The sequence below is a fragment of the Morganella morganii genome (genome assembly GCF_041099235.1).
In the GTDB taxonomy this organism is placed as follows: domain Bacteria; phylum Pseudomonadota; class Gammaproteobacteria; order Enterobacterales; family Enterobacteriaceae; genus Morganella; species Morganella morganii_E.
In genome coordinates, this window is record NZ_JBFZSO010000015.1 from 1 (window position 1) to 57,671 (window position 57,671).

Here is a 57,671-nt window from a genome sequence, read left to right on the forward strand (position 1 = left end):
GCGGTAGTTCAGTTGGTTAGAATACCTGCCTGTCACGCAGGGGGTCGCGGGTTCGAGTCCCGTCCGTTCCGCCAACATTTAGGGGCGTAGTTCAATTGGTAGAGCACCGGTCTCCAAAACCGGGTGTTGGGAGTTCGAGCCTCTCCGCCCCTGCCATTTACTTGATAAGTAATAACTAAAGATCTTTATTTATTAATAGCCCGGTTCGTTATGAACTGGGTTTTTTATTATCTGAATCTCGCCTTCTTATGTGCTTTATCCTGCCGAATTTCCTTTCTTTTTTGCGACTACTCCCTTCAATGCAACAGTTACAGAACTACCTATCTTTAAAATCATCAGTAACCGGTGTTATACCGGTATTGCGACTAATTGCCCGATAAGCCCCTGCTGATCACTGTTCTGCAGCCAGACAGCGTACAGAGGCTTTGTAATCAGGTCATCATTCACAGGTTTCAGCTCCGGAAACGTTTTTTTCCAGTGTGCCGGTAAATAAGCAACTGATGATGTCACTGACAGTAATTGTTTTGCCTGAAAAGCAGACGATGTTGTCAGAACCGGAGACTGGCAGCGGGCAAAAACGGCCTCGTCATGCTGCTGAAAGTCGGCGCTCCATTCCAGGCGGATAAGACCCGGAGGATTCTCTGCCGTCAGTGGCTGTATACTGAACAGCTGAAGTGTGATTTCACCGACAATCTCACTTTTCAGTTCATCCATTTTAGGCTGCTCAGTAGAGATCAGTAAATCAAGTTCGCGTGCATGTAATTGCTTTACCAGAGACTGACGGGATGCGATTCTGGTTTCCAGGCGAAGATCTGCGTGTGACTGGTAGGTCCGTCCGAGCCAGGGGGTCAGACAAGCTTCCCACAATGATGCAGTCGCTCCGATGGAAAGCGGGTTGTGTACCGAGGCATGATTAATTTCCTGTTTTGCCAGTTGCCAGGTATTGATCAGCGCTTCGGCATAAGGTACTAACCGCTCGCCAGCTGCGGTCAGGCGGATATTATTCCGGTGGCGGGTAAAAAGATTTGCCCCGAGATTTGTCTCTAACTGTCTGATTCTAAAGCTGACTGCAGATTGTGTAAGGTATAAGGATTCAGCCGCACGCCCGAAGTGACGGGTTTTACTGACCTCCAGAAAGGTTTTCAGTAATTCTGTATCCACTGGTATCTCCAAAAATTTTTGTCGTTAAGATTTAAATATTTTGTTTTACAGAATCCTAATGCTATCTAATACTCCGCGCCATAAAGAGTATGTCAGTAGAGAATTAGGAGTGTGTCAGATGGCAGAAAGCTTTATCACGACTAATCGTTTTTTTGATAATAAACATTATCCTCGTGGTTTTTCACGCCATGGTCATTTCACCATAAAAGAAGCTCAGTTACTTGAGCGCCATGGTTTTGCTTTCAACGAACTGGATATGGGTAAACGCGCCCCCCAGACGGACGAAGAAAAACAGTTTGTTTCTGTATGCCGTGGTGAGCGTATGCCGGAAACAGCAGAAGAAAAAGTGTGGATTAAGTATCTGGAGCGTATTCGTAAACCAAAACGCTTCCACACGCTGTCCGGTGGTAAACCTCAGATCGATCCGTCGGAAGACTATACCGACACAGATGATTAATATCATCAGAAATAATAAGTTAAAAGGGGCATTCGTGCCCCTTTCTCTTTTTAAGAGACCGCCTGCTGCAGTTTATGGATTAATCTGTCCATTACCCGGTAACTGAGTGCTTCCAGTATATCTTTTCGTGACACTTGTCCTCCTTCATCCCGCAGATCAGCAATAGTTCTGCTGACGCGCAGTATACGGTGCCATGCCCGCACAGACAGATTAAGTTGTGTCAGTGCATCCTCAAGAAAACGGGCATCCTGTGCTGATAATGCACACACTTCCTCTGTTTCTTTGCCTGACAGTCCCGCATTCAGTTTTCCCTGCCCGTTACGGAGGTATTGTTGTTTGCGTGCGGATTGTACCCGTGCTTTTACCTGCTCATGAACCGGCGGATCTTTTTCTGTCCGGCTTAACGTGCCGGGGGGCAGCATCGGCACTTCAATCGATAAATCAAACCGGTCCAGAAACGGTCCTGAGATGCGGGAAAGGTAACGCAGAAGCTGCTGAGGGCCGCTGCGGTTATGTATGCCCTGATAATGGCCCGTCGGGCTGGGATTCATCGCAGCAATGAGCTGTATACGGGCAGGAAAACACACTTTTGCTTTGGCTCTGGAAATAATGATTTCTCCGGATTCAAGCGGTTCACGCAGAGAGTCCAGTGATTTACGGGAGAATTCAGGGAGTTCATCAAGAAAAAGGATGCCGTGATGTGCCAGCGATATTTCTCCCGGCAGCGGTATACTGCCGCCACCGGTGAGTGCCGCAGAGGATGCGGTATGATGTGGTGCCCTGAACGGGCGCTGGGGCCATTTATTTTGTTCTGATGAGGTTTGGGTCAGGCTCCGGATTATCGCCACGTCAAGAGCTTCCTGCGCGGTTAACGGCGGGAGCAGTGTTCCCAGCCGGCTGGCCAGCATGGTTTTTCCGGTACCGGGCGGACCCAGCAGGAGCAAATTGTGCCCGCCGGCTGCACTTATCTCCAGAACTCGTTTGGCGTGTTGCTGTCCGGTAATATCATCAACACTTGCACCGTTATCATTTTCTGTTTTTCCCGTCAGGTGGCTGTTTTCATTCAGTTCCTGCTGCTGATGAAAAAAAGCGGCAATCTGCAGTAAATTATCTGCCATCAGTGCGGAACCGGCAGGCAGAATACATAATTCATCATTATGCTGTTTTGATACCACAGCCTGTCTTCCGGACTGACGTGCAGCCAGTACTGCCGGTAATATTCCGCGGCAGAACCGGAGTTCTCCCGAAAGACCTAACTCCCCCGAAAACTCATAATTTTCTGTTAATTTTGTATCTATTTGCTCTGAAGCTGAGAGTATGGCAACAGCGATAGGTAAGTCATATCGCCCGCCTTCTTTGGGCAAATCAGCCGGGGCAAGATTGATAGTGACCCGCTTTGCCGGAAATTCAAATCCGCCGTTGATCAGGGCACTGCGTACCCGATCTCTGGACTCTTTAACCGCGGTTTCCGGTAATCCCACCAGTGTTAATCCGGGCAGCCCGGCGCTGATATGTGCTTCGACCGTGACCAGCGGTGCTTCTGTCCCGATCATGGCTCGGGTATAAACAATGGCAAATGACATCAGGCCATCCTGCAGTTGCATAAACGAATTGTCATGATGATGATTTTTTGCATCATTTCGCAGCGAAATTACGTTGTTTACAATGTATATCGACAGATTTTATGTATGTTGCATAAAAGTAATTTCTGTTCTGCGTGTTGCATGGAAAAACCGGGTGACAGGGAATTAATTTCCGGGTTTCAGAATAAAAAATCTGCCACGCTTTTCATCGTACTCCCGGGAAGGGTGTTCAGAGGAAAAGTAAGTTGTACCGGAGAATGTCCCGTTTTTTCTGCGTTGTTCCGGAAGTGACGATTTTGGCAGAGGAGGATACCGCCGGATAAAAAAATAGCAGTGAAACATATCGTTAATAATGGCAGCTCACTGAATTTTATGGATTTTTATTCTTGTTGTTAAAAAAAAGACAAATAGCCGTTGTCAGGAATTCGATAACATGATAACTCTAAAATAAAGAGACCAACTGAATACGGCAGACAGAAGAATTTATCCATGAACAAGATTGTCCGAGTGATTAGCCTAATTATCGTGAGCGTGGTGGTGATTATTATCCCACCGTGCGGGGCTGCACTCGGATACGAAAATGGCTGATACGAGCCAGGATCTTACGAGAACCCCGCACCGAAAGGCGCGGGGTTTTTTTTTAACCCTAAAATTATGATTTTTCACTGAAAAGAAAACGGCGGACTAAGGAGTCACACATGAACGGGGCACAGTGGTTAGTGCAGGCACTACGAACACAGGGCGTTGACACTGTGTTCGGCTACCCGGGCGGAGCGATCATGCCGGTCTATGACGCGCTGTATGACGGTGGTGTGGAGCACGTGCTCTGCCGTCATGAACAGGGAGCGGTTATGGCGGCAATCGGTTATGCACGGGCAGGGCAGAGAACGGGGGTATGTATCGCAACATCAGGGCCGGGGGCAACAAACCTTATCACCGGACTGGCGGATGCACTGCTTGATTCAGTACCGGTTGTTGCCATCACCGGACAAGTAGGTTCATCACTGATTGGTACGGATGCCTTTCAGGAGATCGATGTGCTGGGGCTGTCTTTGTCATGCACAAAACACAGCTTCCTGGTTGAATCAATTACTGATTTGCCGCGAATTATTACCGAGGCTTTCGCGATTGCCGCAGGCGGGCGTCCGGGGCCGGTACTCATTGATATCCCGAAAGACATTCAATTACAGATTAGTGAATTTACCCCGTACTTTCTGCCGGTGAATGATGCAGAACCTCTTTCGCAGACGGCCCTCTCCCGTGCACGGCAACTGATGCGGGAAAGCCGGAAACCGGTGCTGTATGCCGGTGGTGGTGTCGGAATGTCAGGTGCAGTTGCACAGTTGCGGACATTTCTGGATGAAACCGGTATGCCGGCAGTGAGCACCCTGAAAGGGCTGGGGGCGGTATCTCCGGATTATCCGTATTACCTCGGTATGCTCGGGATGCACGGGGCAAAAGCAGCGAACCTTGCAGTTCAGGAGGCGGATTTGCTGATTGCAGTCGGTGCCCGTTTTGATGACCGGGTAACCGGCAAGCTGAACGCATTTGCGCCGCATGCAAAGGTGATCCATGTGGATATCGACCCTGCCGAGCTGGATAAATTACGGCAGACACATGTTTCTCTTGTCTGTGATGCGAAACAGGTTCTGCCGCTGCTGTCACAGTCGCTGTCATTATCGGCCTGGCAGCATCACGTGAAGGTACTGAAAGCAGAGCACGCGCCTGACTATTTACATGCCGGTGACAGTATTTATGCACCGCTGCTGTTATCTCAGGTGTCTGCGGTCAAACCGGCAGATTGTGTGGTGACAACGGATGTCGGGCAGCATCAGATGTGGACGGCACAGCATATGACGTTTGACGGCCCGGAGAATTTTCTGACATCCGGTGGTCTGGGTACGATGGGGTTTGGTTTACCGGCAGCGATCGGGGCACAGATTGCCCGCCCGGAAGCAACTGTGCTGTGTGTTTCCGGTGATGGCTCTTTCATGATGAATGTGCAGGAACTGACCACCATCAAACGCAAACGCCTGCCGGTCAAAATCCTGCTGCTGGATAATCAGCGTCTCGGCATGGTGCGTCAGTGGCAGGAACTGTTTTTTGATAAGCGTTACAGCGAGACTGTACTGGATGACAATCCTGATTTTGTTGCCCTGGCCCGCTCGTTTGATATTCCGGGACAGCTGGTGACTGAAAAATCAGCACTGCCGTCCGCGATTAATACCCTGTTACACCATCAGGGCCCGTATTTATTACATGTCGCCATCCGTGAAGAAGATAACGTCTGGCCATTAGTACCGCCGGGTGCGGGTAACGAACATATGTTGGAGAGCTCATTATGATGCAGCATCAGTTAGCAATTCAGGCACGTTCATGCCCGGAAATCCTGGAACGGGTTCTGCGGGTTGTACGCCACCGCGGATTTAACGTCTGTGCCATGAAAATGGATCTGGCGAAAGGTTCCGAAGGTGATAATGTAAACATTGAGTTAACAGTTTCAAGCCTGCGGCCGCCGGCCCTGCTCTGTACACAGTTAGTTAAGCTGGCGGATGTGGCGGATGTCGAAGTCCTCACAAAAAATACACAAAATTATCAACATATTAGCTGTGCAGTATAAAGGAAAATTACAATGACAAAAAAAGCTGATTTTATTTGGTTCAATGATGAGATGGTTCCGTGGGCAGAAGCAAAAGTGCATGTTATGTGTCATGCCATGCACTACGGAACATCTGTTTTTGAAGGGATCCGCTGTTATGAGTCTCATAAGGGCCCTGTCGTTTTCCGTCATCGCGAACATATGCAGCGCCTGCATGACTCCGCCAAAATCTATCGTATGCCGGTGGAATATTCTGTTGATGAATTAATGGAAGCCTGCCGCGCCACGCTGCGCAAAAATAACTTATCAAGTGGTTATATTCGTCCGCTGGTCTTTATCGGTGATGTCGGTATGGGTGTTAACCCGCCGCAGGGCTATAAAACCGATGTCATCATTGCGGCATTCCCGTGGGGTGCTTACCTGGGTGAGGAAGCACTGGATGCAGGGATTGACGCCATGGTGTCATCCTGGAACCGTGCGGCACCGAACACTATTCCGACAGCGGCCAAAGCCGGCGGTAACTACCTGTCCTCGTTACTGGTCGGCAGTGAAGCCCGCCGTCACGGTTATCAGGAAGGGATTGCGCTGGATGTGAACGGTTATATCTCCGAAGGCGCGGGTGAAAACCTGTTTGAAGTGAAAAATAATATTATCTTCACGCCGCCGTTTACCTCTTCCGCACTGCCGGGTATTACCCGTGATGCGATTCTGACCCTGGCAAAAGAGCTGGGGTATGAAATCCGTGAGCAGACGCTATCCCGCGAATCACTCTATCTGGCTGATGAAGTCTTTATGACCGGTACCGCGGCGGAAGTTACGCCGGTACGCAGTGTTGACGGCATTCAGGTGGGGATCGGCCGCTGTGGTCCTGTCACCAAAGAGATCCAGCAGGCATTCTTTGGTCTGTTCACCGGTAAAACAGAAGACAAATGGGGCTGGTTAGATCCGGTAAATCCATAATAACGAAACAGATTTACAGGCGGGTTGTTCCCCGCCTGATTTTTGCAAACACGGGAGATTACAATGCCTCAGTACCGTTCGGCGACAACAACGCATGGCCGCAATATGGCGGGTGCGCGCGCATTATGGCGGGCGACAGGAATGACAGATGCCGATTTCGGCAAACCGATTATCGCGGTTGTTAACTCATTCACACAATTTGTTCCGGGTCATGTTCACCTGCGGGATCTGGGCAAACTGGTGGCAGAGGAAATTGAGGCCGCCGGCGGCGTTGCCAAAGAATTTAATACCATCGCTGTGGATGACGGGATCGCCATGGGGCACGGCGGAATGCTGTATTCTCTGCCATCGCGTGAGCTTATCGCCGATTCGGTGGAATACATGGTGAATGCGCACTGTGCCGATGCCATGGTGTGCATCTCCAACTGCGACAAAATCACCCCGGGAATGCTGATGGCATCACTGCGCCTGAATATCCCGGTTATTTTTGTATCCGGCGGTCCGATGGAAGCCGGTAAAACCAAGCTGTCTGATCAGATAATCAAGCTGGATCTGGTGGATGCCATGATCCAGGGCGCAAATCCCGATGTCTCCGATGCGGACAGTGAACAAATCGAACGCTCGGCCTGCCCGACCTGCGGCTCCTGCTCCGGCATGTTTACCGCGAACTCAATGAACTGCCTGACCGAAGCGCTGGGCTTATCCCAGCCGGGTAACGGATCGCTGCTGGCAACTCACGCTGACCGCAAAACGCTGTTCCTCAATGCCGGACGCCGGATTGTGGAAATCACCAAAAAGTATTACGAGCAGGATGATATTCGTTTTCTGCCGCGCAATATCGCCACCAAAGCGGCATTTGAGAACGCCATGATTCTGGATATCGCCATGGGCGGTTCAACCAACACAGTTCTGCATCTGCTGGCGGCAGCGCAGGAAGGGGAGGTTGATTTCACAATGGCGGATATTGATCGTCTCTCCCGTGCGGTGCCGCATTTATGCAAAGTCGCACCGAGCACTCAGAAATACCACATGGAAGATGTGCATCGCGCCGGCGGGGTAATCGGCATCCTGGGCGAGTTGGATCGCGCCGGGTTACTGCACCGGGAAGTCAGTAACGTGCTGGGGATGACCCTGCCGGAGTTGCTGGCAGCGTATGATATTACACTGACAAAAGATGATGCGGTGAAACGGATGTATTCCGCCGGGCCTGCCGGGATCCGCACAACAAAAGCATTCTCTCAGGATTGCCGCTGGCCGTCCCTTGATGATGACCGTGAAAATGGCTGTATCCGCAGCAAAACCCATGCCTACAGCCAGGATGGCGGGCTGGCGGTACTGTCCGGTAATATTGCCGAAGATGGCTGTATTGTGAAAACCGCCGGGGTGGATGAGGGGAGCTTAACCTTTACCGGACCGGCAAAAGTGTACGAAAGTCAGGATGATGCGGTAAAAGCGATTCTGGGCGGAGAGGTTGTGGCCGGCGATGTGGTGGTGATCCGCTACGAAGGACCGAAAGGCGGGCCGGGGATGCAGGAAATGCTGTATCCGACAACCTATCTGAAATCCATGGGGCTGGGAAAAAGCTGTGCGCTGATCACCGACGGACGGTTCTCCGGCGGCACATCCGGGTTATCCATCGGCCACGTTTCGCCGGAAGCGGCTAACGGCGGGCTGATCGGTCTGGTTAAAACCGGAGATACTATCGCGATTGATATTCCGTCACGGCAGATTTCCCTGAACGTGGATGAGCAGACACTGGCAGCACGCCGGGCAGCGGAAGAGGACCGGGGTGAAAAAGCCTGGTCACCGCAGAACCGTGAGCGGCAGGTCTCTTTTGCGCTGCGTGCATATGCACTGCTCGCGACCAGCGCTGATAAAGGTGCGGTACGGGATAAAAGTAAACTCGGGGGTTAAGGATGACCGCAAAACAACCATTATCTGCTCAGCCGTCAGCGGCTGAGTATGTGAGAGCAGCCTTCAGTGCCTCTGTTTATGATGTCGCTCAGGTTACGCCGCTGCAACTGATGCCGAAGCTGTCTGCACGGCTCGGTAATACGATTTCTGTCAAGCGGGAAGACCGACAACCGGTTCACAGTTTTAAGCTGCGTGGCGCATACGCCATGATTGCGGAGCTGACAGAAGAACAGAAACGGCGGGGCGTGGTGACGGCATCAGCCGGAAACCATGCTCAGGGCGTGGCGTTATCTGCCGGGAAAACCGGGGTGAAAGCCCTGATTGTGATGCCGGTGGCGACGGCGGATATCAAAGTGGATGCGGTTCGCGGGTTCGGTGGTGAAGTGGTTCTCCACGGCGCTAATTTTGATGAAGCAAAAGCACATGCACTTGAGCTGGCCGCGTCCCTCGGTATGACGTTTATTCCGCCGTTTGATCACCCGTCGGTGATCGCCGGTCAGGCCACGATCGCCCTTGAACTGTTACAGCAGAATGCCCGGCTCGACAGAGTGTTTGTGCCGGTCGGCGGCGGCGGACTGGCTGCCGGGGTGGCGGTATTCATCAAACACCTGATGCCGGACATTAAAGTGATTGGTGTCGAGGCGGAAGAGGCGGCTTGTCTGAAAGCCGCGCTGGATGCCGGACATCCGGTCGAATTACAGAAAGTCGGGTTGTTTGCCGAAGGTGTGGCAGTCAAACGGATTGGTGATGAAACATTTCGTTTGTGTCAGCAGTATCTGGATGATGTTATCACCGTGGACAGTGATGCCATCTGCGCAGCTATGAAAGATCTGTTTGATGATGTACGGGCAGTGGCAGAGCCTTCCGGGGCACTGGCGCTGGCGGGGATGAAAAAATACATTCAGCAGCACAATATTCAGGGAGAAAACCTGGCGCATGTGCTGTCCGGTGCCAATGTGAATTTCCATGTGCTCCGTTATGTGTCAGAGCGGTGCGAACTGGGAGAACAGCGTGAAGGCGTGTTCGCGGTGACGATCCCGGAAGAAAAAGGCAGTTTCCTGCGGTTTTGTCAGGCGCTCGGCCCGCGTGTGGTGACAGAGTTTAACTATCGCTACAGCGGTTCAGATGAAGCGTCGGTGTTTGTCAGCGTCCGTGCGGATGAAGGTCCCGGAGCGAGGCAGACGATTCTGGATGGCCTTTCCGCCTCCGGGTTCAGCGCGACGGATTTATCCGATGACGAAATGGCAAAACTGCATGTCCGCTACATGGTGGGTGGCCGTCCGTCAGCACCGTTGCAGGAGCGGCTGTTCAGTTTTGAATTCCCGGAAGCACCCGGCGCACTGCTGAAATTCCTGGAAACACTCGGCACACACTGGAATATCACCCTGTTCCATTACCGCAGTCACGGCACGGATTATGGCCGCGTACTGGCGGCTTTTGAAATACAGGAAGGAGATGTGCAGTTTGAGCAGCATCTGAATGCACTCGGCTACGACTTCCGCGATGAAACCGGTAATGCCGCATTTGCCCGTTTCCTTGCCCCGCAGTTATCCGGGGTGGCGCGGCAGTAGTTGCCAGAAGGCTCTGATCAGCGGCTCATGCAGCCGCTTGTTCAGTGTGCAGACACCCAGCTCAAACGGCGCAACCATCGAAATATTATCGAGTTGCAGTATCCGGCTGCGGATTGAGTCCGGGCTGTTCTCCACCACCACATTCGGGATCAGCGCGATACCGCAGCCCAGTGCCACCATCGACACAATCGCTTCATGGCCGGACACTGTGGCATAAATCTGCGGATCCTGAATCCGGTGTGTTTTGAACCATAAATCAATCCGTTTACGTGACGGGCCATGCTCCGGAATGATAAACGGGATATTTTCCCAGTCAGGCACCGGCTGTACCGCCTGCTGTCTGACCGGGCATGGCAGCGCGGGCGCTATCAGTGACAGCGGAATTTCGCCTATCTGATGAAAGCGGACATTATCCGGCAGCTTTTCCGGCTTACCGGCGATACCGAGATCGGCTTCCTGTGACTGTACTTTTTCCACTGCATCCGCCGCGTCCCCGGTGGTCAGTTTGATTTCCACCTGCGGATGTTCAGCCCGGAACTGGTCGAGGATCTGCGGCAGATGGCTGTATGCGGCGGTGACGGAACAGAACAGACGTAATTCACCGGTCAGTGACGGGCTCTGGTGATTAAGCGCATGTTGCAGCTGCTGGTATTGCAGCACTGTTTCCCGTGCAAATTTTTTCAGCTGTTCACCGGCGGCTGTCAGCTGAACAGTACGGTTATCCCGCAGAAACAGCGGATGCCCGAGGGATTCTTCCAGGCGCTGGATCTGCCGTGAGAGTGTCGACGGGCTGATATACATGGCAGCAGCGGTTTTGCCGAAATGGCAGCTCTCCGCGAGATGTAAAAACAGTCTGAGTTCCCGGATATCCATAACAGCCTCCGCGGGGATTGAATTTTAATCAGTACGTTGCAAAAAATGCATCACTATCTTGTGAATATATCAATTTAAGCAATGAAGATCATGACATATAGTCAATATAAATAAAGGGTATACCACCCCGGTAAATAACGAAATCAGTGCTGCAAAGACAGCAATCTGAGCAAACACAATACACGGAGTCACCATGGCGAATTATTTTAATACACTGAATTTGCGCCAGCAGCTGGCGCAGTTAGGCAAATGCCGGTTTATGGCGCGCGCAGAATTTGCGGACGAGGCAGGGTATCTCAAAGGCAAAAAAGTGGTGATTGTCGGCTGTGGTGCACAGGGGCTGAACCAGGGACTGAACATGCGCGATTCCGGACTGGATATCGCTTATGCACTGCGTCAGGAAGCGATTGATGAGAAGCGCACTTCATGGCGCCGTGCCACCGAGAATGGTTTTACCGTCGGCACGTATGAAGATTTGATCCCGCAGGCTGACCTGGTGGTTAACCTGACACCGGACAAACAGCACTCTGCGGTGGTTAAAGCCGTTCAGCCACTGATGAAATCCGGCGCGGCGCTGGGCTACTCACACGGTTTTAATATTGTGGAGGTCGGCGAAACTATCCGCCCTGATATCACGGTTGTGATGGTGGCACCGAAATGTCCGGGAACGGAAGTGCGTGAAGAGTACAAGCGCGGCTTTGGTGTTCCGACACTGATTGCAGTCCATCCGGAAAATGATGCCAAAGGTGAAGGTCTGGCGATTGCCAAAGCCTGGGCTGCGGCAACCGGTGGTCACCGTGCGGGTGTTCTGGAATCGTCCTTTGTTGCGGAAGTTAAATCTGACCTGATGGGCGAGCAGACTATCCTCTGCGGTATGTTGCAGGCCGGCTCACTGCTCTGTTATGACAAAATGGTTGCCGACGGTGCGGATCCTGCATATGCAGGCAAACTGATCCAGTACGGCTGGGAAACAATCACTGAAGCGCTGAAACAGGGCGGGATCACACTGATGATGGACAGATTGTCCAACCCGGCAAAAGTCCGTGCTTATCAGCTGTCTGAAACACTGAAAGCACAGATGAAGACCCTGTTTGAAAAACATATGGATGACATCATTTCCGGTAATTTCTCCTCAACGATGATGGCTGACTGGGCGAATGATGACAAAAACCTGCTGACCTGGCGTGAAGAAACCGGCAAAACAGCGTTTGAAAATTACCCGGATTCTGAGCAGAAAATCAGTGAACAGGAATATTTTGACCACGGAGTTGTCATGGTCGCAATGGTGAAAGCCGGTGTGGAACTGGCATTTGAAACCATGATTGACGCGGGGATCATTGCGGAATCCGCTTATTATGAATCGCTGCATGAACTGCCGCTGATTGCCAATACCATTGCCCGTAAGCGTCTGTATGAAATGAACGTGGTGATCTCCGATACCGCAGAATACGGTAACTATCTGTTCTCCTTCGCAGCAGTGCCGTTACTGAAAGATTTTATGGCATCACTGCAGCCGGGTGACCTGGGTAAATCCGGGGCAGATTACGGCACGGATAACGCACAACTGCGTGATATCAATGAAGCTATCCGTCAGCATCCGATTGAAACCGTGGGTAAAACCCTGCGCGGTTATATGACGGATATGAAACGTATCGCAGTCGGCGGCTGATAACAGAATAATGATATTATCTCACGGCACCTTTGGGTGCCGTTTTCCGTTTTAATGAGCGGCGTCCGGTTACACTTCTGCTCTGCCTTTCTGCTACAATTCCCTTCTGTTCCAGTATTGAGTCGAGTTAACAGCGCGTATGAAATTAAATCCCGGTCAGCAGCAGGCCGTTGAGTATGTTCAGGGGCCGTGCCTTGTGCTTGCGGGTGCCGGCTCCGGCAAAACCCGTGTGATCACCAATAAAATTGCACATCTGATCCGCAATACCGGCTATCAGCCGCGCCAGATTGCGGCGGTGACTTTTACCAACAAAGCCGCGCGGGAAATGAAAGAGCGTGTTGCACAAACCCTGGGGCGTAAAGAGGCCAAAGGGCTGATGATCTCCACATTCCATACCCTGGGGCTGGAGATTATCAAGCGGGAATACAAAGCGCTGGGGATGAAAAGTAATTTCTCCCTGTTCGACGATCAGGATCAGCTCGCGTTGCTTAAAGAACTGACGTTTGATCATCTGGAAGAAGATAAAGAGTTACTGCAACAACTGGTCAGTCAGATCTCGAACTGGAAGAATGCCCTGCTGACGCCGGAACAGGCAAAAGGGCTGGCACGATCAGAGCGTGAACATACGTTTGCTGAGTGTTACCGCCGCTACGAACTGCACCTGAACAGCTGTAATGTCCTTGATTTTGATGATCTTATCACCAAACCGACCCTGCTGTTTGCCCGTGATGAACAGGCACGGGAGCGCTGGCAGCAGCGTATCCGTTATTTGCTGGTGGATGAGTATCAGGATACCAACACCAGTCAGTATCAGCTGGTGAAATTGCTGGTCGGTAAACGCGCGTATTTTACGGTTGTGGGTGATGATGATCAGTCAATTTATTCATGGCGCGGCGCACAACCGAAAAACCTGGTGCAGCTGAGCAAAGATTTTCCGGAACTGCGGGTCATCAAGCTGGAGCAGAATTACCGTTCTTCCGGCTGTATTCTGAATGCGGCGAATATCCTGATCGCCAATAACCCGCATGTGTTTGAAAAACAGCTTTTTTCAAACCTCGGGTATGGTGACCCGATGAAAGTGATCACAGCGAATAATGAAGATCATGAAGCGGAGCGGGTGGTCGGGGAGCTGATCGCACATCATTTTATCAATAAGACCGATTATAAAGATTATGCGATCTTATATCGCGGCAACCACCAGTCGCGGATCTTTGAAAAAATGCTGATGCAAAACCGGATCCCGTACCGGATTTCCGGCGGAACCTCTTTCTTCTCCCGCCCGGAAATTAAAGATTTGCTGGCATATCTGCGTGTGCTGACCAATCCGGAAGATGATAGTGCTTTCCTGCGCATTGTGAACACGCCGCGCCGGGGAATAGGACCGGCCACTATTCAGAAACTGGGTGAGTGGGCCAATACGCGGGACAAAAGTTTGTATCAGGCCAGTTTTGACCTCGGACTGGGGCAGACACTTTCCGGTCAGGGACTGGCGGCACTGACGAATTTTACCGGCTGGCTGGCGGATGTGGAAAAACTGGTTGAGCGCGAGCCGCTGATCGCGGTGCGTGATTTACTGCACGGCCTGGATTATCAGAGCTGGCTCTTCGAAACGTCCGCCAGTCCGAAAGCCGCTGAGATGCGGATGAAAAACGTCGATCAGCTGTTCAGCTGGATGGCAGAAATGCTGGAAGGGGATGATCTCAACGAGCCGATGACGCTGGCCCAGGTAGTTACCCGCTTTACGCTGCGCGACATGATGGAGCGCGGCGAGGAAGCGGAAGAGCTGGATCAGGTGCAGCTGATGACACTGCATGCCTCCAAGGGGTTGGAATTTCCGTATGTTTTCCTCGTGGGGATGGAAGAGGGGATTTTGCCGCATCAGTCCAGTATCGATGAGGATAACGTGGATGAAGAGCGGCGTCTGGCCTATGTGGGGATCACCCGTGCCCAAAAATCCCTCTTTTTTACCCTGTGTCGTGAGCGCCGTCAGTACGGCGAGCTGATCCGCCCGGAGCCGAGCCGGTTCCTCTATGAACTGCCGCAGGATGATCTGCTCTGGGATGACGGTAAAAAAGTGGTGAAAACCGCCGAGGAGAAACAACAGACCGGGTTGCGCGGTGTGGCCGGGCTGAAGGCGATGCTGGCAAAGAAAAAGGAAGAAAACGGATGAGGGAATCACTCAGAGCAAAAATGATCGCGGTATGTGATGATAAGATACTGAAAAAAGGTGAGAATACAGGTTTATCGTTTTACGCATTCTTTGCCAATAAAAATGATGATCCGGAATTACTGATGGAAGCCGCTACGTGGTGGATTATGACCCGTAAGTTGGATCACTTTGAAAAGGCTCATAAAATAAAAACCCTGATAATGTCCGAAAACGGATAATCAGGGCTTATTATTTGTCAGCCGAGGGTGGACGGCTTCTGTTCTTCCAGCATCAGTGACCACTGCACATAACTCTGCCACTGAATTTCCTGCTGTAATGCTTCCGCGCGCAGCGGATGCAATTGCTGCCAGCCGACCGGCAGTGTGATAATCAGCCCTTCCGCAGACGTCCGGATGCGCAGTGATGGCAGTGTGTCATCACGGCGGCGGCTGGCAAAAATAATCGCCAGACGCAGCAGACGACACAGACAACCGGCTTCACGTGGTGTCAGCGCATTTTGCTGATTGAGAGAGTGGATATCTAGCGGGCCGCTCTGATTGCGCAGCAGTACCGCTAACAGGCGGCGCTGTGCCGGTGTGAAACCGGGTAAATCCAGATTACTGACCAGATAACCGGCATGTTCAGGGCCTTTGCGGAAATCAACACTCAGCCCGATTTCATGGATCAGAGAGGCGCTGCTGAGCAGTTCACGACAGCGGATATCCAGCTGCCAGGCGGTTGCCACCTGCTGAAAAAAATGATCCGCCAACTGGCGGACACGTTTTCCCTGGTCGGCATCTATCTGAAAACGCTTCTGAATATTTTTCAGTGTCCGGGTGCGGATGTCCTGCTCTACCGGCAATTCCAGCATGCCGTAGACCAGCCCTTCACGCAGTGCTCCCCCGGCGAGTGTCATGCTGTCAATGCCGAGCGTTTCAAAAATCGCGATAAGAATAGCCAGCCCGCTCGGGAACACCAGTGCCCGTTCCAGCGTCAGCCCTTCAATTTCCAGCTCTTCCAGTTTGCCGCACTCAATCGCTTTGCGTTTGAGCTGCTGCAGTTTCGGCAGGGTGATTTGTTCATCCATGCCCTGAGCAATCATAATTTCCTGAAGTGCCTGAACGGTGCCGGATGCGCCGACACACACCTGCCAGCCCTGCTCCAGAAGTGCCGGGGCGACCGGGGCGATAATATCGCGGGCAGCCTGTTCGGCACCGGCGAAATTCTCTGTGGTCAGGGAGCGATCGGTAAAATAGCGCTCCAGCCAGGTGACACAGCCCATCTCCAGGCTGAACAGGGCGGTGGTCCGGGTGCCGCTGCCGGTCACCAGTTCGGTACTGCCGCCGCCGATATCGACCACCAGACGCTTGTCTGACCCGCCGGTGGTGTGGGCAACGCCCTGATAAATCAGGCGTGCTTCTTCCTCACCACGGATTACCGTGACCGGATGGCCGAGGATCTCCGCTGCCGTTTCCAGAAATTCACCGGCATTTTTGGCCAGTCGCAGGGTGGCTGTCGCCACCACGCGGATCTGGGAATCCGGGATATCCTGCAGATGTTCGGAAAACAGACGCAGACACTGCCAGCCGCGGGCCATGGCTGCCGGAGACAGGATATTCTCTTTATCCAGACCGGCCGCCAGACGAACCTTGCGTTTTATCCGTGACAGTACCTGAATACTGCCCGCGATCTCCCGTACCACCAGCATATGAAAGCTGTTGGAACCCAGATCGATGGCAGCATAAAGCGAGGACGATCTCAGCATGGCGGCCTTCAGCGTTTGGTGCGGTTATTGTTATGACGCGGCCCGTTGCTGTTGCGGCGCGGCATATTGCGGCGGTTCTGACCACCTCCGGTGCGCGGCGGACGGCGGCGGCGCTTCGGTACCGGCAGATCTGTCAGCAGTGCATCGCTGTTGTATTTACTGACCGGAATCGGATGGCCGGTATATTCTTCAATCGCAGGCAGGTTCAGTGCGTACTCTTCACAGGCCAGGCTGATGGAGTGACCACTTTCCCCGGCACGCCCGGTACGGCCGATACGGTGAACATAATCTTCACAGTCATCCGGCAGATCATAGTTAAAGACGTGAGTCACTGACGGGATATGCAGACCACGGGCTGCAACATCCGTTGCCACCAGAATATCCAGATTACCGTGAGTGAAATCCTCGAGAATACGCAGACGTTTTTTCTGCGCCACATCGCCGGTCAGCAGGCCGACACGGTGGCCGTCAGCCGCCAGGTGTGCCCAGATATCTTCACAGCGGTGTTTGGTATTGGCGAAAATAATGCAGCGATCCGGCCACTCTTCTTCCAGCAGTGTCTGGAGGAGGCGCATTTTTTCTTCATTGGACGGATAAAATAACTCTTCTTTGATCCGGTGACCGGTACGCTGTTCCGGTTCAATTTCAATATATTCCGGGTTGTTCATCTGCTCAAACGCCAGCTCACGGACGCGGTAGGAAAGTGTCGCGGAGAACAGCAGATTCATACGCTCGGCACATGGCGGCATATGGCGGAACAGCCAGCGGATATCTTTGATAAAGCCGAGATCGTACATACGGTCAGCTTCATCGAGAACCACAACCTGAATGGCGCTCAGGTCGATACGGCCCTGTTTGGCGAAGTCGATTAAGCGCCCGGTGGTGCCGATAATCACATCGACGCCTTCATCCAGCACTTTGATTTGTTTGTCGTAGCCGTCACCGCCGTAAGCCAGGCCGGTTTTCAGCCCGGTAAGCTGAGACAGTGGTTCGGCGTCAGAATGGATCTGTACCGCAAGTTCGCGGGTCGGGGCCATAATCAGCGCACGCGGCTGATTGATTTTGCGGCCTTCCGGTGCCGGATGGGTAAGTAAATGATGAAACGTTGACGTCAGAAATGCCAGCGTCTTCCCTGTTCCTGTTTGTGCCTGTCCTGCAACATCCCGGCCGTTGATCGTCAGGGGAAGTGTCAGCGCCTGAATAGGCGTGCAGTTATAAAAGCCCTTAGAATCAAGCGCTTCTACCACTTTAGTATGCAAGGCGAAGTCAGAAAACTTCTTGTCTGTTAAATGTGTTTTGCTCATATTTAGGTAGAATATCAGTTTAATGTTGCGTTACGGAAGTCTATTCGCTGAAATAGGTAAATCCTATCATTAATTAATGGTAGACTAACCGGGTATCGTACAAATTTTGGAGTGGAACAATGAGCGATAAAATTATTCACCTGACTGATTCCGTTTTCGAACAAAGCGTCTTAAAAGCAAACGGCCCTGTGCTCGTTGATTTTTGGGCAGCCTGGTGTGGCCCGTGTAAAATGATTGCCCCTATTCTAGACGAAATCGCCGATGAATATGCAGGGAAAATCACTATCGCAAAACTGAACATCGATGATAACCCGCAGACAGCGCCGCAATACGGCATCCGCGGTATCCCGACATTACTGCTGTTCAAAGACGGCGTGGTGAAGGCAACGCAGGTTGGTGCGGTATCCAAAACCCAGCTGAAAACCTTTATCGATAACAATATCTGATAGCCGGTTTCAGCATATGTCATTAAGATGTCCTGCGGGAACGTGAATTAATCCTTGTTCACCCGCTGGACGTCTTCTCTGAAGCATGATAAGTTAGCGCCAGCTGATCAGGTATCGCTGAAGCTCCTCAGACAGCATAGCATACTGACAACTCTGTAGTGTCTGAAAGTCTGTTATCTCCGGATACATCAAGGTATCCGATATCCCGGTCACAGTGTCCGGTTATCCCTCGGAGATAAATCTAATTTGCGGGAATGTCACCCAATTTGTTCTCCCAAATAGGATGTGCATCACATCTTGCCCTGTGCCGGGTGTTCACAGTCAGCCTTGCAGACGATTACCTGGAAATGCAAAAATATTCGTATTAACAGTGAAAATCGGTTTTGTAAAAAATTAACCTGGTAACGATAACGTTACCGTATTATTCACGTTCATAATTCGAGATACACCCCGAGTCAAAGAACCCACCATTATGAATCTTACCGAATTAAAGAATACGCCGGTATCAGAGCTGATTACTCTTGGCGAAAATATGGGGCTGGAAAACCTGGCCCGCATGAGAAAACAGGACATCATCTTCTCTATCCTCAAGCAGCACGCGAAGAGCGGCGAGGATATTTTCGGTGACGGTGTGCTGGAAATATTGCAGGACGGCTTTGGTTTCCTCCGCTCTGCTGACAGTTCATACCTCGCAGGTCCTGATGATATCTACGTTTCTCCCAGCCAAATCCGCCGCTTTAACCTCCGTACCGGTGATACCATTTCAGGTAAAATCCGTCCGCCGAAAGAAGGCGAGCGCTATTTTGCCCTGCTGAAAGTTAACGAAGTTAACTTTGACAAACCTGAAAACGCCCGCAGTAAAATCCTGTTTGAAAACTTAACGCCGCTGCACGCAAACCGTCGTCTGCGTATGGAGCGTGGTAATGGTTCAACAGAAGATTTAACCGCCCGTGTTCTTGACCTCGCCGCCCCTATCGGCCGTGGTCAGCGTGGTCTGATTGTGGCACCGCCGAAAGCCGGTAAAACCATGCTGCTGCAGAATATTGCGGCCAATATCGCACATAACTACCCTGACTGTGTGCTGATGGTTCTGCTGATCGACGAACGTCCGGAAGAAGTGACCGAGATGCAGCGTCTGGTCAAAGGTGAAGTTATCGCATCCACCTTTGATGAACCGGCTGCGCGTCACGTTCAGGTCGCGGAAATGGTTATCGAGAAAGCCAAACGCCTGGTTGAGCATAAAAAAGATGTCATCATCCTGCTCGACTCCATTACCCGTCTGGCCCGTGCCTATAACACCGTCGTACCGTCCTCCGGTAAAGTACTGACCGGTGGTGTGGATGCGAACGCCCTGCATCGTCCTAAGCGTTTCTTCGGTGCCGCGCGTAACGTGGAAGAGGGCGGAAGCCTGACTATCATCGCAACGGCACTGGTTGATACCGGATCGAAGATGGATGAAGTTATCTACGAAGAGTTTAAAGGTACAGGTAACATGGAATTACACCTGTCCCGTAAGATTGCAGAAAAACGTGTCTTCCCGGCGATTGATTACAACCGTTCCGGTACACGTAAAGAAGAGCTGCTGACCACTCAGGACGAACTGCAGAAAATGTGGATCCTGCGCAAAATTATCCATCCGATGGGTGAGATTGATGCAATGGAGTTCCTGATTAACAAACTCGCGATGACGAAGACCAACGAAGAGTTCTTCGACTTCATGAAACGCTCGTAGCTTTTCGACGACACTTTATAACTAACGCCGCATGCATTGTGGCGTTTTTTTTTACCGGTTATGTCAGAAACCCCTGTGCGGCAGGGCATGGTATGTTTCTTGCATATATTATTTTGCCTGGTAATGGCAGGTTCTGCACGGTGATATCGGCCGGCAGGGATAATAAAAATATCAGAAAGGGTTGTTGTGAATCTCACTATGTTAACTGAACTCCTAATCATATTTGTGTTCGCCACAGCGACGGTCTTTGTTGCCCGTAAGGCTGGCGTCGCTGTCGGTTTGGTGGATAAACCCAATTACCGCAAAAAGCATCAGGGACTGGTCCCGTTAGTCGGCGGAATTTCTATTTTTATCAGTGTCTGCTTTGCTTTCCTCATCAGTGATGAGTTTATTGCGCATAAATTTATTTATCTCGGGTGTGCCGGTGCGCTGGTGCTGGTCGGGGCGCTCGATGACCGGTTTGACCTCAGTGTGAAACTGCGGGCCGGTGTTCAGGCGGTGGTTGCTATCATTATGATGGTGTTTGCCAACCTGAAAATTGACAGCCTGGGTCATGCATTCGGGCCGTGGGAGCTGACTCTCGGGCCGTTCAGCTATGTGCTGACACTGTTTGCGGTATGGGGCGCGGTGAATGCGTTCAATATGGTGGATGGTATTGACGGGCTGCTCGGCGGGCTTTCCTGTGTCTCTTTCGGCGCGCTGGGGATCCTGTTTGCCCTGAGCGGCAACAGCGGTCTGGCATTCTGGTGCTTTACCTTTATCGCCGCCATTCTGCCGTATATCTGCTTTAACCTCGGGCTGTTCGGCCGCCGCTTTAAAGTGTTTATGGGGGATGCGGGCAGTACGCTGATCGGATTTACCATTATCTGGCTGCTGACATCGGCCTCACAGGGCGGGGAGCCGCATGCGATTAATGCAGTGACCGCACTGTGGATTATCGCCATTCCGCTGATGGATATGGTCGCGATTATGTACCGCCGTCTGCGCAAAGGGATGAGCCCGTTCTCACCGGATCGCCAGCATATTCATCATCTGATTATGCGTTCCGGGTTTACGTCACGCGAATCTTTTGTGGTGATAACCCTTGCTGCGGCAGTATTAGCCGCTATCGGTATTGCCGGACAGGTACTCAGCTTTGTCCCTGAGTGGGTGATGCTGGCACTGTTCTTGCTTGCTTTTATTATGTACGGCTACTGCATAAAACGCGCCTGGAAAGTTGCCCGTTTTATTAAACGCCACAGACGCCGCGTGCGTCGCAAATCGGTCACACACTAAATTTTTTAACCACAGAGGCACATGTTGATATGCGTTCAGAAAATACTCCGGACCCGCAACAAACGCAGTATGACCAGGAATTAGATATCCGCGCGTTATTTATGTCGTTATGGCGCGGAAAATTATGGATAGCCGGGATGGCGGTTGTGTTTGCGCTGGTTGCATTGGGTGCCAGTTATTTTATGCAGCAGAAGTGGAATTCCACGGCGATTACGGATTATCCGACTGTTAATAATTTAGGCGGATATTATTCCCAGCAGCAATTTATGCGTAATCTGGACACGCATCTGAATGCCGCTCAGGAATCTTCAGCACTGCTGCCAATCCCGAATGAGGCCTACCAGGAGTTTATTACCCAGGCGGCATCTTATGATACCCGCCGCGATTTCTGGTTACAGACGGATTACTACAAGTCCCGCATGGAAAATGATGCCAAAGCAGATGCGGCACTGCTGGACGAAATGATCAATAACATCACGCTGACCCCGCGTGATGACACGAAAAAACTGGTGAATGACACGCTGACGCTGACAGCGGAATCTGCGGCGGACTCCGCGAAACTGCTGAGTCAGTATGTGGATTTTGCCAACGCGCGTGCGGCTCAGAATCTTAACGATGAGCTGAAAGGGGCGTGGGCAACGCGGTCACAGTCACTGAAAGCACTGGTCAAACGTCAGAAGATGGTGGCGGAATCACTGTATCAGCGTGAAACCGGACAGCTGAAAAATGCTATCGCGGCCGCACAGAAACAGGGTATCAGCCGCAGCCGGACAGATGTGCCTGCGGAAGAACTGCCTTCCTCCCAGCTGTTTCTGTTAGGCACACCGATGTTACAGGCACGTCTGGAGACACTGGAAGCCGCCGGTCCTGAGTTTGATAAAGATTACGAGCAGAACATTGCCATGCTGTCGACGCTGAATGTCGGTCCGGCGCTGGAAGATAACTTCCGTGCCTACCGCTATCTGCGGACACCGGACGAGCCGGTAAAACGTGACAGCCCGCGCCGTGCCTTCATGATGATTATGTGGGGCTTTATCGGTGCTCTGACCGGTGCCGGTGTGGCGCTGGTCCGCCGCCGTCCGTAACGGCAGCGGCAGAATAACCGGCCGGGGCGCTGCTCCCGGCCTGTTTTAAGGCGGGTAACCGCCACCGGCCGGAAAGCCGGATATCATATAAAATAAAAGAGACACTCAGTGAAAGTATTGACTGTATTTGGTACCCGCCCGGAAGCTATCAAAATGGCTCCGCTGGTACATGCGCTGGCAGCGGATCAGGCTTTTGAGGCAAAAGTCTGTGTGACCGCGCAGCATCGTGAAATGCTGGATCAGGTATTACACCTTTTTGAGATCACACCGGATTATGATCTCAATATTATGCGCCCGGGACAGGATTTAACTGATATTACCTGTCGTATTCTTGAGGGTTTGAAGCCGGTTCTGGCCGACTTTAAACCGGATGTCGTTCTGGTTCACGGCGATACCGCAACCACCATGGCAACCAGCCTGGCGGCGTTCTACCAGCGGATCCCGGTGGGTCATGTGGAAGCCGGTCTGCGTACCGGAAATCTGTATTCACCGTGGCCGGAAGAAGCCAACCGCAAAATTGCCGGACACCTGGCAATGTATCATTTCGCGCCGACACAAAATTCGCGCGAAAACCTGCTGCGTGAAGGTATCCGCGACAATCATATTTTCGTCACCGGCAACACGGTGATTGATGCACTGCTCGCGGTCCGTGACCGCATCATGCAGGACAAAGCCCTGCTGGCGCAGCTGGATGCACAGTATCCGTTTATCGACAGCAGCAAAAAAATGATCCTGGTCACCGGCCACCGCCGTGAGAGTTTCGGCGGCGGGTTTGAGCGGATTTGTCACGCGCTGGCTGAAATTGCCACGACGCATCCGGAAGTCCAGATTGTCTACCCGGTTCACCTCAACCCGAATGTCAGTGAGCCGGTAAAACGTATTCTGCATGATATCAGTAACATTGTGCTGATCAGTCCGCAGGATTACCTTCCTTTTGTCTACCTTATGAACCATGCTTATATGATCCTGACCGACTCAGGCGGCATTCAGGAAGAAGCACCGTCATTAGGTAAACCGGTTCTGGTGATGCGTGATACCACCGAACGTCCGGAGGCGATTGACGCCGGGACTGTTCGTCTGGTCGGCACTGAAACCGGTACTATCGTTCGTGAAGTAACGCGATTGCTGACCGATCCGGCGGCTTATCATGAGATGAGCCGTTCACATAACCCTTACGGGGACGGAAAAGCGTGCCAGCGTATTCTTGAAGCATTGAAAAACAATCAGGTGACATTATGAGTTTTGAAACTATTTCTGTTGTCGGTCTGGGTTATATCGGTTTACCAACAGCGGCAGCTTTTGCCTCCCGTCAGAAGAAAGTGGTTGGTGTGGATGTGAACCAGCATGCGGTTGATACCATTAACCGTGGTGAAATTCATATTGTGGAGCCGGATCTGGGCGCGGTTGTGAAAACAGCGGTGGAAGGCGGTTTCCTGAAAGCCTTCACCAAACCTCAGCCTGCTGATGCGTTCCTGATTGCGGTACCGACACCGTTTAAAGGTGATCACGAGCCGGATCTGGCTTTTGTGCAGTCTGCGGCGGAATCTATCGCACCGGTACTGAAAAAAGGTGACCTGATTATTCTCGAATCCACCTCGCCGGTCGGTGCGACTGAGCAGATGGCAGAGTGGCTGGCAGCGGCACGTCCTGATCTGACCTTCCCGCAGCAGGCGGGTGAAGAATCTGATATCGATATCGCTTACTGCCCTGAGCGTGTGCTGCCGGGCCAGGTGATGGTCGAACTGATTAAAAACGACCGTGTGGTCGGCGGGATGACACCAAAATCCTCAAAACGCGCCAGTGAACTCTATTACATCTTCCTGGAAGGTGAGTGTGTCATTACTAACGCGCGTACAGCGGAGATGTGCAAACTGACCGAAAACAGCTTCCGCGATGTGAACATTGCGTTTGCGAATGAATTATCACTGATTTGTGCTGACCAGGGTATTAATGTCTGGGAACTGATCAGCCTGGCAAACCGCCATCCGCGTGTGAATATCCTGCAGCCGGGTCCGGGTGTCGGCGGCCATTGTATCGCGGTTGACCCTTGGTTTATCGTGGCGCAGAACCCGAAACAGGCCCGTCTGATCCACACTGCGCGTCTGGTTAACGACGGCAAACCACTGTGGGTTATTGATCAGGTAAAACAAGCAGTTGCTGATTGCCTGACTGAAACCGGCAAACGTGCCAATGAAGTGACGATTGCCTGCTTTGGCCTGGCATTCAAACCAAATATCGACGATCTGCGTGAAAGCCCTGCGGTTCAGGTTACCAAAATGGTGGCAGAGTGGCATGCAGGGAAAACTCTGGCGGTTGAGCCGAACGTTCATGAACTGCCGGGTAAACTGAAAGGTCTGACAGAACTGGTCTCCATTGAGAAGGCGATTACTGACGCGGATATTATCCTGCTGCTGGTGGATCACACGCCGTTCAAAGGTATCCCGGGCAGCCAGATCCCGCAGAAATGGATTATCGATACCAAAGGAGTATGGCGTTGAAACGTATTTTAGTGACAGGCGGAGCCGGTTTTATCGGCTCTGCGGTTGTTCGTCATATTATCCGTGATACTGCTGACAGTGTGGTGGTGGTGGATAAACTGACTTACGCCGGTAACCTCGAATCACTGGCACCGGTGGCGGATGACCCGCGCTATGCCTTTGAACAGGTGGATATCTGTGACCGCGCGGCGCTTGACCGCGTGTTCGCACAGTATCAGCCGGATGCCGTGATGCATCTGGCGGCGGAAAGTCATGTGGATCGCTCTATCGACGGCCCGGCGGCGTTTATCGAAACCAACATTGTGGGCACTTACACACTGCTGGAAGCTGCGCGTCATTACTGGACGGCACTGGATGCGGAGAAAAAATCCGCATTTCGTTTCCACCATATTTCCACCGACGAAGTTTACGGCGATCTGGAAGGGACTGACGGCTTCTTCACGGAAACCACACCGTATGCACCGAGCAGCCCGTACTCTGCCTCCAAAGCCTCCAGTGACCATCTGGTACGCGCCTGGCAGCGGACTTACGGCTTCCCGTCCGTGATCACCAACTGCTCAAATAACTACGGGCCGTACCACTTCCCGGAAAAACTGATCCCGCTGGTGATTCTCAATGCGATTTCCGGCAAACCGCTGCCGGTTTACGGCAAAGGTGAGCAGATCCGCGACTGGCTGTTTGTCGATGACCATGCCCGCGCTCTGTATACCGTGGTGACACAGGCAAATATCGGTGAAACCTACAATATCGGCGGCCATAACGAGCGCAAAAATATTCAGGTGGTGGAAGCTATCTGTGAGCTGCTCGAAGAACTGCATCCGCAGAAACCGGCCGGTGTCGCGCAATACCGCGACCTTATCACCTATGTGACAGACCGCCCGGGCCATGACCTGCGTTATGCGATTGATGCTGACAAAATTGAGCGTGACCTGGGCTGGCGGCCGCAGGAAACGTTTGAGTCCGGTATCCGCAAAACCGTGGAATGGTATCTGAATAATGAAACCTGGTGGCGCCGGGTGCAGGACGGCTCGTATGCCGGACAGCGTCTGGGACTGGGTCAGGATAAGTAAGAGGCTGCTATGAAAGGAATTATTCTGGCGGGCGGCTCCGGAACCCGGTTGCACCCGATTACCCGCGGGGTGTCAAAACAGCTGCTGCCGATTTACGACAAGCCGATGATCTACTATCCGCTGTCTGTGCTGATGCTGGCCGGGATCCGCGAAGTTCTGATCATCTCAACACCGGAAGATCTGCCGTCATTCCGCCGTCTGCTGGGTAACGGTGATCAGTTTGGTATCTCTCTGAGCTATGCCGAACAGCCGTCGCCGGATGGTCTGGCACAGGCTTTTATCATCGGTGAGGAGTTTATCGGTGATGACAGCTGTAGTCTGGTGCTGGGGGATAATATTTTCTTCGGCCATGCATTCAGTCCGAAACTGAAAAGTGTTGCGGCCCGGACACAGGGCGCGACCGTTTTCGGCTATCAGGTGATGGATCCGGAACGTTTCGGTGTGGTGGAGTTTGATGATGAATTCCGCGCGCTGTCGATTGAGGAAAAACCGGTTCATCCGAAATCCAACTGGGCAGTTACCGGATTATATTTCTATGATAATCAGGTAGTTGATATCGCCAGGCAGGTGAAGCCGTCTGAGCGCGGCGAACTGGAAATCACCAGTATCAACCAGATGTATCTGGAGCGCGGTGAACTGAATGTTGAGCTGCTCGGCCGTGGTTTTGCCTGGCTGGATACCGGCACTCACGACAGCCTGATTGAAGCCAGCACTTTCGTGCAGACCGTTGAAAAACGTCAGGGCTTTAAAATTGCCTGCCTGGAAGAGATTGCCTGGCGCAACGGCTGGCTGAATGACGAACAGGTGGCTGAATCCGCCCGTCAGCTGGCGAAGACCGGTTATGGTCAGTATCTGAAGAATTTACTCCATGTCCGTCCGCGCCAGTATTGAGCACCTCGCCTGGGAAAGTGACTTTTTTGTCCTGAAAACGGCAAAACTGGCATTTTCCCCGGATGCAGCACCACTGTCTGCGGCAGATTTTGCGCCGTACGATTTGGTGCAGGCCAAAATCAGTGCCGGGGATAACGCGGCACTGGATGGTTTATCGGCACTCGGCTTTTCCCTCGCGGAAAGTGAGGTGGATTTTGCATTGTCACTCAAGAGTGGCACAGAAAATGCAATGTCTGACAGTACACTCTGTTATGCGGATGAAACGGATATCCCGGTGATAAAACAGGCGGCGGCACAGGTTTTCAGCCAGAGTCGTTTCCGTGTCCCGTGGTACCAGCCGGATGACAGCGCCCGTTTCTATGCGGTGTGGGCGGAAAAAGCGGTACGCGGGACATTTGATAAAGATTGTCTGCTGATCCGCAATAAAAACAATGAGATTGCCGGGTTTGTCACTCTCCGTCAGACAGATGAACACAGCGCCCGTATCGGACTGCTGGCGGTACTGCCGGGCAATCAGGGTCAGGGTATCGGCCTGAAATTAATGTCGGCGGCGCAACAGTGGTGTGCAAAACATCACTGCCGGGTATTACGGGTTGCAACACAACTCAGTAACCTTGCGGCAATGCGCCTTTATACAAAAAGCGGTGGTGCGGTTGACAGCACTGCCTACTGGTTATACCGAGGATGCAATGATTCCATTTAATAAACCACCTGTAGTCGGCACTGAAGTTGAATATATGCAGCAGGCCATGCAAAGCGGCAAGCTGTGCGGTGACGGTTCGTTCACCAAAAAATGCGAAGAGTGGATGGAAAAACGGTTCGGCAGCGCCAAAGTTCTGCTGACCCCGTCCTGTACCGCCTCACTGGAAATGGCGGCAATCCTGCTGGATATTCAGCCGGGTGATGAAGTCATCATGCCGAGCTATACCTTCGTGTCCACCTCCAATGCCTTTGTGCTGCGTGGTGCGAAAGTGGTGTTTGTTGATATCCGTCCGGACACCATGAACATCGATGAAACCAAAATCGAAGCGGCTATCACCGATAAAACCAAAGCGATTGTGCCGGTGCATTATGCAGGCGTGGCCTGTGAAATGGATATCATCATGGCGCTGGCGAAGAAATATAACCTCTTTGTGGTGGAAGATGCCGCGCAGGGCGTGATGTCAACTTACAAAGGCCGCGCGCTGGGCTCTATCGGTCATATCGGCTGCTACAGCTTCCACGAAACCAAAAACTACTCCTCCGGCGGAGAGGGCGGTGCCACTCTGATTAACGACCCGGCGATGATTGGCCGTGCGGAAATCATCCGTGAGAAAGGCACCAACCGCAGCGAATTCTTCCGCGGACAGGTGGATAAATACACCTGGCGTGATATCGGCTCCAGCTACCTGATGTCTGACTTACAGGCTGCATACCTGTGGGCACAGCTGGAAGAAGCGGAGAAAATCAACGAGCGCCGTCTGGCATTCTGGCAGATTTACTATGATGCCCTGACCCCGCTGGCGCAGGATGGCCTGCTGACGCTGCCGGTTGTTCCGGAAAATCTGGAGCAGAACGCGCACATGTTCTACATCAAACTGAAAGATGTGGCAGAGCGCACCGCATTCAGCGAATACATGAAAGCCAATGACGTGCTGACCGTATTCCACTATGTGCCGCTGCACAGCTGCCCGGCCGGTATGGAGTTCGGGCGTTTCCACGGTGAGGATATCTTTACCACCCGTGAAAGCGAACGCCTGGTGCGTCTGCCGATGTTCTACAACATGACAGAAGACGAGCAGCAGCGCGTGATCCACCTGATTAAGGGCTTCTTCGCGTAGTATGTCTTTAGCCAAAGCCTCTGTCTGGACCGCCGGCTCCACCCTGATCAAAATCGGGGCGGGGCTGCTGGTCATTAAATTAATGGCGCTGACATTCGGCCCGGCCGGTATCGGCCAGGCACTGAACTTCCGCCAGCTGATTACGGTGCTGGGGGTATTGTCAGGTGCCGGTATTTTTAACGGCGTGACCAAGTATATTGCCGAGCACCGTGATGATGCGGAAAAACGCCGGGCGGTGTTAGGCACATCCTCAACCCTGATCCTGGTGTTCTCGACACTGCTGGCGATTGTGTTTCTGCTGTTCAGCAGACCGATCAGCATGGCGCTGTTTGATGGTAATGGCGCTTATCAGGATGTTGTTGCGGCGGTGGCCTTTATCCAGATGGGTATTGCTTACGCCAACTATTTTCTCGCGATTATCAAAGGATACCGGGATGCGTCCGGCAATGCGCTGGCGCTTATCGCGGGCAGTCTGATCGGCGTCACCGCGTATTATCTCTGCCAGCGCTGGTGGGGCTATGACGGCGCACTGGCCGGGCTTGCGCTGGTGCCGGCGCTGATTATTATCCCTGCGTTTGCCATGCTGCTGCGCCGCCGCCATTTCCCGCTTTCCGAGCTGAAACCGGCCTGGGATCGGGCGATTGCATCCCATCTGGGGAAATTCACCCTGATGGCGCTGATGACCGCAGTTACTCTGCCGGTGGCGTACATCATGATGCGGAACCTGCTGGCCTCCCGCTACAGCTGGGAGGAAGTGGGGATATGGGGCGGCGTGACCAGTATTTCGGATGCCTACCTCCAGTTTATTACCGCGTCGTTTTCTGTCTATCTGCTGCCGACCTTATCGCGGTTACAGGCAAAAAGTGATATCCGCCGCGAGATCATCAAATCGCTGAAATTTGTGTTACCGGCGGTGGCTGCAGCCAGTTTTATGGTCTGGCTGCTGCGCGATTTTGCTATCTGGCTGCTGTTCACGGATAAATTTACCGGCATGCGCGACCTGTTTGCCTGGCAGCTGGTCGGTGATGTTCTGAAAGTGGGTGCTTACGTCTTCGGTTATCTGGTGATTGCCAAAGCCGCACTGCGGTTTTATATCCTGACGGAAGTGACCCAGTTTGCTTTACTGACGCTGTCCGCGTACTGGCTGATTCCGGCACACGGTGCCGTCGGCGCGGCACAGGCCTATATGCTGACATATATTATCTACTTCCTTTTGTGTTGTAGCGTATTTCTGATCTATTGCAGGCGAGCATGACAACTTTAATTCACGTTTTAGGATCTGATATCCCGCATCATAACCAGACCGTGCTGCGCTTCTTCAATGATGTGCTGGCACCGCACCTGCCGCGAGAGGAAATGCCTGAATTTATGGTTGTTTCCACCGCCGGGCAGCTTCTGGCGCAATATCCCAACCTGGAACTGGATGTCTGGCCGGATAAAAAAAGCCTGGCGAATGCCGTCGCAGCGAAAGCAAAACGTGACCGGCAGTGCCGCTTTTTCTTCCACGGTCAGTTTAATGCCCTGATCTGGCTGGCATTATTGTCAGGAAAAATTAAACGTCATCAGTTTTACTGGCATATCTGGGGCGCGGATCTGTATGAGGATTCCCGTCAGCTGAAATTCAGATTGTTTTATCATCTGCGCCGTCTGGCACAGAAGCGGGTCGGTCACGTGTTCGGCACGCGCGGCGATTTAAACTATTTTGCCCAGTTCTGTCCGAAGATCCCGGCTGACCTGCTCTATTTTCCGACGCGGATGGATCCCTCTCTGACGGTTTTAACGCCGCCTGAGCCGCGTGGTGACGATAATATGATGATCCTGCTGGGTAACTCTGGTGACCGCTCAAACCGCCATAAAGAGGCGCTGACGCGCATTCATGAGCAGTTCGGGGAGAAGGTGAAAATCATCATCCCGATGGGCTATCCGGAAAATAACGGAGATTACATTGCCGAAGTGGATGCTTTCGCGCAGCAACTGTTCCCTCAGCAGCAGGCGGAGATCCTGAAAGACAAGATGGATTTTGATATCTATCTGAATCTGCTGAAACAATGCGACCTCGGCTACTTTATCTTTAACCGCCAGCAGGGGATCGGCACACTATGTCTGCTGATCCAGTTCGGTATTCCGTTTGTGATAAGCCGTCAGAACCCGTTCTGGCAGGATATGACCGAGCAGCAGGTGCCGGTGCTGTTTTACGGTGATGACGTGACACCGGAGGTGGTGGCGCAGGCGCGGGAGCAGCTGTTCGCCCTTGACCGTGAAAAAATTGCCTTTTTCAGTCCGAACTTTGTGCAGGGCTGGGAGCAGGCACTGGCCGCCGCGCAGGAGAAACAGGCATGAGTCAGTTTGATTTCATCGGGCTGTTTGCCGTCTGGTTTATCTCGCTGGCCTTTATTCTGCTGCTGACCTACCGCGAATTCCGCCGGGTCCGCTTCAGTTTTAATATCTTTTTCTCCATGCTCTATCTGCTGACCTTCTTTTTCGGCTTCCCGTTTACCTTTGCACTGGTGTTCCAGTTTGATGTGCAGGTGGTGCCGCCGTCCGCGCTGCTGCAGGCGCTGCTGGCGTCAGTCAGTTTCTATGCCATTTATTATGTGGCGTATAAAACCCGGCTGCGCAGACCTGACGCGGTTTACAGCGGTACCCCGCTGTTTTCCATGAACAAAACAGAAACCCGGCTCACCTGGCTGCTGCTGGCGGCGATTGCTGTCGCGACTGCCGGTATTTTCTTTATGGAAAACGGATTGCTGCTGTTTAAGCTGAAAACCTACAGTCAGATTTTCTCGAGCCAGGTCACCGGCGTAGCCTTAAAACGCTTTTTCTACTTCTTTATCCCGGCGATGCTGGTGGTGTTCTTCCTGAAACCCACATTTCAGCGCTGGATTTTCTTCCTGATCGCCACGGTGGCGTTCGGGATTATGACCTATGTGATTGTCGGCGGTACCCGCGCCAACATCATTATCGCGTTTGCGCTGTTCCTGTTTATCGGCATTGTGCGCGGATGGATTTCGCTGTGGATGCTGGTCAGCGCCGGGGTCTTCGGTGTGGTGGGGATGTTCTGGCTGGCACTCAAACGCTACAGCCTGGATGTCAGCGGGGCGGAGGCGTTTTACACGTTCCTCTATCTGACCCGCGATACCTTCTCGCCGTGGGAAAACCTCGGCCTGCTGCTGAACAACTACGACAAAATTGAGTTCCAGGGGCTGGCGCCGATTATCCGTGACTTCTATGTCTTTATCCCGTCCTGGCTGTGGCCGGACCGGCCGGATACCGTACTGAATGCGGCAAACTATTTTACCTGGGAAGTGCTGAACAACCATTCCGGGCTGGCGATTTCACCGACCCTGATCGGTTCGCTGGTGGTGATGGGCGGCTTCTGGTTTATTCCGCTCGGTGCGGTGGTGGTCGGGCTGATAATCAAATGGTTCGACTGGCTGTATGAGCTGGGCAAACGGGAGACAAACCGTTACAAAGCAGCCATTCTGCATGCATTTTGTTTCGGCGCGATATTTAACATGATTGTGCTGGCCCGCGAAGGAATGGACTCATTCGTTTCCCGCGTGGTGTTTTTCTGTCTTATTTTCGGCTTTTGTCTGGTGGTGGCGAAATTACTGTACTGGCTGTTCGAAACGGCCGGGCTTATCCGCCATTATGTGATTTCAAAGGGCAAACGCACCCGTCTTTCATCGTAAGGAATTAGCATGGAACCGTTATCTTCTGATGCCGGCAGCGCGGAAAATATCCCGCAGTATTCTATCCGTAACCACCCGATTCAGGGTTTCCGGAATCAGGCGCATTTTCTGGATTATCTGTTTAAGGACGGACAGATCAGAACCGGTACGCTGGTGGCCATTAATGCCGAAAAAGTCATGACAGCCGAACAGGATGAGGCGCTGCACACACTGCTGAGCAACGCGGAATATCTGTATGCGGACGGGATCAGCATTGTCCGTGCTATCCGCCGTAAATACCCGCAGGCGGATGTCGCGCGGATTGCCGGGGCGGATTTGTGGGAAGGGCTGATGGAACGCGCCGGGCAGGAAAACACGCCGGTGTTTCTGGTCGGCGGTAAGCCGGAAGTGCTGGCGGAAACTGAAGCAAAACTGAAATCGCAATGGAATGTGAATCTGGCAGGCACGCAGGACGGCTATTTTACCGCAGAACAGCGTGATGCCCTGTTTGAGCGCATCCGCAACAGCGGTGCGAAAATTGTGACGGTGGCAATGGGCTCGCCGAAACAGGAAATCTTTATGCGCGACTGCCGTAAGATCCATCCGGATGCCCTGTATATGGGCGTGGGCGGCACTTACGACGTCTTTACCGGTCATGTGAAGCGTGCGCCGAAGGTATGGCAGAATATGGGGCTGGAGTGGCTCTACCGCCTGTTATCACAACCGACCCGCTTCCGCCGTCAGTTAAAACTGCTGAAATTTCTGGGTTATTACTACGGTAATAAATTATAATTGCCCCTGTCCGGGCGGCTTTTTGCGGGAAAATGCTCTCTTTATCAGCAAAGCGGGTAAAGACTGAGCAAACAATACATTTGTGAAAAAAAGCACTGGACAGACGGATGAGAAATCCGTACTATCCTCTCCCGCAACGGCGCAAAGCGCCCGTAGCTCAGCTGGATAGAGCGCTGCCCTCCGGAGGCAGAGGTCTCAGGTTCGAATCCTGTCGGGCGCGCCATTATGCGTGTAAGAGTTACGGTATAGTATTTCGTTGTTGTAAGTAGTAAAATGTTGCGATGTTATGGTGGCTATAGCTCAGTTGGTAGAGCCCTGGATTGTGATTCCAGTCGTCGTGGGTTCGAGTCCCATTAGCCACCCCATTTAATAACATGTAACATGACTGTAGTGATGAACCTGCGAGGGTGGCGGAATTGGTAGACGCGCTAGCTTCAGGTGTTAGTGTTCTTACGGACGTGGGGGTTCAAGTCCCCCCCTTCGCACCATCATCATGACAAGTCAGCCTTTCGGCGAGTAGCGCAGCTTGGTAGCGCAACTGGTTTGGGACCAGTGGGTCGTAGGTTCGAATCCTATCTCGCCGACCATATTCAGAAAAAGCCCCGCTTACAGCGGGGCTTTTTCGTTTCTGCAGTTTCTGTTTTTCCTGTCCTGCTTTTCTTCCTGCTGTCGTTCCGCAGCTGATTTTTGTTTCTTTTGTGCTGATTCTACTGTGGTGTTCAGGCAGACAAAAACATACGCGTTTTCCGTGAAACCACCGCTATTGATGGAATCTGATAATTTCGATATAAATCATTATGTTATGAATGTTGTATAGATCCGGCGACAACGGGCATAATGCGTGTCGCCAAAATGAGACATTTAATCTATTGATATATAATGATTTAAATAATGCTATCAGAAAGCGTCGCAAAACAGAGACACTACGGACAGAATTGCATCAGTGATTGACAGGCAGAAGGCAGGATAAGAAAAATAAACCCACGGGAACCGTGGGAAATTGAGAAGGCGTAAAAGTTGGCACGTCTTGTGCATTACATCAGGTGTAGATGCTCATCTCATTTCTTATGTTTGCGTAAGCTTCATAAACCCGGAGATGACGCAGAGCTAAATTCGGTGCCTATTGTCCGGGTTATCGATGTAAAAGATCCCGAAATCTTTACATCAGCAACAGGACGTAACGTTGAGTGAGGCACCATCCGTCTGTAGACCTGATTGTATTTTATACACCTATCGTTTCGCGATAGGTGTTTTTTTATGTCTCATTCTTGCCATCAATAATGTGTTCAGTCAATCTCTTTTAATGATGTTCCGGCATAAAAAAAGCCAATCCGGCAGGATTGGCTCTGTGTGATAAAAAATAACCCGCCTGTGCTTATTCGCGGGGCGTTTTTTCATCCGGTAATGTCAGGGTATTGAGCAGGGCATTACGGCGGATCATGGCAGATTCCTCATACTTTTTCTGCTTATCCAGCACATCGGCCAGCCAGGCAGCATCATGCGTGTCCTGACGGGCGCTCAGGGCAGATTTAAAGTATTTCTCCGCATCTTCCCAGCGTGTTTCCTGCATGGCTAACTGCCCGAGGGTACTGTTGAGCAGCGGCTGATCCGCATCTTCCTTCTGCATCTGGTTCAGCACCTTGCGGATAGCTTTCGGATTGTCTGTCCGGATCTGCGGCAGCAGCATCAGCAGGCGCTGATCTTTCTGACGCTTCAGTCCGTCGAGCACCACCGCTTCCGCATCCGCCATATCATCACCGGCGATAAAGTGCTGCGCGGCCGCTACGGCCATCTCCGGATTGTGGCGCAGATGGCGGCTGAGGTTCTTCCACCAGTGGCGCAGTGCATCGCTGCCGTCCTGATCCGCAACCTGCTGCATCATACCGAGCCAGGCGCGGATTTCGGTTTGTTCCACCTGCTCATCCGTAAATTCGCCGGATTTTTTCATCTGCGGCAGAATGGCGATCAGGGATTTCCAGGCACCGGAGCGCGCATACACCTGTTCCGCCAGACGCAATACTTCCGGATGGCGCGGTGCGATTTCCAGCAGATTGTCGATAGCGGTTCTCGCCGCCGGAATTTCATCGCGGCTCAGCAGAATACGGGCGCGGGTGATATCCACCGGTAACTGATGACGCCCGGCCAGCTCGGAAGCCCGCTCCAGGTACTGATTGGCGCGGAGATTATCACTGCGCTGCTGTGCTGCTTCCGCTGCCAGCAGATAGTTGACCAGTGGCTGCTCAGCGTTATCCGCACTGCGGCTCAGTAATTTTTCCACCTGACGGAAATCCCCTTCCGCCAGTTTGAGCAGTGCATCGTTGGTCAGTGCACGGGCGCGGTTGCGTTTATGACCGCCAAACCAGCCGAGGGTGCGGGAACTGCCGCTTTTCAGGCGACGCCAGCACCAGCCAAGCAGCATCAGAACCGCCTGTAATCCGAGAAAGCAGATCACCAGGCCGGTAACACTGGTTTCGATATCAAAATTGTCGGTCTGGATCAGGACATAGCCCTGATGTCCGGCCACCAGCGGGCCGATAATAATCCCGGCAATCAGGATAAGAAACAGAATAAAGACTTTAAACATCTGTTATCCCTCCTGTTGCGGTGCTGCTTCCGGCTGTGCCGGTGCAGCAGCAGGTGTTTCCTGCGGTGCCTCAGCCGGTGCCGGCGGCGGGGTTTCATCGTTGAGCAGACGGCGGATGCGGGTCTGTACCAGTTTATCCAGCAGCGGCTGGCTGGTCAGGCTGTCCGGCGCACTCATTGAGATCGGCTGGGCGGCCAGCGCATCCACTTCGGCCAGGAAGGCGGCGTTGGTCGGATCGCTGTCAGAGAAATAGGCACGAACCCAGGTGGAGACCGCATCCAGTGACTGTTTGTAGCTCTCTTCCTGGTGACGCGGCACTGCCTGAGCGGCGATCAGTAACTGAGCACGGATATTTTCACGGACATAAATGTCCTGATTCGGTGCCAGCAGCGGTGCAGAGGTGTTGTCACGGCGGCGGATGGTGATGAAATCACTCATAAACCCTTTCCAGCTTTTGGTCAGGTTAGTGCGCCAGTCCGCGACGGAGGAGGTCAGCCCTTCACTGTCACTGCTGTCCATCGGCGCGCCGTCACGGCTGCCGTCATCCAGACGCAGATTATCCACCTGACCGGCAAGCTGGTTCAGGCGCAGGATCGTGCCGTCAAAATCGATCTGACTGACGGCGGACAGTGCGGTAATGTCATTGCGCAGTGCGGTGCGCACATCCAGCAGACCCGGATCATTCATTTCGGCGAGGCTGGCATCGGCATTTTTCAGCAGTACCATAGCGGTGACCACATCCTGGTCATTCCACAGTTTGCGCTCTGCCATTTTGACCAGGAAATCCGCCTGAGCGAGAAGCCAGCTTTTCACATCGGTGCTGGATAGTGCGGTGACACGGCTGCGCAGTAAATCCAGTTCGTGTTTCAGTGCCTCTTCCTGCTGCTGATGCTGTGCGCTGAGTGCAGACTGCTGTGCGATAAATTCCTGCATCTGTTTTTGTGTCTGCTGCTGTTCCTGTTGCAGCTGCGCCATCTGAGATTTCAGCTGCGCATTTTCTGCTTCCAGGTTTTTCGACAGCGTCTGAGTACCGGCCTGTGAGGCATACCAGACACCGCCGCCGATCAGCAGAATCACAGCCAGTGCGATAGCACCGCGCAGAAAGCCGGAAGGCTGTTTTTCCTCAGCGGCAGGCGGGGTTTTCCGTGACTGCGGCGCTTCCGGTGCCGGTTTCGGCGCGCTATCAGCCGCCGGTGTTTCCGGCGGTTTTTTATCAGACGCCGCTTTGTCAGTGACATTTTTTGCGGTCGCTTTTTTCCCGGCAGCTGTGTCTTTTTTTTCTGCCTGCGGATCGGTATTGGTTACGGCATCCTGTGTTTCAGGTACATCGGCCGATCCGGGTTTTTTCTCGTGTTCCGTCATTCGTGGCGTCCCATGTCTGTTCATTGAAGAGCCTGAAGTAAGGCTTCATTATCTGCACCGGCGGCGACATCAATATTCTGCCAGCCCAGTGATTGTGCGATAGCTGCCAGTCTGTCACTGACAACAATAATCCGGCATTGCAGCAGCCAGCCGAGGTGCGCGGCCGGCGTCAGCTGCCGCAGCAGGTGCAGCATTTCGCCGCTGGTTACCACCAGCGTCTGAACCTGTTGCTGCTGCCACAACAGGGCGCATTCCTCTCCGTCGTAATTTACGGGTTCGCGGCGGTAGCATTCACAGTAATCCACTACTGCGCCCCGTTCGCGCAGTGTCTGTGCCAGATGCTCTCTGCCGCCGTTACCGCGCAGCAGAAGTGCGCGGCGGCCGGTCATATCCTGTAAATCCGGCAGGATCAGCAGATGTTCGCTGGTTTCCCCGCCGGGCATAAAGGCGGCGGGTAATCCGGTCAGTTGTTCAAAGCAGTTAGCGGTTGACTGACCAATCCCATAATAGCAAAGCTTATCAGACCACAGGTAATTCTGTTGAATAAGCTGTTCATTTGCGTGATAAGCCGCATTCTTTGACAGCAGAAAAAGGGCATCTCCGGGAGAAAGTGCCGCGATTTTGGCAATCAGCAGCGGCAGTTCATGTCCCGGGGAAATTCGGATGAGCGGGGCAGAAAGGGCATTCTGCCCGCGTGAGCGCAGGGCGCTGACCAGGGCTTCACCGGCCGGTGAGGGACGGGTGACCAGGATGGTCATGCAGGCGTGTGCCCCTGATAGACTTCCGTCAGGATTGCCCGTGCGCCGTTATCCAGCAGTTCCTCTGCGAGAGAAACCCCGGCGGCGGCGGCATCCTGCGGGTCGCACAGGCGTTCACCGCGGACAATTTCACTGCCGTCCGGTGCGCCGACCAGCGCGCGCAGCCAGATTTTATCTCCCTGCCAGATAGCATAACTGCCGATTGGCACCTGACATCCCCCTTCCAGCCGGGTATTCATGGCGCGTTCGGCGCGGACACAGATATCGGTTTGTGCGTGATTCAGGGCGCTGAGTAAAGAACGGGTGCGTTCATCATCCAGGCGGCACTCAATCCCGACCGCACCCTGACCGACAGCGGGAAGGGATTCTTCCGGCGGCAGTGCACAGCGGATGCGTTCATCCAGTTTCAGGCGTTTCAGCCCGGCAACCGCCAGGATAATCGCGTCATAGTCGCCGTTATCCAGTTTGCCCAGCCGGGTCCCGACATTACCGCGCAGGTCGCGGATCACCAGGTCAGGGCGGCGTTCGCGCAGCTGGCACTGACGGCGCAGACTGGAGGTGCCGACGATACTGCCGGGCGGCAGGGCATCCACACTGTCATAATGGTTGGAAACAAAAGCATCGCGCGGATCTTCCCGCTCACAGATAGTGACTAACCCCAGCCCGTCCGGGAAATCGACCGGGACATCCTTCATGGAGTGCACGGCGATATCTGCACGGCTTTCCAGTAATGCCAGTTCCAGTTCTTTGACGAACAGCCCTTTGCCGCCGACTTTCGCCAGCGGCGTGTCGAGAATAATGTCACCTTTGGTGACTATCGGGACGAGTTCGACGCGTAACCCGGGATGGCGCTGTTCCAGTTCCTGTTTGACAAATTCGGCCTGCCACAGTGCAAGCGGGCTTTGTCGGGTGGCAATACGCAGAGATTGAGTGGTCATGATAATTGTCAGGGATCCTTGTCTTTTTATCCGGTGTTTTTTTATGTGAAACATAGCCGGAAAAATAAGAAAAACTGCCTTTGTTTTATCATTTTGCTGATAATTTTTCCAGTTACGTGACGAGACCTGCCCGGCAGATAACAACGAAAAAAGACAATCAGTGAATAAATAGTCTCAGACAGATGGCAGGAGTCTGTCAGTAAATAATTAAAACATATTTTAAATAATAAAAATATTTTGCAATTATAAAATTGTATTAATTAAATCGATTCAATTTAAATAACTATTTCATAGCATTATTAAAATAAATAAAAACGCCCTGAGTGAGTAAGCAGTATTATTTTTTTGGTCAAAAAGTGCACAAAAACAGAAACACACCGGTTTTCCTGAATATTTCCTTAGATTTTTTGTGTGTATCCCGGTGATTTTCAACGAAAATACATATTTTACAATTAGTTATCCGGCTAATAACAACTTTGGGTAATCGTGCCTTTTTTAGTGCGAAGCTTTACCCTTTGCCCCGAAGGTGTTAGATTGATCACGTTTCCGGCAATTTAACTTTGGTTCGATTCTTATCATTTTTCAGTATTACCTTATCAGTCTGTATTCATACACGTATAAAGCCGGGCATCAGGTCGTTTCCAGTTACATGAAATAAAATCAGGCGAATCCTTTGTATCTTTATATTGAAACACTCAAGCAGCGTTTGGATGCAATAAATCAGCTCAGATCTGAGCGCGCGACCATCGGGATGAGTCGTGCGTTTAAAGACGTGTACAGTCTGCTGCCGGTACTGCTGCATCATCACCATCCGGATATGCCGGGCTATGTGCCGGGTAATGTGCCGCACGGTGTCTGTTTCTGGGCGTCCGATGATGACCAGTCACACTGGCTGGCGGAGTTTTCCCGTCAGCACGGAGAGTGTCTGCCGTGTAATGCCGGCGGTGAACTGCCGATTACCGGTATCTATTCCATGGGCAGCACCTCGTCTGTCGGCCAGAGCCACTCTTCGGATCTCGATATCTGGGTCTGTCATCAGTCCTGGCTTGATCACGATGAAAAGCAGAATCTGCGCCGCAAATGCACACTGATTGAAGAGTGGGCAGCCGCAAAAGGTATCGATGTCACTTTCTTCCTGATCGATGAAAACCGTTTCCGCCACAATGCCAGCGGCAGCCTCAACGGTGAGGACTGCGGCTCGACCCAGCATATTTTACTGCTCGATGAATTTTACCGGACCGCCGTGCGGATGGCCGGTAAGCGCCTGCTGTGGACTATGGTCCCGGCAGAAGAAGAACATCACTATGATGAATATGTTCTCTCCCTTTATGCGCAGGGTGTATTAACCCCGAACGAGTGGCTGGATCTGGGCGGTCTGGGCGAACTGTCTGCGGAAGAGTACTTCGGTGCCAGTCTGTGGCAGCTCTATAAGAGTGTGGATTCCCCGTATAAAGCCGTGATCAAAAGTTTACTGCTGGAAGCTTACTCGTGGGATTACCCGAACGGGCAGCTTCTGGCTACCGAGTTTAAAAAGCATCTGCATGCCGGTGAGATTGTTCACCACGGCCTGGATGCTTACGCGATGATGCTCGACCGCGTCACCCGTTATCTGAAAGCTATCAATGATGAAACCCGTCTTGATCTGATCCGCCGCTGTTTCTACCTGAAAGTATGTGAGAAACCGCCTGCGGATGTCAGCGAACGCGCATCCTGCGGTTGCTGCGGCTGGCGCTGTCAGGTACTGTCTGAGATGGTGAAAGGCTGGGGATGGTCCCCTGAGCGGCTGGCGGTGCTGGATCGCCGTAATGCCTGGAAAATTGAGCAGGTGCGGGATGCACACAACGAACTGCTCGATACCATGATGCAGAGCTACCGCAACCTTATCCGCTTTGCGCGCCGCAATAATCTGAGTGTCAGTGCCAGTCCGCAGGATATCGGTGTGCTGACACGGAAACTGTATGCCGCTTTCGAGGCGCTGCCGGGGAAAGTCACCCTGGTCAATCCGCAGATTTCGCCGGACTTATCAGAAGAGAATCTGACCTTTATTTATGTCCCGCCGGGCCGCGCTAACCGCAGCGGCTGGTATCTGTATAATCAGGCGCCGACAATCCATACCATCATCGGCCATCAGCCGCTGGAATATAACCGCTATCTGAACAAGCTGGTCTCCTGGACTTACTTCAACGGCCTGCTGACAGACAGAACCCGTGTCTATATTCATAACGGTGAGTCACACTGCGACGAGCAGAAACTGCACGAGCTGGTGCATGATGTATCGCAGAATTTCCCTATCCGTCTGCCGGCTCCGACACCGCGTGCACTGTACAGTCCGTGTGAAATCCGCCATCTGGCGATTATTGTCAATCTGGAGCAGGATCCGACCGCAGATTTCGCCGAGCAGGTCGTACATTTTGATATGAGCAAGCTGGATGTGTTCAGCTTCGGTCAGGAACAAAAATGTCTGGTCGGCAGTATTGATCTGCTGTACCGCAATTCCTGGAATGAAGTGCGCACACTGCATTTCAGCAGTGAACAGTCGGTGCTGGAAGCTCTGAAAACCATTCTCGGCAAGATGCACCAGGATGCCGCACCGCCGTCCGGTGTGGAAGTATTCTGCTACAGCCGCCATCTGCGCGGGCTGATCAGTACCCGCATCCGCCAGCTGGTTTCCGAATGTATCGAGCTGCGCCTGACCACCAACCGTCAGGATCCGGGGCGCTTTAAGGCACTGCGCCTGGCCGGTCAGACCTGGGGGCTGTTCTTTGAGCGCCTTAACGTCTCGGTGCAGAAACTGGAAAATGCCGTGGAATTCTACGGTGCGATTTCCAACAACAAACTGCGCGGGTTTCCGGTGAAAATCAGTACGGAAACCGGTCATCTGCCGGATGTGGTGGACGGCTATGCCAGTGAGGGGATTATTCAGTTCTTCTTTGAAAACCGTGATGATAACGGCTTCAATATTTATGTGCTGGATGAGTCAAACCGGGTGGAAATCTATTCCGGCTGTGAAGGCAGCAAAGAAGACCTGATCCGGGATGTCAGCCGGTTCTATTCCTCTTCCCATGACCGCTTTACATACGGCTCCAGCTTTATCAATTTCAATCTGCCGCAGTTTTATCAGATCCTGAAAACGGACGGTAAAACACAGGTTACGCCGTTCCACAGCACGATGTTCTCCCAACCTGTTACGGAAGAGCCGCGTGATGCCCCGTATCCGGATTTCCATGCGGATGTCCGGCCGTTACAGTATCAGGCCGCCGGGCAGCGCGGCTGACACGCGACGGCACAGGTTCTGTGCCGTCAGTCTGACTCTCAGAAGCTGAACGGTTCGCCGCTCTGCTCGCTGATGGCCTGTGCCAGCATGGCAAACAACTCGCCGCCGCTGCGGTCACAAATCCATTTATCTGATTTCAGATCAAAATGATAGCCGCCGTTGCGTGCCGCCAGCCAGATCTGGTGAAATGCTTCCTGCTTGTTGATGATAATTTTTGAGCCGTTTTCAAAGCTCAGGGTCATCACACCGCCGTTGGTTTCGCAGTCAATATCCGCATCACCGTCGTAATCATCTAATTTTTCTTCAATATCCTGCAACAGCGCATCCGCTGTCCGGTGAAATTCTGTATCGTTCATCGTCATTTCCTATTTGCTTTTCGACATCTAACTGCGATTATAGAGGGTATTGACCGATGATTAACAGGCATGACTGTAAATGAAGAAAAAAATGATCTGTGCGGTATCCGCCGTGATACTGCTGACCCTGTCCGGCTGCGGACTGAAAGGCCCGCTCTACTTCCCGCCGGAAGAGCCCGCCGCTGAGAAAAGCGCCCCTGCTGCCAAGCCTGCGGCAGAGCAGTCTGCTGTGCAGACTGACAACGCTGAGACCGGCAAAACGCAAAAATGACCACCGGATAACCCCGGTTACTGAGGCGTAAACAGGATCTGAACATGCAGTTCACCAAAATGCACGGCCTGGGTAATGATTTTATGGTGGTGGACGCCGTCACCCAGAATATCTATTTTTCTCCGGAGCTTATCTGCCGTCTGGCAGACCGGCACACCGGTGTCGGCTTTGATCAGCTGCTGGTGGTGGAAGCCCCCTATGACCCGGAACTGGATTTTCACTACCGCATCTTTAACGCCGACGGCAGTGAAGTGGCGCAGTGCGGCAACGGTGCGCGCTGTTTTGCCCGGTTTGTCCGCCTCAAAGGGCTGACCAACAAACGGGATATCCGTGTCAGTACGCAATCCGGGCGCATGGTGCTGACGATTGCCGATGATGACAATGTCCGCGTGAACATGGGTGTGCCGGAGTTTGAACCGGCGCTGGTACCGTTCCGCGCGGTCAAAGAAGAGAAAACCTATATTATCCGCGCCGCCGAACGCACGGTTCTGTGTGGTGTGGTATCGATGGGTAATCCGCACTGTGTTATCCAGGTGGAAAGCACGGAAACGGCGGAAGTTGAGGTTATCGGCCCTGTTCTCGAAAGTCACGAGCGTTTCCCGGAACGGGCAAATATCGGCTTTATGCAGATCCTGTCGCGTGACCATATCCGTCTGCGGGTGTATGAGCGCGGTGTCGGTGAAACACAGGCCTGCGGCAGCGGTGCCTGCGCGGCGGTCTCTGTCGGGATACGCCAGGGGTTGCTGGCAGAAAATGTGCAGGTGGATTTACCCGGCGGCACCCTGTTTATCAGCTGGGAAGGGGAGGGAAAACCCCTGTTTATGACCGGCCCGGCCACGCATGTATATGATGGTGTTATCCATCTTTAATCATCATAAAGAGGATAAATAGCAATGGACAGTCAACAGGATACGGCCGTACTCGCCCCTTCCGGGGAGCCGGATGAGGCGGCGGTGCTGGCGTATCTGAAAGCGCATCCGGATTTTTTCATCCGCAATGCCGCGCAGATCACTGACATGACTATCCCGCACCCGGTAAAAGGTGCGGTCTCTCTGGTGGAATGGCAGCTCGGACGCCAGCGTGAGCGGATAGGTACGCTGACGGATGATCTGATGCAACTGATGATACAGGCCCGTGAAAATGAACACCTGTTCTCGCGCCTGCTGAAACTGCTGGCATCGCTGTCTGCTGCGACTTCTCTTGATGATTTTTCCGAACGCCTGAATCAGTGGGCGAAGGGGCTGAAACTCAGTCATGCCAAAATCCGTCTGTTTACCGACAGCTGGCGGCTGGGCGCGCCGTTCCGTCATCAGGATCTGGCCTTATCCCGCGCACACTTTGAAGCCATCCGTCTCTCCCGTTTCGGGGACCGCAATCATTATCTCGGACAACTGACCGCCCCTGAAATTCAGTTGCTGCTGCCGGACAGTGCATTTGTCGGCTCAGCGTCTGTATCGCTGCTGGGTGGGCAGCATGATCTCGGCGTGGTGATTTTTGTCAGCCGTGACAAGCAGCACTATCAGAAGGACATGGGTACTGCGATGCTGGAACAGGTAGCCTATTTTCTGCCGCAGCTGCTGCAGCGCTGGGTGGAGCTGGCATGACGGACAGCGCGGCAGATGACCTGCTGGTCACGGCAGAACAATTTCTGCAGTATCTGCGGGTGGAGCGCCGGTTAAGTCCGGTCACGATTACCAATTACCGCCGCCAGCTTACCGCGCTGGCGGACATGATGGCCGCCGGTAAACTCCGCAGCTGGTCGCAGCTGGAACCGGCAACGGTGCGGATGCTGGCTGCAAAAAGCCGCCGTAACGGGTTACAGCCCGCCAGTCTGGCGCTGCGTCTTTCCGCACTGCGTTCATTTCTCGACTGGCAGGTCAGTAACGGCCTGCTGCCCGCTAATCCGGCGAAAGCTGTCAGTGCCCCGAAACAGGGGCGGCACCTGCCGAAAAATATGGATGTGGATGATATTACCCGGCTGATGGATATCAGCAGCAATGATCCGCTGACCGTGCGCGACCGTACCATGCTGGAAGTGATGTACGGCGCGGGGCTGCGTTTATCGGAGCTGGTCGGGCTGAATACCGGGGATTTTGACCTGGCAACCGGCGAAGTGAGGGTGCTGGGAAAGGGCAGCAAAGAGCGCAAAGTGCCGCTCGGCAAAACGGCGGTTGCCTGTCTGGAACGCTGGCTGCCGCTGCGTGAACTGTATGACCCGGAAGACCGGGCCGTATTTATCTCCACCAAAAGCGGTAAGCGGATCTCAGCGCGTAATGTGCAGAAACGGTTTGAATACTGGGGTCTGCATCAGGGGCTGAACAGTCATCTGAACCCGCATAAACTGCGCCACTCCTTTGCGACTCATATTCTGGAATCCAGCGGCGATCTGCGCGCCGTGCAGGAATTGCTGGGGCATGCTAATCTGTCCACCACGCAAATCTATACCCATCTGGATTTTCAGCATCTTGCCAACGTGTACGATGTTGCACATCCGCGGGCCAAACGAGGAAAATCGTAATGCGTTTTTACCGCCCCCTTTCGCCTGTCCGCGCCATGACGTTCGATCTTGACGACACGCTGTATGATAATCGTCCGGTGATGGATAAAACCGAGGAGGAGGTCATTGCGTTTATCCGTCAGTATGACCCGCGTTTCAGTGACTTACCGGCTGACTATATTAATGTGTTCCGTGACCGGATACGCCGTCAGCAGCCGGAGATTTTTCATGATGTCAGCCGCTGGCGTCTGCTCTCCTGGCGTACGTTTTTCCTGCATTACGGTTATACCGCCGCCCGGGCACAAGCCGGGGCGGAGGCGGTGATGGCACATTTTGCGCAGTGGCGCAGCCGTATTGATGTGCCGCAGTCCACGCATGACACGCTGACTGCACTGGCGGCAAAAATTCCGCTGGTGGCGATCACCAACGGCAATATGGAGCCGGAAAAATGCGGGCTGGCAGATTATTTTACTTTTATTCTCAAAGCCGGTCCCGACGGGCGTGCCAAGCCGTTCTGTGATATGTACCGTACGGCGGCGCAGCGGCTGGCTATCCCGGCAGAAAATATCCTGCATGTCGGTGATAACCTGAATACCGATGTGGAAGGTGCCCTGTGCAGCGGCATGCAGGCCTGCTGGATCAACCTTGACGGCCGCGATGTTTATCACGACCCGGAAACCCGCCTGCTGCCGCATATTGAAATTACACAGTTGGATTCTTTAACCGGACTGTTATAATTTTATCTGTATAAAAAACCAGTTCTTCCGGATCCGGCTGTCCGGAAGCCGCTTTTTCTTTCGCGGCGCTGCCGCACAAAACACTGATGGAAATTATGGACGTCTCTTATCTGCTTGAAAGCCTTAATGATAAACAGCGCGAAGCGGTGGCGGCTCCCCGCTCAAACATGCTGGTGCTGGCGGGTGCCGGTTCCGGAAAAACCCGGGTGCTGGTGCACCGTATCGCCTGGCTGCTGGCAGTGGAGAATGCGTCTCCGTTTTCGGTGATGTCAGTGACCTTTACCAACAAAGCGGCGGCGGAAATGCGTCACCGTATTGAAGAGCTGGTCGGCACCAGTGAGGGCGGGATGTGGATCGGGACGTTCCACGGTCTTGCACACCGCCTGCTGCGCGCGCATCACCTTGATGCCGGATTACCGCAGGATTTTCAGATCCTCGACAGTGAAGATCAGATCCGCCTGATCCGCCGCCTGATCAAAGCCATGAATCTTGATGAAAAACAGTGGCCGGCCAAACAGGGCTGCTGGTATATCAACGGCAAAAAAGATGAGGGTCTGCGGCCTCAGCATGTTGAGAGCTACGGCAACCCGGTGGAAGCCACCTGGCTGCGGATCTACCAGGCGTATCAGGAAGCCTGTGACCGCGCAGGGCTGGTGGATTTTGCCGAACTGCTGCTGCGCGCACATGAGCTGTGGCTCAACAAACCGGCGATTTTGCAGCACTACCGCGACCGTTTTACCAATATCCTCGTGGACGAATTCCAGGATACCAACAGCATCCAGTACGCCTGGGTGCGCATGCTGGCGGGTGATACCGGCAAAGTGATGATTGTCGGTGATGATGACCAGTCTATCTACGGCTGGCGCGGGGCGCAGGTGGAAAACATCCAGCGCTTCCTGAAAGACTTCCCGGGTGCTGTCACTATCCGCCTCGAACAAAATTACCGTTCCACCAACAATATCCTGAAAGCGGCAAACGCCCTGATCTCCCACAACAGCGACCGGCTGGGGAAAAACCTCTGGACGGACGGTGAGGATGGCGAACCTATCTCCCTGTATTGTGCCTTTAATGATCTGGATGAAGCACGCTATGTGGTCGGGCGCATCAAACAGTGGCATGAGAACGGCGGAGCACTGGCGGATTGCGCGATTCTCTACCGCAGCAACGCCCAATCCCGTTTACAGGAAGAGGCGTTGTTACAGGCTGCGCTGCCGTACCGTATTTACGGCGGTCAGCGTTTCTTCGAGCGCCAGGAAATCAAAGATGCGCTGGCGTATCTGCGCCTGATCTCAAACCGTCATGATGATGCCGCATTCGAGCGCGTGGTGAACACCCCGACACGCGGGATCGGCGACCGCACTCTGGACGTGGTGCGTCAGACTGCCCGTGAGCGGGAACTGACCCTCTGGGAAAGCTGCGGTGTGCTGCTGGAAGAAAAAGCACTGGCGGGACGCGCTGCCTCCGCGCTGGGGCGCTTCCTTGAGCTGATCAATCTGCTGGCGCAGGAAACTGACGGCCTGCCGCTGCATGTGCAGACTGACCGCGTGATCCGTGATTCCGGTCTGCGGGCGCACTATGAGCAGGAAAAAGGGGAAAAAGCCCAGGCGCGGATCGAAAACTTAGAGGAATTGGTGACCGCAACCAACCAGTTCAGTTATCAGGATGCTGATGAAGGGCTGACGCCGTTACAGGCATTTCTGTCCCACGCCGCGCTGGAATCCGGCGAAGGTCAGGCGGACAGATATCAGGATGCCGTACAGCTGATGACACTGCACTCCGCCAAAGGGCTGGAGTTCCCGCAGGTCTTTATCGTCGGGGTGGAAGAGGGCATGTTCCCGGGTATGATGTCGATGGAGGAGAGCGGTCGTCTCGAAGAAGAGCGGCGGCTGGCCTATGTCGGCGTGACCCGCGCCATGCAGAAGCTGACCCTGACTTACGCTGAAACCCGCCGTCTGTACGGCAAAGAGGTGTATCACCGGCCATCCCGTTTTATCGGCGAGTTGCCGCCGGAGTGTGTGGAGGAAGTGCGCCTGCGTGCTACCGTGTCCCGCCCGGTTAATCATCAGCGGCTCGGCACACCGATCACCGCCAATGACAGCGGTTACACCCTCGGACAGCGTGTCCGTCATCCGAAATTCGGCGAAGGCACCATTATCAATATGGAAGGCAACGGCGAACATACCCGATTACAGATAGCGTTTCAGGGGGAAGGGATCAAATGGCTGGTGGCCTCCTACGCCAAACTGGAAAAACCCTGATTTCCCGCAGAGTAAAGTGTTAACCGGAGAATAACCGGTTGACACTCTTTTTCATCTGCGCATAACATGCGCACACTTTTTCTTTTCCTTTCGTTTCCGGAGGCCGCACACTATGCTGAGCGCATTTAAAGTTGACAATAAGCGTTTGCAACGTCTTGATTTAGAAGAGGGCGACGCCCTGACAGATGCGCTGTGGGTGGATATTTCGGAACCGGAAGAGCATGAACGGCAGCTGATTCAGACTCAGTTCAACCAGGAGCTGGCAACCAGCCCGGAACTGGATGATATCGAAGCCTCCGCGCGTTTCTTTGAGGACGATGACGGGCTTCACGTCCACTCCTTTTTCTATTACGAAGACGCGGACGACCACGCCGGAAACTCCACTGTGGCATTTACCCTGCGTGACGGGCGTTTATACACGCTGCGTGAGCGGGAACTGCCTGCATTCCGTCTGTACCGTATGCGCGCGCGCAAACAGACCATGCAGGACGGCAACGGTTACGAAATCCTGCTGGATCTGTTTGAAACCAAAATCGAGCAGCTGGCGGATGAAATCGAAAACATCTACAGCCATCTGGAAACACTCAGTCGGGCGATTATGAAAGGCAAACAGGATGATGAGTTCGATAAAGCCCTGTCTGCTCTGGCTGAACAGGAAGATATCGGCTGGAAAGTCCGTCTGTGTCTGATGGATACCCAGCGCGCGCTGAATTTCCTGGTCCGCCGCACCCGTCTGCCGGCGAATCAGCTGGAGCAGGCGCGCGAAATACTGCGTGATATCGAATCCCTGCTGCCGCACAATGAATCTCTGTTCCAGAAAGTGAACTTTCTGATGCAGGCGGCGATGGGCTTTATCAATATCGAACAGAGCCGCATTATCAAAATCTTCTCCGTTGTTTCCGTGGTATTCCTGCCGCCGACACTGGTGGCATCGAGTTACGGGATGAACTTCAAATTTATGCCGGAGCTGGACTGGTCGCTGGGGTATCCCGCTGCGATCGGGGTGATGATTGCAGCTGCACTCGCACCGTATCTCTACTTCAAACGCAAGAACTGGCTGTAACGTCCTTCCTCAGAAAAATGTGAACTCGATGCCCTTTGCAATCAGCATGTAAAGGGCGGTCCAGACCCCGGCGGACAGCAGACAGGTCACCAGCACCCGGGTTTGTGTGAAACGCAGCAATCCGGCCGCCATCGGGATCAGATAGCGCAGCACCGCAATAAACCGTGAGGTAAACAGGATCAGCAGCCCGCTGGTCTGAAGCCGTGCCTGAGCTTTGCCGAGGGCAGTTTTGTATTTCGCCATCAGCCCCGGAAAATAATTGCGGGTGACAATCAGACGGCCCAGATAATACGAAATCATCGAACCGCAGGCAGCTCCCAGCGTAATCACCAGCCAGATAATCACGACCGGGACGACCGGAAATGCCAGAGTCACCACCGTCATCAGCATGACCGAGGCGGGCGGCAGTACGGAAGAGAGAATAATCGTGGATTTGCTCAGGGCGATAACAAACAGAATGGCCAGCAGCCAGAGCGGATGGTCGTGCAGTACCGCCAGATGATGCGTGATCCAGTCCATATTATCCTCCCGGTGACAGCACCGGCAGATCCGGCGCTGTCTCACAGGATATCACGCTTTTTTGTAGCGGTGGCGCTGGGTGTACAGCGCGTCCAGGGTAAAGACAATCAGTCCCGCCCAGATAAAGGCAAAGGTGATCAGCCGCTCTGCGGAAATGGCCTCACCATACGCGGTGGTCGCCAGCACAAACATCAGGGTCGGACCGATGTACTGGAAGAAGCCGAGTGTGGAGAGACGCAGATGGTTAGCGGCCTCAGTAAACAGCAGCAGCGGTACGGTGGTGATAATCCCGGCGGCAATCAGCAGCAGATTCAGCGTCAGGCTGTTCATGGTCATATTGCTGGTGGCGCTGTTGGCGAAGAAAAGCAGATAAATACCGGCAACCGGCAGCAGCCACAGGGTTTCCACCAGCATCCCGCCCTGGGCATCCACCCCCAGTTTTTTGCGCAGCAGACCATACAGGCCGAACGTCATGGCAAGACTCAGCCCGATCACCGGCACAGTACCGAACTGCCAGAGCTGGATCAGCACGCCGGTAAAGGCGAGGCACACGGCGAACCATTGCAGGCGGCGGAAACGCTCACCGAGAAAGAGCATCCCGAACAGCACATTCACCAGCGGGTTAATAAAGTACCCGAGACTCGCTTCCAGCATATGGTTGTGGTTCACCGCCCAGATATAGATCAGCCAGTTTGAGGCGATGATACAGGCGGTCAGTGCGAGGATCATGATTTTCTTCGGCTGGCGGATAATCTGGCGGATACGCGGCCACTGGCGTGACACGGTGATCAGCAGGATCATAAAAAAGAATGACCAGATAATCCGGTGTGTCAGGATCTCATCCGCAGGCACCTGTTGGATCAGTTTGAAATACACAGGGGCAATACCCCAGATAAAGTAAGCGCCGAGAGCACAAAGGACGCCTTTTACGGTCTGTTGCTGGCTCATGATAGTCCAAGTCTGAAAGAAGAAAAGAAGATGCCTGCCGGCGCGGTCACTCTCGCATTGATACCACATGGTTACAACGTGATTAATCACGTCATTAATTAATTATTCGTAAAATGTGATCGCCTGCGATACGCCGGATGGCGGCAAAGACGTTAAAAAGATGTGAAAGTGTAACGCGCATCACAAAATTACACCAGCAAGTGTGCGCAAAAAAACTCAGCACCGATCGAATATTATCACCGTCCGTGCGGATAGTCTGTTATCTGATGGCAAACTGAGCTAGCATAGAAGCATCTTTTCACCGGCAGAATGCACTGCCCGGATTTCTGTTTCACCTGAGGAGCTGCGTGTCTACCGCTGAAGTCATCAATACCCTGCCCGACGCTGACGCTATCCTGCGCCAGGTCTTTGGTTATCAGCAATTCCGTGCCGGACAGTCCGACATTATCGATACCGTGACCGGCGGACGCGATTGTCTGGTGGTCATGCCGACGGGCGGCGGGAAATCACTGTGTTACCAGATTCCGGCACTGATGCTGCCGGGGCTGACAGTGGTGGTGTCACCGCTGATTTCCCTGATGAAAGATCAGGTCGATCAGCTGCGCCTGCTGGGGGTGGAAGCCGGTTATCTGAACTCGGCGCAGACCCCGCAGGAACAGCAGAAGGTACTGGAAGGCTGTCACAATAACCGCATCAAATTGCTGTATGTGGCACCTGAACGTTTGCTGATGAGCAGCTTTATCCGCCAGTTACAGCAGTGGCAGCCGTCGTTGCTGGCGGTGGATGAAGCGCACTGTATTTCCCAGTGGGGACACGATTTCCGGCCGGAATATTGCTCGATAGGCGAGCTTCGCCAGCATCTGCCGGGTGTGCCGGTCATTGCCCTGACAGCCACTGCCGATAACACCACGCGCTCTGATATCTGCTCGCGGCTGCGCCTCAGTGATCCGCTGATCCACATCAGCAGCTTTGACCGCCCGAATATCCGCTACACGCTGGTGGAAAAATATAAAGCGTTTGATCAACTGTGGATGTTTGTCCGTGGTCAGAAAGGCCAGTGCGGCATCATATACTGTAACAGCCGTAATAAAGTGGAAGATGTCGCTGCCCGTCTGCAAAAGCGCGGCCTGAGTGTCGCGGCCTATCATGCCGGTCTGGATAATTCACAACGTGAATGGGTTCAGGATGCCTTCCTCAAGGACAACTTACAGGTCGTGGTTGCCACGGTGGCGTTCGGGATGGGGATTAACAAATCCAACGTCCGTTTTGTCGCGCACTTTGATATCCCGCGCAATATTGAGTCCTATTACCAGGAAACCGGCCGTGCAGGACGTGACGGGGTCAGTGCGGAAGCGGTTCTGTTTTATGACCCGGCGGATATGGCGTGGCTGCGCCGCTGCCTGGATGAAAAACCGGCCGGGCCGCAAAAAGATATCGAACAGCACAAGCTGAATGCCATGGGCGCGTTTGCCCAGGCACAGACCTGCCGCCGCCTGGTATTGCTCAATTACTTCGGCGAGAACCGCCAGACACCGTGCGGCAACTGCGATATCTGCCTGGATCCGCCGAAACAGTATGACGGGCTGGTTGAGGCGCAACAGGCGCTGTCCTGCATCTACCGCGCCGGGCAGCGTTTTGGTCTGGGTTATATTGTGGATGTGCTGCGCGGCTCGAATAACCAGCGGATCCGTGAATACGGACACGATAAACTCGCGGTTTACGGCATCGGCAAAGACAAAAGCCAGGAACACTGGGTGAGTGTGCTGCGCCAGTTGATCCACTTAGGGCTGATAACGCAAAACATTGCTAATTATTCTGCGTTACAATTAACCGAATCCGCCCGCCCGGTTCTGCGCGGCGAAGTGCCGCTGCAACTCGCGGTACCGAGGATCCAGAATATCAATCCGCGTCAGACAGCCCGCAGTTACGGCGGTAATTACGACAAAAAACTGTTCGCAAAACTGCGCAAACTGCGCAAATCCATTGCGGATGAGGAAAATATCCCGCCGTTTGTGGTGTTTAACGATGCCACACTCATTGAAATGGCGGAACAATGCCCGGTCAGGGCAAATGATTTACTCTTGATAAATGGCGTCGGAGAGCGGAAACTGGAACGATTCGGCGATGCATTTATGGCCCTTATCCGCGAGCATCTCACCGGATTTGACGACTGAAGGAGCACCCTATGCTGCCACCGGACACCCTGAAAGCAAGCTGGCTGGAACGCGAAGCGGAATATTCTGCCTTTGTGAACGGCCCGTTACTTGATTTCTGGAACCGGCGGGATGAGCGGACATTTCAGGGCGTGGATGATGTCACTATCCGCTATGTGCAGTTTACCGATCCTGACCATGATAAAGTGCTGGTGATCAGCTCCGGACGCAGCGAAAGTTACGTCAAATATCCGGAAGTTCTGTACGATTTTTTCCACCTCGGTTTTGATGTCTTTATTATGGATCACCGGGGGCAGGGGCTTTCCGGGCGGATGCTGGATGATCCGCAAAAAGGTCATGTCGAGCGTTTTGACGACTATATTGATGATTTTTCTCAGTTCACCAACATCGCGCTGGCGGAGAAAAATTACGCTTGCCGCTATGCACTGGCACACTCGATGGGCGGTGCGATACTGGGCGGTTATCTGTTACGCGAGCCGGACACCTTCCGTGCCGCGGTATTATGTGCCCCGATGTTCGGCATCAATTTACCGATGCCGATGTGGCTGGCCAATATGATTGTGAACCGGGCCGATAAACGGTCGTCGGAACGCAATGAGTATGCGGTATCAACCGGGAAGTGGCAGCCGTTGCCGTTTTTAATCAACATGCTGACCCACAGTTACCCGCGGTACCGGCGTTACCTGCGCTGTTATGCTGATTATCCTGCTTTACGTCTCGGCGGACCCACGTATCACTGGTTACGCGAAAGCATTGATATCGGGCAGAAAATAATTGCGCAGGCGGGAGAGATAAACACCCCGCTGATGGTGCTGATGGCATCAGAAGATAAGGTGGTGGACAATCGGGAGTTGCTGGCTTTCTGCGAAAACCGCCGTAAAGCCCGGACAGGACAAGAAGAAGAACATATGCCTCTGACGTTTGAGGGAGCTTATCACGAGATCCTGTTCGAAGAAGACGCATTGCGCGCTGTCGCGCTCAATGCGATTTGTCATTTTTTCGGACTCCACTAATCAATTTTCAGGAATTTGCATATGTATCATGTGGTTGCTTCAGATTTAGACGGAACGTTATTATCACCTGCCCACAGTTTAACCCCCTACACCAAGGAAACTCTCCGCCTGCTGACCATCAACAAAGGCGTACATTTTATTTTTGCCACCGGCCGTCATCATGTGGATGTGGCACAGATCCGTGATGCGCTGGGGATTGATGCGTTTATGATCACCTCCAACGGGGCACGGGTTCACAACACTAAAGGCGAGCTGGTATTCAGTCATGATGTGGACCCGGATGTGGTCCGCGAGTTGTGCCTGATGGAGTTTGATAATCCGGATATCCTCACCAACTATTACCGGGGTGACGGCTGGATGATCAACCGTGAAAGCCCGGAACAAAAAGAGTTTTTCCGGGAATCTGTTTTTATGTATGAGCTGTTCGACCGCAATGATTTTCCGGTGGATCAGGTCTGTAAAGTCTACTTCACCTGTGATGACCACGAGAAACTTGTCGCGCTGGAAGCCAAAATCCGTGTGCGTTTCGGTAACAGAGTGAATGTCAGTTTCTCGCTGCGCAGTTGCCTGGAAGTGATGGCCGGGGGTGTTTCGAAAGGTGAGGCACTGCAACAGGTTGCAGAATCCGTGGGTTACCGCCTGAATGACTGTATTGCTTTCGGTGACGGCATGAATGACCGTGAAATGCTGGAAATGGCCGGAAAAGGCTGCATTATGGCGGGAGCGCATCAGCGCCTGAAAGATATCCTGCCGGAGATGGAAGTGATCGGTTCGAATGCAGACGACGCGGTTGCTCATTATCTGCGCCGGTTATATCAGCAGTAATTTTTATATTCAGATCAACAAAAGGCCGCCGGAAAATAAATCCGGCGGCTTTTTTGTTTCTGAGTGCATTATCAGGAAAATGCCAGGAACGGCGATACACAGAGCAGCAACCCGGTAAAAATAATCAGATACAGGGAGATGCCTTTATATTTATGCAGCATCGGGACTTTATAAACCAGATAAGCCGGAATCAGACAACCGACCATTCCGAAAATCGGACTGCATATTGAGGTAAAGCTCAGTACCGGTGCGTTGAGAATAATGGCGCCCCAGGCCAGCAGCACCGCAAATACCATAATACCGTATTTCACCAGGGTTTCATTAATCCGCTCAGCAGGCATCATGCGCTGCAGAATATTCATCACAATCCCTTGCGTGGCTTCGCGGAACCCGAGATATACCCCGAAGAATGCCGTCATAACCGCAAAAATATTCAGCATCACGCTGACCACAGTTACCCAGCCGCCGGGGAAGAATTTAGCGGCGATTGCCAGTGCGGAAATATTCTGCTGATAAGCTTTAACCGCCTCGTCATGACCCATTGCCAGGGTAAAGGAAACGGCATAGAAAAAGACGGTACAGAACAGGATAATAAAAGCGATATTCATCGCCCGCAGGGCTTTAAAGCGGGCCACTTCCCGGTTCACATTCTGATTACGGAATGAAATGACCATCGGGCTGAGAGTCTGAATAAACAGAATGGATGTCAGGGTAAACGGCAGCGTAATAACCGCTTCTTTAATTAAACGGCCGGCAGGCGGCAGTGAACCGATATTATACAGGTGCCACATGCCCACCATCGATATACCGAGTGCGGCAACAATAAACAGTTTGGTCAGCACCATAAAACTGGATAGCTTAAATAACAGCTTTTCGCCGCGTGAAGAAATAGCAACCAGCAGACAAATCAGAATTAATCCGTACCACGGGCTGTCGGATAATAATCCTTCTGTTACACCGAAAGTCTGGAAATAAGACGCACTGTCATTTGTGATGGCGGTGGAATAAACAAACATCCAGATCACCAGCATAATAAAATACAGCGCTCCGAGTAAAATTCCCCAGTTTTTACCGAGATAACCGGTAATCACACTCGGATAGTCTTTACATTCCGGGGATTCCGCGAGCGTGTTAATAAATAACCGCTGGAACAGATACATAGCCGGATAGCCGATAACGGAGGACAGCAGGAAAACCCATAACCCCATCAGACCGACCTGAACCGGTAAGAAAACAATACCTGCGCCGATTGCCATCCCGATGCTCATAATAACCCAGCCGGCATCGGTACCATCAAATTTGGTCGCTGCCCGCCACTGCTCTTCACTCATCCCGGCATTTTCCGCCGCGGAATGTGTCGTATTTATCGCCATAAATAACATCCTTAATGTTTAAATCTTAAACAATGTTGTTCTTAACGGGTGCGATTTAAACAACGTATTATGTAATAACGTTTTGTTATCAGCAGGCTTATTTTTTTAATATCTTTATCATAAAGGATGCAAATCAGAAAAAATAATGCTTTTTAGAGAGGGGTAAGGTGATATCAGGAGAAAAATTTTCTCCCGGATGACCATAAGCGTTATTAAACGTGGTGTGAAGTAAACGGAGTAATCATTAATATTGCTTATCAGGTATAAATTTACGTGAAGAAGTGATTTTATAAAAAATGAGAGTTCTGTGGCATACGTGATATTGACCATGGAAATGAACAAAGCGTGAGCTGTTCCTGTAGTATCCCCGGAGCGGTTCTGTTACACAAAAAAGACACATCCGGTTGTCCGGAACAGATCCGGCTCTCCGGTATTGATATCATCTGGTTGGTGGATGAATGTACAGTTTTTTCAGATATAACAGAAAAAGAGCCTGTTTTGTGTGGCCAGAATAGGAAGTATTAATAAAAATAGCCAGTTACTTCTGATACCGGCTATTTTTTATACTTAATAATCAGCTTCTTTACCATAAAATAAGTTGGCCATAACCATTGCTGTTTCGGGCGTGGTTAAAATATCTGTTAATGTTGACTTTAAAATATCCATTGTATTACATGAAAACTCTTCTTTTTTATATCGAACAGTTACCGGAAATCCGGTTGATTTATTTAACGAATATTCACATAAAAGATGTTTTATTTCTGGGTTGGTTTCACTTTTCAGATATATGGCTTTGTCATATATTGTTTGTGCTGAGAGCATACTGATTAGTTTATTATTATCAATATTTTTAATTTCCGGATACACGATATTGTTTGTTGATTCTTTAACTAAATTAAGCAAATCGAATGTTTTAGACTCAATATCTTTTTTTATCTCTACAATATCTAATGCGCTCTGGAATGAGCTTCTAATTGAATTCAGGATGTCGTCGTTATCACTCATAATGTAATCCGCAAAAAATAGGTAAATGGTCAAAGTTATCTAAATACACCACGTCTGAGACTGCATTGTCAATGTCATTGATCACTTTATGGCAATCTGTACTATTGAGAATAAGCTTAAGATTATCCTTGTTTTGTGTTACGAAAGAGGATGAAAAAATCATTTGATCAAACACATACCACCGGTTAGCGGAAGGTGCGCTGTAGTAATAGGTACCGATATTATTGTACAAACCATCAGACAGAATTTTCCAGAACGGATTAAAGAGCAATTTTTTTCTTTTTTCTATCAGATGAAAATCCCGGGTCGCAAAGAGTTTTTTACGTAATGCATAGGAGTAAGGTTGAGCATTATAATCACCCATGCAAATTATTTTAGCATCTATATTTTTATTTAGAATATTATTAATATCATTTCTTATATAAGTAGCA

50 protein-coding genes and 5 tRNA genes (1 of these 55 running past the window's edge) are annotated in these 57,671 nt (G+C 52.5%); 40 read left to right on the top strand and 15 right to left on the bottom strand.

From position 1 onward, the window contains the following. The first annotated feature begins 80 nt into the window (after positions 1-80). Positions 81-156, top strand: a tRNA-Trp gene (locus tag AB7038_RS17065). Between the two features lie 192 nt (positions 157-348). Here the strand turns inward: AB7038_RS17065 and hdfR are convergent. Beyond that, positions 349-1,161 carry an HTH-type transcriptional regulator HdfR gene (gene hdfR / locus AB7038_RS17070; protein ID WP_368889612.1) on the bottom strand — a complete coding sequence of 271 codons (813 nt, stop codon included), beginning with the start codon at positions 1,159-1,161 and terminating at the stop codon, positions 349-351. Between the two features lie 118 nt (positions 1,162-1,279). Here hdfR and AB7038_RS17075 point away from each other — a divergent pair, with 118 nt between their 5' ends. Continuing rightward, positions 1,280-1,618 (top strand): DUF413 domain-containing protein, encoded by a 339-nt coding sequence (locus tag AB7038_RS17075; protein WP_004234373.1) that lies wholly within the window; start codon positions 1,280-1,282, stop codon positions 1,616-1,618. Positions 1,619-1,668: 50 nt separating this feature from the next. Here AB7038_RS17075 and AB7038_RS17080 read toward each other — a convergent pair whose 3' ends face one another. After that, entirely contained in the window at positions 1,669-3,201 is a 1,533-nt protein-coding gene (locus tag AB7038_RS17080; RefSeq protein ID WP_368889613.1) for a YifB family Mg chelatase-like AAA ATPase, read from the bottom strand. A gap of 489 nt (positions 3,202-3,690) precedes the next feature. On the opposite strand from AB7038_RS17080, the gene ilvL reads away from it, so the two are divergent. From ilvL to ilvA, 6 genes are all read left to right on the top strand, one after another. Beyond that, the gene (gene ilvL, locus AB7038_RS17085; RefSeq protein ID WP_079549161.1) at positions 3,691-3,789 is read left to right on the top strand and encodes an ilv operon leader peptide; all 99 of its coding nucleotides are present in this window, start codon (positions 3,691-3,693) and stop codon (positions 3,787-3,789) included. Positions 3,790-3,899: 110 nt separating this feature from the next. Further along, positions 3,900-5,546, top strand: a complete 1,647-nt coding sequence (gene ilvG, locus AB7038_RS17090; protein ID WP_369453698.1) for an acetolactate synthase 2 catalytic subunit — start codon at positions 3,900-3,902, stop codon at positions 5,544-5,546. Further along, complete coding sequence (gene ilvM / locus AB7038_RS17095; protein ID WP_004234381.1) at positions 5,543-5,821, top strand: acetolactate synthase 2 small subunit; 279 nt, start codon at positions 5,543-5,545, stop codon at positions 5,819-5,821. Before ilvG ends, ilvM begins: the two co-directional genes overlap by 4 nt. A gap of 12 nt (positions 5,822-5,833) precedes the next feature. Continuing rightward, positions 5,834-6,760 (top strand): branched-chain amino acid transaminase, encoded by a 927-nt coding sequence (locus AB7038_RS17100; RefSeq protein WP_004234382.1) that lies wholly within the window; start codon positions 5,834-5,836, stop codon positions 6,758-6,760. A 63-nt stretch (positions 6,761-6,823) separates the two neighbouring features. After that, positions 6,824-8,674, top strand: coding sequence for a dihydroxy-acid dehydratase (gene ilvD, locus AB7038_RS17105; protein WP_368889615.1), 1,851 nt, complete (start codon positions 6,824-6,826; stop codon positions 8,672-8,674). A 2-nt stretch (positions 8,675-8,676) separates the two neighbouring features. Beyond that, the gene (ilvA, locus tag AB7038_RS17110) at positions 8,677-10,245 is read left to right on the top strand and encodes a threonine ammonia-lyase, biosynthetic (RefSeq protein WP_369453699.1); all 1,569 of its coding nucleotides are present in this window, start codon (positions 8,677-8,679) and stop codon (positions 10,243-10,245) included. Here ilvA and ilvY read toward each other — a convergent pair. Continuing rightward, positions 10,222-11,118: an HTH-type transcriptional activator IlvY gene (gene ilvY, locus AB7038_RS17115; RefSeq protein ID WP_072872232.1), complete on the bottom strand. Its 897-nt coding sequence runs from the start codon at positions 11,116-11,118 to the stop codon at positions 10,222-10,224. The two genes, ilvA and ilvY, sit on opposite strands and share 24 nt — an antisense overlap. A gap of 193 nt (positions 11,119-11,311) precedes the next feature. On the opposite strand from ilvY, the gene ilvC reads away from it, so the two are divergent. The 3 genes from ilvC (at position 11,312) to AB7038_RS17130 (ending at position 15,175) form a co-directional block, all read left to right on the top strand. Further along, a complete protein-coding gene (ilvC, locus tag AB7038_RS17120) occupies positions 11,312-12,787 on the top strand; it encodes a ketol-acid reductoisomerase (protein ID WP_369453700.1) in 1,476 nt (491 codons plus the stop codon). 139 nt (positions 12,788-12,926) lie between these two features. Beyond that, complete coding sequence (rep, locus tag AB7038_RS17125) at positions 12,927-14,957, top strand: DNA helicase Rep (protein ID WP_368889618.1); 2,031 nt, start codon at positions 12,927-12,929, stop codon at positions 14,955-14,957. Continuing rightward, positions 14,954-15,175 (top strand): DUF6500 family protein, encoded by a 222-nt coding sequence (locus tag AB7038_RS17130; protein ID WP_186724573.1) that lies wholly within the window; start codon positions 14,954-14,956, stop codon positions 15,173-15,175. The genes rep and AB7038_RS17130 overlap by 4 nt, the downstream gene beginning before the upstream one ends. 17 nt (positions 15,176-15,192) lie before the next feature. Here the strand turns inward: AB7038_RS17130 and gppA are convergent, their stop codons facing one another. Both gppA and rhlB read right to left on the bottom strand, forming a co-directional pair. After that, positions 15,193-16,701 (bottom strand): guanosine-5'-triphosphate,3'-diphosphate diphosphatase, encoded by a 1,509-nt coding sequence (gene gppA, locus AB7038_RS17135; protein WP_368889619.1) that lies wholly within the window; start codon positions 16,699-16,701, stop codon positions 15,193-15,195. 8 nt (positions 16,702-16,709) lie between these two features. Beyond that, complete coding sequence (gene rhlB / locus AB7038_RS17140) at positions 16,710-18,005, bottom strand: ATP-dependent RNA helicase RhlB (RefSeq protein ID WP_349419065.1); 1,296 nt, start codon at positions 18,003-18,005, stop codon at positions 16,710-16,712. Positions 18,006-18,124: 119 nt separating this feature from the next. Between rhlB and trxA the strand changes: the two genes are divergently transcribed. The 18 genes from trxA to AB7038_RS17230 all read left to right on the top strand — a co-directional run bounded on the left by trxA (position 18,125) and on the right by AB7038_RS17230 (position 33,872). After that, positions 18,125-18,451, top strand: a complete 327-nt coding sequence (trxA, locus tag AB7038_RS17145; protein ID WP_004241312.1) for a thioredoxin TrxA — start codon at positions 18,125-18,127, stop codon at positions 18,449-18,451. A gap of 472 nt (positions 18,452-18,923) precedes the next feature. Continuing rightward, a complete protein-coding gene (gene rho / locus AB7038_RS17150; RefSeq protein WP_004234397.1) occupies positions 18,924-20,183 on the top strand; it encodes a transcription termination factor Rho in 1,260 nt (419 codons plus the stop codon). 198 nt (positions 20,184-20,381) lie between these two features. Continuing rightward, on the top strand, positions 20,382-21,458 hold the full coding sequence (gene wecA, locus AB7038_RS17155) for a UDP-N-acetylglucosamine--undecaprenyl-phosphate N-acetylglucosaminephosphotransferase (RefSeq protein ID WP_004234399.1): 1,077 nt from the start codon (positions 20,382-20,384) through the stop codon (positions 21,456-21,458). A 29-nt stretch (positions 21,459-21,487) separates the two neighbouring features. Beyond that, on the top strand, positions 21,488-22,543 hold the full coding sequence (gene wzzE, locus AB7038_RS17160) for an ECA polysaccharide chain length modulation protein (RefSeq protein WP_004234401.1): 1,056 nt from the start codon (positions 21,488-21,490) through the stop codon (positions 22,541-22,543). Between the two features lie 108 nt (positions 22,544-22,651). After that, positions 22,652-23,782, top strand: a complete 1,131-nt coding sequence (gene wecB, locus AB7038_RS17165) for a non-hydrolyzing UDP-N-acetylglucosamine 2-epimerase (protein ID WP_024474220.1) — start codon at positions 22,652-22,654, stop codon at positions 23,780-23,782. Next, positions 23,779-25,041, top strand: coding sequence for a UDP-N-acetyl-D-mannosamine dehydrogenase (gene wecC, locus AB7038_RS17170; protein WP_032099214.1), 1,263 nt, complete (start codon positions 23,779-23,781; stop codon positions 25,039-25,041). The genes wecB and wecC overlap by 4 nt, the downstream gene beginning before the upstream one ends. Further along, on the top strand, positions 25,032-26,111 hold the full coding sequence (rffG, locus tag AB7038_RS17175) for a dTDP-glucose 4,6-dehydratase (RefSeq protein ID WP_368889620.1): 1,080 nt from the start codon (positions 25,032-25,034) through the stop codon (positions 26,109-26,111). Before wecC ends, rffG begins: the two co-directional genes overlap by 10 nt. 9 nt (positions 26,112-26,120) lie before the next feature. Next, positions 26,121-27,002: a glucose-1-phosphate thymidylyltransferase RfbA gene (gene rfbA / locus AB7038_RS17180; RefSeq protein ID WP_032099215.1), complete on the top strand. Its 882-nt coding sequence runs from the start codon at positions 26,121-26,123 to the stop codon at positions 27,000-27,002. Then, positions 26,980-27,705: a dTDP-4-amino-4,6-dideoxy-D-galactose acyltransferase gene (gene rffC, locus AB7038_RS17185; RefSeq protein ID WP_368889622.1), complete on the top strand. Its 726-nt coding sequence runs from the start codon at positions 26,980-26,982 to the stop codon at positions 27,703-27,705. The genes rfbA and rffC overlap by 23 nt, the downstream gene beginning before the upstream one ends. Further along, entirely contained in the window at positions 27,692-28,822 is a 1,131-nt protein-coding gene (gene rffA, locus AB7038_RS17190) for a dTDP-4-amino-4,6-dideoxygalactose transaminase (protein ID WP_369453701.1), read from the top strand. Before rffC ends, rffA begins: the two co-directional genes overlap by 14 nt. Before the next feature lies 1 nt (position 28,823). Next, positions 28,824-30,077, top strand: coding sequence for a lipid III flippase WzxE (gene wzxE, locus AB7038_RS17195; protein WP_368889624.1), 1,254 nt, complete (start codon positions 28,824-28,826; stop codon positions 30,075-30,077). Next, positions 30,074-31,162: a TDP-N-acetylfucosamine:lipid II N-acetylfucosaminyltransferase gene (locus AB7038_RS17200; RefSeq protein WP_368889625.1), complete on the top strand. Its 1,089-nt coding sequence runs from the start codon at positions 30,074-30,076 to the stop codon at positions 31,160-31,162. The genes wzxE and AB7038_RS17200 overlap by 4 nt, the downstream gene beginning before the upstream one ends. After that, positions 31,159-32,514: an ECA oligosaccharide polymerase gene (gene wzyE, locus AB7038_RS17205; RefSeq protein ID WP_072872220.1), complete on the top strand. Its 1,356-nt coding sequence runs from the start codon at positions 31,159-31,161 to the stop codon at positions 32,512-32,514. The genes AB7038_RS17200 and wzyE overlap by 4 nt, the downstream gene beginning before the upstream one ends. A 9-nt stretch (positions 32,515-32,523) precedes the next feature. Next, positions 32,524-33,285, top strand: coding sequence for a lipopolysaccharide N-acetylmannosaminouronosyltransferase (gene wecG / locus AB7038_RS17210; RefSeq protein ID WP_368889626.1), 762 nt, complete (start codon positions 32,524-32,526; stop codon positions 33,283-33,285). 146 nt (positions 33,286-33,431) lie between these two features. Further along, a tRNA-Arg gene (locus AB7038_RS17215) sits at positions 33,432-33,508 on the top strand. Between the two features lie 66 nt (positions 33,509-33,574). After that, positions 33,575-33,650 (top strand) — tRNA-His (locus tag AB7038_RS17220). Between the two features lie 36 nt (positions 33,651-33,686). Next, a tRNA-Leu gene (locus tag AB7038_RS17225) sits at positions 33,687-33,773 on the top strand. Positions 33,774-33,795: 22 nt separating this feature from the next. Further along, positions 33,796-33,872: transfer RNA gene (locus AB7038_RS17230), tRNA-Pro, on the top strand. Positions 33,873-34,660: 788 nt separating this feature from the next. Here AB7038_RS17230 and AB7038_RS17235 read toward each other — a convergent pair. Genes AB7038_RS17235 through hemC form a run of 4 tightly spaced genes read right to left on the bottom strand, consistent with a single transcriptional unit; the run spans position 34,661 to position 38,927 of the window. Next, on the bottom strand, positions 34,661-35,869 hold the full coding sequence (locus AB7038_RS17235; protein WP_349419069.1) for a heme biosynthesis HemY N-terminal domain-containing protein: 1,209 nt from the start codon (positions 35,867-35,869) through the stop codon (positions 34,661-34,663). Between the two features lie 3 nt (positions 35,870-35,872). Beyond that, positions 35,873-37,231, bottom strand: a complete 1,359-nt coding sequence (hemX, locus tag AB7038_RS17240; protein WP_369453702.1) for a uroporphyrinogen-III C-methyltransferase — start codon at positions 37,229-37,231, stop codon at positions 35,873-35,875. Between the two features lie 20 nt (positions 37,232-37,251). Beyond that, a complete protein-coding gene (hemD, locus tag AB7038_RS17245) occupies positions 37,252-37,989 on the bottom strand; it encodes a uroporphyrinogen-III synthase (protein WP_368889628.1) in 738 nt (245 codons plus the stop codon). Then, complete coding sequence (gene hemC / locus AB7038_RS17250; protein WP_369453703.1) at positions 37,986-38,927, bottom strand: hydroxymethylbilane synthase; 942 nt, start codon at positions 38,925-38,927, stop codon at positions 37,986-37,988. Before hemC ends, hemD begins: the two co-directional genes overlap by 4 nt. Before the next feature lie 673 nt (positions 38,928-39,600). Between hemC and AB7038_RS17255 the strand changes: the two genes are divergently transcribed. Then, positions 39,601-42,201, top strand: coding sequence for a class I adenylate cyclase (locus AB7038_RS17255; protein ID WP_369453704.1), 2,601 nt, complete (start codon positions 39,601-39,603; stop codon positions 42,199-42,201). A gap of 38 nt (positions 42,202-42,239) precedes the next feature. On the opposite strand, the gene cyaY is transcribed toward AB7038_RS17255, so the two are convergent. Beyond that, entirely contained in the window at positions 42,240-42,557 is a 318-nt protein-coding gene (gene cyaY / locus AB7038_RS17260) for an iron donor protein CyaY (protein WP_369453705.1), read from the bottom strand. Between the two features lie 79 nt (positions 42,558-42,636). Here cyaY and lptM point away from each other — a divergent pair, with 79 nt between their 5' ends. From lptM to corA, 7 genes are all read left to right on the top strand, one after another. Next, the gene (gene lptM / locus AB7038_RS17265) at positions 42,637-42,828 is read left to right on the top strand and encodes an LPS translocon maturation chaperone LptM (protein ID WP_369453706.1); all 192 of its coding nucleotides are present in this window, start codon (positions 42,637-42,639) and stop codon (positions 42,826-42,828) included. Positions 42,829-42,872: 44 nt separating this feature from the next. Continuing rightward, positions 42,873-43,697: a diaminopimelate epimerase gene (dapF, locus tag AB7038_RS17270; protein WP_004234433.1), complete on the top strand. Its 825-nt coding sequence runs from the start codon at positions 42,873-42,875 to the stop codon at positions 43,695-43,697. Between the two features lie 24 nt (positions 43,698-43,721). Continuing rightward, the gene (locus tag AB7038_RS17275; RefSeq protein WP_368889631.1) at positions 43,722-44,432 is read left to right on the top strand and encodes a DUF484 family protein; all 711 of its coding nucleotides are present in this window, start codon (positions 43,722-43,724) and stop codon (positions 44,430-44,432) included. Further along, on the top strand, positions 44,429-45,346 hold the full coding sequence (gene xerC, locus AB7038_RS17280) for a tyrosine recombinase XerC (RefSeq protein WP_369453707.1): 918 nt from the start codon (positions 44,429-44,431) through the stop codon (positions 45,344-45,346). Before AB7038_RS17275 ends, xerC begins: the two co-directional genes overlap by 4 nt. Further along, complete coding sequence (yigB, locus tag AB7038_RS17285) at positions 45,346-46,062, top strand: 5-amino-6-(5-phospho-D-ribitylamino)uracil phosphatase YigB (RefSeq protein ID WP_369453708.1); 717 nt, start codon at positions 45,346-45,348, stop codon at positions 46,060-46,062. The genes xerC and yigB overlap by 1 nt, the downstream gene beginning before the upstream one ends. 86 nt (positions 46,063-46,148) lie before the next feature. Then, positions 46,149-48,320 carry a DNA helicase II gene (gene uvrD, locus AB7038_RS17290; RefSeq protein ID WP_024474237.1) on the top strand — a complete coding sequence of 724 codons (2,172 nt, stop codon included), beginning with the start codon at positions 46,149-46,151 and terminating at the stop codon, positions 48,318-48,320. Positions 48,321-48,432: 112 nt separating this feature from the next. Beyond that, a complete protein-coding gene (gene corA, locus AB7038_RS17295) occupies positions 48,433-49,383 on the top strand; it encodes a magnesium/cobalt transporter CorA (protein ID WP_072872210.1) in 951 nt (316 codons plus the stop codon). Between the two features lie 9 nt (positions 49,384-49,392). Here corA and AB7038_RS17300 read toward each other — a convergent pair whose 3' ends face one another. Both AB7038_RS17300 and rarD read right to left on the bottom strand, forming a co-directional pair. Continuing rightward, positions 49,393-49,902, bottom strand: coding sequence for a DedA family protein (locus tag AB7038_RS17300; RefSeq protein ID WP_072872209.1), 510 nt, complete (start codon positions 49,900-49,902; stop codon positions 49,393-49,395). A gap of 51 nt (positions 49,903-49,953) precedes the next feature. Next, positions 49,954-50,850 (bottom strand): EamA family transporter RarD, encoded by an 897-nt coding sequence (gene rarD / locus AB7038_RS17305; RefSeq protein WP_036409478.1) that lies wholly within the window; start codon positions 50,848-50,850, stop codon positions 49,954-49,956. 347 nt (positions 50,851-51,197) lie between these two features. Between rarD and recQ the strand changes: the two genes are divergently transcribed. Genes recQ through yigL form a run of 3 tightly spaced genes read left to right on the top strand, consistent with a single transcriptional unit; the run spans position 51,198 to position 54,862 of the window. Continuing rightward, positions 51,198-53,024, top strand: coding sequence for an ATP-dependent DNA helicase RecQ (recQ, locus tag AB7038_RS17310; protein ID WP_369453709.1), 1,827 nt, complete (start codon positions 51,198-51,200; stop codon positions 53,022-53,024). Positions 53,025-53,035: 11 nt separating this feature from the next. Further along, on the top strand, positions 53,036-54,037 hold the full coding sequence (pldB, locus tag AB7038_RS17315; protein ID WP_369453710.1) for a lysophospholipase L2: 1,002 nt from the start codon (positions 53,036-53,038) through the stop codon (positions 54,035-54,037). Between the two features lie 21 nt (positions 54,038-54,058). Beyond that, positions 54,059-54,862: a sugar/pyridoxal phosphate phosphatase YigL gene (gene yigL / locus AB7038_RS17320; protein ID WP_369453711.1), complete on the top strand. Its 804-nt coding sequence runs from the start codon at positions 54,059-54,061 to the stop codon at positions 54,860-54,862. A 71-nt stretch (positions 54,863-54,933) separates the two neighbouring features. On the opposite strand, the gene AB7038_RS17325 is transcribed toward yigL, so the two are convergent. The 3 genes from AB7038_RS17325 to AB7038_RS17335 form a co-directional block, all read right to left on the bottom strand. After that, positions 54,934-56,244, bottom strand: coding sequence for an amino acid permease (locus tag AB7038_RS17325; RefSeq protein ID WP_072872206.1), 1,311 nt, complete (start codon positions 56,242-56,244; stop codon positions 54,934-54,936). Between the two features lie 558 nt (positions 56,245-56,802). Then, a complete protein-coding gene (locus tag AB7038_RS17330) occupies positions 56,803-57,240 on the bottom strand; it encodes a hypothetical protein (protein WP_214214317.1) in 438 nt (145 codons plus the stop codon). After that, on the bottom strand, positions 57,233-57,671 hold the 3' portion of the coding sequence (locus tag AB7038_RS17335; RefSeq protein WP_250325990.1) for an endonuclease/exonuclease/phosphatase family protein. Its footprint extends 434 nt past the window's final position; the window shows 439 of its 873 coding nt (coding positions 435-873); its start codon lies beyond the right edge, outside the window; it ends in the stop codon at positions 57,233-57,235. Before AB7038_RS17335 ends, AB7038_RS17330 begins: the two co-directional genes overlap by 8 nt.

Bases quoted from the DNA above. Each gene is read 5' to 3' on its own strand.
- hemX (WP_369453702.1), bottom strand. From the start codon at position 37,231: ATGACGGAACACGAGAAAAAACCCGGATCGGCCGATGTACCTGAAACA.
- ilvA (WP_369453699.1), top strand. From the start codon at position 8,677: ATGACCGCAAAACAACCATTATCTGCTCAGCCGTCAGCGGCTGAGTAT.
- yigB (WP_369453708.1), top strand. From the start codon at position 45,346: ATGCGTTTTTACCGCCCCCTTTCGCCTGTCCGCGCCATGACGTTCGAT.
- rfbA (WP_032099215.1), top strand. From the start codon at position 26,121: ATGAAAGGAATTATTCTGGCGGGCGGCTCCGGAACCCGGTTGCACCCG.
- hemD (WP_368889628.1), bottom strand. From the start codon at position 37,989: ATGACCATCCTGGTCACCCGTCCCTCACCGGCCGGTGAAGCCCTGGTC.
- uvrD (WP_024474237.1), top strand. From the start codon at position 46,149: ATGGAAATTATGGACGTCTCTTATCTGCTTGAAAGCCTTAATGATAAA.
- AB7038_RS17100 (WP_004234382.1), top strand. From the start codon at position 5,834: ATGACAAAAAAAGCTGATTTTATTTGGTTCAATGATGAGATGGTTCCG.
- rarD (WP_036409478.1), bottom strand. From the start codon at position 50,850: ATGAGCCAGCAACAGACCGTAAAAGGCGTCCTTTGTGCTCTCGGCGCT.
- wecA (WP_004234399.1), top strand. From the start codon at position 20,382: ATGTTAACTGAACTCCTAATCATATTTGTGTTCGCCACAGCGACGGTC.
- ilvC (WP_369453700.1), top strand. From the start codon at position 11,312: ATGGCGAATTATTTTAATACACTGAATTTGCGCCAGCAGCTGGCGCAG.
- hemC (WP_369453703.1), bottom strand. From the start codon at position 38,927: ATGACCACTCAATCTCTGCGTATTGCCACCCGACAAAGCCCGCTTGCA.
- xerC (WP_369453707.1), top strand. From the start codon at position 44,429: ATGACGGACAGCGCGGCAGATGACCTGCTGGTCACGGCAGAACAATTT.
- ilvD (WP_368889615.1), top strand. From the start codon at position 6,824: ATGCCTCAGTACCGTTCGGCGACAACAACGCATGGCCGCAATATGGCG.
- rffA (WP_369453701.1), top strand. From the start codon at position 27,692: ATGATTCCATTTAATAAACCACCTGTAGTCGGCACTGAAGTTGAATAT.
- wecG (WP_368889626.1), top strand. From the start codon at position 32,524: ATGGAACCGTTATCTTCTGATGCCGGCAGCGCGGAAAATATCCCGCAG.
- AB7038_RS17300 (WP_072872209.1), bottom strand. From the start codon at position 49,902: ATGGACTGGATCACGCATCATCTGGCGGTACTGCACGACCATCCGCTC.
- rep (WP_368889618.1), top strand. From the start codon at position 12,927: ATGAAATTAAATCCCGGTCAGCAGCAGGCCGTTGAGTATGTTCAGGGG.
- ilvY (WP_072872232.1), bottom strand. From the start codon at position 11,118: ATGGATATCCGGGAACTCAGACTGTTTTTACATCTCGCGGAGAGCTGC.
- rho (WP_004234397.1), top strand. From the start codon at position 18,924: ATGAATCTTACCGAATTAAAGAATACGCCGGTATCAGAGCTGATTACT.
- ilvG (WP_369453698.1), top strand. From the start codon at position 3,900: ATGAACGGGGCACAGTGGTTAGTGCAGGCACTACGAACACAGGGCGTT.
- corA (WP_072872210.1), top strand. From the start codon at position 48,433: ATGCTGAGCGCATTTAAAGTTGACAATAAGCGTTTGCAACGTCTTGAT.
- AB7038_RS17235 (WP_349419069.1), bottom strand. From the start codon at position 35,869: ATGTTTAAAGTCTTTATTCTGTTTCTTATCCTGATTGCCGGGATTATT.
- rffG (WP_368889620.1), top strand. From the start codon at position 25,032: ATGGCGTTGAAACGTATTTTAGTGACAGGCGGAGCCGGTTTTATCGGC.
- AB7038_RS17080 (WP_368889613.1), bottom strand. From the start codon at position 3,201: ATGTCATTTGCCATTGTTTATACCCGAGCCATGATCGGGACAGAAGCA.
- wzxE (WP_368889624.1), top strand. From the start codon at position 28,824: ATGTCTTTAGCCAAAGCCTCTGTCTGGACCGCCGGCTCCACCCTGATC.
- AB7038_RS17130 (WP_186724573.1), top strand. From the start codon at position 14,954: ATGAGGGAATCACTCAGAGCAAAAATGATCGCGGTATGTGATGATAAG.
- AB7038_RS17325 (WP_072872206.1), bottom strand. From the start codon at position 56,244: ATGTTATTTATGGCGATAAATACGACACATTCCGCGGCGGAAAATGCC.
- gppA (WP_368889619.1), bottom strand. From the start codon at position 16,701: ATGCTGAGATCGTCCTCGCTTTATGCTGCCATCGATCTGGGTTCCAAC.
- rhlB (WP_349419065.1), bottom strand. From the start codon at position 18,005: ATGAGCAAAACACATTTAACAGACAAGAAGTTTTCTGACTTCGCCTTG.
- AB7038_RS17200 (WP_368889625.1), top strand. From the start codon at position 30,074: ATGACAACTTTAATTCACGTTTTAGGATCTGATATCCCGCATCATAAC.
- rffC (WP_368889622.1), top strand. From the start codon at position 26,980: ATGTCCGTCCGCGCCAGTATTGAGCACCTCGCCTGGGAAAGTGACTTT.
- AB7038_RS17075 (WP_004234373.1), top strand. From the start codon at position 1,280: ATGGCAGAAAGCTTTATCACGACTAATCGTTTTTTTGATAATAAACAT.
- dapF (WP_004234433.1), top strand. From the start codon at position 42,873: ATGCAGTTCACCAAAATGCACGGCCTGGGTAATGATTTTATGGTGGTG.
- wzyE (WP_072872220.1), top strand. From the start codon at position 31,159: ATGAGTCAGTTTGATTTCATCGGGCTGTTTGCCGTCTGGTTTATCTCG.
- AB7038_RS17275 (WP_368889631.1), top strand. From the start codon at position 43,722: ATGGACAGTCAACAGGATACGGCCGTACTCGCCCCTTCCGGGGAGCCG.
- AB7038_RS17330 (WP_214214317.1), bottom strand. From the start codon at position 57,240: ATGAGTGATAACGACGACATCCTGAATTCAATTAGAAGCTCATTCCAG.
- yigL (WP_369453711.1), top strand. From the start codon at position 54,059: ATGTATCATGTGGTTGCTTCAGATTTAGACGGAACGTTATTATCACCT.
- lptM (WP_369453706.1), top strand. From the start codon at position 42,637: ATGAAGAAAAAAATGATCTGTGCGGTATCCGCCGTGATACTGCTGACC.
- wecC (WP_032099214.1), top strand. From the start codon at position 23,779: ATGAGTTTTGAAACTATTTCTGTTGTCGGTCTGGGTTATATCGGTTTA.
- trxA (WP_004241312.1), top strand. From the start codon at position 18,125: ATGAGCGATAAAATTATTCACCTGACTGATTCCGTTTTCGAACAAAGC.
- cyaY (WP_369453705.1), bottom strand. From the start codon at position 42,557: ATGAACGATACAGAATTTCACCGGACAGCGGATGCGCTGTTGCAGGAT.
- ilvL (WP_079549161.1), top strand. From the start codon at position 3,691: ATGAACAAGATTGTCCGAGTGATTAGCCTAATTATCGTGAGCGTGGTG.
- wzzE (WP_004234401.1), top strand. From the start codon at position 21,488: ATGCGTTCAGAAAATACTCCGGACCCGCAACAAACGCAGTATGACCAG.
- ilvM (WP_004234381.1), top strand. From the start codon at position 5,543: ATGATGCAGCATCAGTTAGCAATTCAGGCACGTTCATGCCCGGAAATC.
- pldB (WP_369453710.1), top strand. From the start codon at position 53,036: ATGCTGCCACCGGACACCCTGAAAGCAAGCTGGCTGGAACGCGAAGCG.